The sequence below is a fragment of the Sulfitobacter noctilucae genome, from assembly GCF_000622365.1.
GTDB lineage: Bacteria > Pseudomonadota > Alphaproteobacteria > Rhodobacterales > Rhodobacteraceae > Sulfitobacter > Sulfitobacter noctilucae.
The window spans coordinates 57,672-113,827 of sequence record NZ_JASC01000001.1 but is presented as its reverse complement, the minus strand read 5'-3'; the positions used below and the strand labels follow the sequence as shown (position 1 = coordinate 113,827).

At 58.8% G+C, this 56,156-nt stretch carries 59 protein-coding genes (2 of these 59 cut by a window edge); 32 read left to right on the top strand and 27 right to left on the bottom strand.

What is annotated here, in order from left to right; all coding sequences use genetic code 11:
* From holA to Z945_RS0100550, 4 genes are all read right to left on the bottom strand, one after another.
* Positions 1-547: the 5' portion of a DNA polymerase III subunit delta gene (holA, locus tag Z945_RS0100565; RefSeq protein ID WP_025050182.1), read on the bottom strand. The gene continues 452 nt to the left of window position 1, outside the view; the window shows 547 of its 999 coding nt (coding positions 1-547); its start codon is at positions 545-547; its stop codon lies beyond the left edge, outside the window.
* Entirely contained in the window at positions 544-1,041 is a 498-nt protein-coding gene (gene lptE, locus Z945_RS0100560) for an LPS assembly lipoprotein LptE (protein ID WP_025050181.1), read from the bottom strand. Before lptE ends, holA begins: the two co-directional genes overlap by 4 nt.
* A complete protein-coding gene (gene leuS / locus Z945_RS0100555; protein ID WP_025050180.1) occupies positions 1,028-3,574 on the bottom strand; it encodes a leucine--tRNA ligase in 2,547 nt (848 codons plus the stop codon). The genes lptE and leuS overlap by 14 nt, the downstream gene beginning before the upstream one ends.
* Before the next feature lie 87 nt (positions 3,575-3,661).
* On the bottom strand, positions 3,662-4,150 hold the full coding sequence (locus Z945_RS0100550; RefSeq protein WP_025050179.1) for a DUF3576 domain-containing protein: 489 nt from the start codon (positions 4,148-4,150) through the stop codon (positions 3,662-3,664).
* Positions 4,151-4,436: 286 nt separating this feature from the next.
* On the opposite strand from Z945_RS0100550, the gene Z945_RS0100545 reads away from it, so the two are divergent.
* Positions 4,437-5,372: a porin gene (locus Z945_RS0100545; protein ID WP_025050178.1), complete on the top strand. Its 936-nt coding sequence runs from the start codon at positions 4,437-4,439 to the stop codon at positions 5,370-5,372.
* A gap of 101 nt (positions 5,373-5,473) precedes the next feature.
* Positions 5,474-6,127, top strand: coding sequence for a YggS family pyridoxal phosphate-dependent enzyme (locus tag Z945_RS0100540; RefSeq protein WP_025050177.1), 654 nt, complete (start codon positions 5,474-5,476; stop codon positions 6,125-6,127).
* Between the two features lie 75 nt (positions 6,128-6,202).
* On the opposite strand, the gene Z945_RS0100535 is transcribed toward Z945_RS0100540, so the two are convergent.
* Together Z945_RS0100535 and ribA are read right to left on the bottom strand one after the other, a co-directional pair.
* Entirely contained in the window at positions 6,203-6,697 is a 495-nt protein-coding gene (locus Z945_RS0100535; protein WP_025050176.1) for a L,D-transpeptidase family protein, read from the bottom strand.
* 8 nt (positions 6,698-6,705) lie between these two features.
* Complete coding sequence (ribA, locus tag Z945_RS0100530; RefSeq protein ID WP_025050175.1) at positions 6,706-7,794, bottom strand: GTP cyclohydrolase II; 1,089 nt, start codon at positions 7,792-7,794, stop codon at positions 6,706-6,708.
* A gap of 167 nt (positions 7,795-7,961) precedes the next feature.
* Between ribA and Z945_RS0100525 the strand changes: the two genes are divergently transcribed.
* The 5 genes from Z945_RS0100525 (at position 7,962) to Z945_RS0100505 (ending at position 11,525) form a co-directional block, all read left to right on the top strand.
* Positions 7,962-8,648 carry a response regulator transcription factor gene (locus tag Z945_RS0100525; protein WP_025050174.1) on the top strand — a complete coding sequence of 229 codons (687 nt, stop codon included), beginning with the start codon at positions 7,962-7,964 and terminating at the stop codon, positions 8,646-8,648.
* A gap of 253 nt (positions 8,649-8,901) precedes the next feature.
* Positions 8,902-9,690 (top strand): exodeoxyribonuclease III, encoded by a 789-nt coding sequence (locus Z945_RS0100520; RefSeq protein ID WP_025050173.1) that lies wholly within the window; start codon positions 8,902-8,904, stop codon positions 9,688-9,690.
* Positions 9,691-9,744: 54 nt separating this feature from the next.
* Positions 9,745-10,665: a thioredoxin gene (trxA, locus tag Z945_RS0100515; RefSeq protein ID WP_025050172.1), complete on the top strand. Its 921-nt coding sequence runs from the start codon at positions 9,745-9,747 to the stop codon at positions 10,663-10,665.
* A 27-nt stretch (positions 10,666-10,692) separates the two neighbouring features.
* Complete coding sequence (locus Z945_RS0100510) at positions 10,693-11,337, top strand: LON peptidase substrate-binding domain-containing protein (protein ID WP_025050171.1); 645 nt, start codon at positions 10,693-10,695, stop codon at positions 11,335-11,337.
* Entirely contained in the window at positions 11,334-11,525 is a 192-nt protein-coding gene (locus tag Z945_RS0100505; RefSeq protein ID WP_025050170.1) for a Trm112 family protein, read from the top strand. Before Z945_RS0100510 ends, Z945_RS0100505 begins: the two co-directional genes overlap by 4 nt.
* Here Z945_RS0100505 and Z945_RS0100500 read toward each other — a convergent pair.
* Entirely contained in the window at positions 11,522-12,748 is a 1,227-nt protein-coding gene (locus tag Z945_RS0100500) for an FAD-dependent oxidoreductase (RefSeq protein WP_081780904.1), read from the bottom strand. The two genes, Z945_RS0100505 and Z945_RS0100500, sit on opposite strands and share 4 nt — an antisense overlap.
* A gap of 85 nt (positions 12,749-12,833) precedes the next feature.
* On the opposite strand from Z945_RS0100500, the gene Z945_RS0100495 reads away from it, so the two are divergent.
* From Z945_RS0100495 to Z945_RS0100480, 4 genes are all read left to right on the top strand, one after another.
* Complete coding sequence (locus Z945_RS0100495) at positions 12,834-14,162, top strand: amidase (RefSeq protein ID WP_025050168.1); 1,329 nt, start codon at positions 12,834-12,836, stop codon at positions 14,160-14,162.
* A 117-nt stretch (positions 14,163-14,279) separates the two neighbouring features.
* Entirely contained in the window at positions 14,280-15,467 is a 1,188-nt protein-coding gene (locus Z945_RS0100490) for an aminotransferase class I/II-fold pyridoxal phosphate-dependent enzyme (RefSeq protein ID WP_037970183.1), read from the top strand.
* Positions 15,468-15,484: 17 nt separating this feature from the next.
* Positions 15,485-18,406, top strand: coding sequence for a DNA translocase FtsK (locus Z945_RS0100485; RefSeq protein ID WP_025050166.1), 2,922 nt, complete (start codon positions 15,485-15,487; stop codon positions 18,404-18,406).
* Positions 18,407-18,670: 264 nt separating this feature from the next.
* A complete protein-coding gene (locus tag Z945_RS0100480; RefSeq protein ID WP_037970180.1) occupies positions 18,671-19,276 on the top strand; it encodes a LolA family protein in 606 nt (201 codons plus the stop codon).
* A 53-nt stretch (positions 19,277-19,329) separates the two neighbouring features.
* Here the strand turns inward: Z945_RS0100480 and Z945_RS0100475 are convergent, their stop codons facing one another.
* A complete protein-coding gene (locus Z945_RS0100475; RefSeq protein ID WP_025050164.1) occupies positions 19,330-19,908 on the bottom strand; it encodes a transglycosylase SLT domain-containing protein in 579 nt (192 codons plus the stop codon).
* Positions 19,909-19,981: 73 nt separating this feature from the next.
* The gene (locus tag Z945_RS0100470) at positions 19,982-20,863 is read right to left on the bottom strand and encodes an AEC family transporter (RefSeq protein WP_025050163.1); all 882 of its coding nucleotides are present in this window, start codon (positions 20,861-20,863) and stop codon (positions 19,982-19,984) included.
* A gap of 85 nt (positions 20,864-20,948) precedes the next feature.
* On the opposite strand from Z945_RS0100470, the gene hspQ reads away from it, so the two are divergent.
* Positions 20,949-21,275, top strand: a complete 327-nt coding sequence (hspQ, locus tag Z945_RS0100465) for a heat shock protein HspQ (protein ID WP_025050162.1) — start codon at positions 20,949-20,951, stop codon at positions 21,273-21,275.
* Positions 21,276-21,567: 292 nt separating this feature from the next.
* Here the strand turns inward: hspQ and Z945_RS0100460 are convergent, their stop codons facing one another.
* Together Z945_RS0100460 and Z945_RS0100455 are read right to left on the bottom strand one after the other, a co-directional pair.
* Positions 21,568-22,068 (bottom strand): ATP-binding protein, encoded by a 501-nt coding sequence (locus Z945_RS0100460; RefSeq protein WP_241434443.1) that lies wholly within the window; start codon positions 22,066-22,068, stop codon positions 21,568-21,570.
* Entirely contained in the window at positions 22,052-22,390 is a 339-nt protein-coding gene (locus tag Z945_RS0100455) for an STAS domain-containing protein (protein ID WP_025050160.1), read from the bottom strand. The genes Z945_RS0100460 and Z945_RS0100455 overlap by 17 nt, the downstream gene beginning before the upstream one ends.
* An 87-nt stretch (positions 22,391-22,477) precedes the next feature.
* On the opposite strand from Z945_RS0100455, the gene Z945_RS0100450 reads away from it, so the two are divergent.
* From Z945_RS0100450 to rarD, 9 genes are all read left to right on the top strand, one after another.
* Positions 22,478-23,650, top strand: coding sequence for a thiolase family protein (locus Z945_RS0100450; RefSeq protein WP_025050159.1), 1,173 nt, complete (start codon positions 22,478-22,480; stop codon positions 23,648-23,650).
* A gap of 51 nt (positions 23,651-23,701) precedes the next feature.
* Entirely contained in the window at positions 23,702-24,160 is a 459-nt protein-coding gene (locus tag Z945_RS0100445; RefSeq protein ID WP_025050158.1) for a GAF domain-containing protein, read from the top strand.
* Between the two features lie 65 nt (positions 24,161-24,225).
* A complete protein-coding gene (locus Z945_RS0100440) occupies positions 24,226-24,798 on the top strand; it encodes a helix-turn-helix domain-containing protein (RefSeq protein WP_025050157.1) in 573 nt (190 codons plus the stop codon).
* Position 24,799: 1 nt separating this feature from the next.
* A complete protein-coding gene (locus tag Z945_RS0100435) occupies positions 24,800-25,420 on the top strand; it encodes a LysE family translocator (protein ID WP_025050156.1) in 621 nt (206 codons plus the stop codon).
* Position 25,421: 1 nt separating this feature from the next.
* The gene (locus tag Z945_RS0100430; RefSeq protein WP_025050155.1) at positions 25,422-25,805 is read left to right on the top strand and encodes a GFA family protein; all 384 of its coding nucleotides are present in this window, start codon (positions 25,422-25,424) and stop codon (positions 25,803-25,805) included.
* A gap of 10 nt (positions 25,806-25,815) precedes the next feature.
* On the top strand, positions 25,816-28,263 hold the full coding sequence (locus Z945_RS0100425) for a GcvT family protein (RefSeq protein WP_025050154.1): 2,448 nt from the start codon (positions 25,816-25,818) through the stop codon (positions 28,261-28,263).
* Positions 28,260-29,141 (top strand): homocysteine S-methyltransferase family protein, encoded by an 882-nt coding sequence (locus Z945_RS0100420; protein WP_025050153.1) that lies wholly within the window; start codon positions 28,260-28,262, stop codon positions 29,139-29,141. The genes Z945_RS0100425 and Z945_RS0100420 overlap by 4 nt, the downstream gene beginning before the upstream one ends.
* 17 nt (positions 29,142-29,158) lie before the next feature.
* Positions 29,159-31,606 (top strand): GcvT family protein, encoded by a 2,448-nt coding sequence (locus Z945_RS0100415; RefSeq protein WP_025050152.1) that lies wholly within the window; start codon positions 29,159-29,161, stop codon positions 31,604-31,606.
* Between the two features lie 68 nt (positions 31,607-31,674).
* Entirely contained in the window at positions 31,675-32,589 is a 915-nt protein-coding gene (gene rarD, locus Z945_RS0100410) for an EamA family transporter RarD (protein WP_025050151.1), read from the top strand.
* A 4-nt stretch (positions 32,590-32,593) separates the two neighbouring features.
* On the opposite strand, the gene Z945_RS0100405 is transcribed toward rarD, so the two are convergent.
* Positions 32,594-33,004 carry a nuclear transport factor 2 family protein gene (locus tag Z945_RS0100405; RefSeq protein WP_025050150.1) on the bottom strand — a complete coding sequence of 137 codons (411 nt, stop codon included), beginning with the start codon at positions 33,002-33,004 and terminating at the stop codon, positions 32,594-32,596.
* A 76-nt stretch (positions 33,005-33,080) separates the two neighbouring features.
* Here Z945_RS0100405 and Z945_RS0100400 point away from each other — a divergent pair, with 76 nt between their 5' ends.
* Complete coding sequence (locus Z945_RS0100400) at positions 33,081-33,728, top strand: RluA family pseudouridine synthase (RefSeq protein WP_025050149.1); 648 nt, start codon at positions 33,081-33,083, stop codon at positions 33,726-33,728.
* On the opposite strand, the gene Z945_RS0100395 is transcribed toward Z945_RS0100400, so the two are convergent.
* From Z945_RS0100395 to Z945_RS0100385, 3 genes are read right to left on the bottom strand one after another with little or no spacing between them, the layout of a single operon-like run.
* Entirely contained in the window at positions 33,725-34,360 is a 636-nt protein-coding gene (locus tag Z945_RS0100395) for a class I SAM-dependent methyltransferase (protein ID WP_025050148.1), read from the bottom strand. The two genes, Z945_RS0100400 and Z945_RS0100395, sit on opposite strands and share 4 nt — an antisense overlap.
* A gap of 2 nt (positions 34,361-34,362) precedes the next feature.
* A complete protein-coding gene (locus tag Z945_RS0100390) occupies positions 34,363-34,881 on the bottom strand; it encodes a hypothetical protein (RefSeq protein ID WP_025050147.1) in 519 nt (172 codons plus the stop codon).
* 7 nt (positions 34,882-34,888) lie between these two features.
* Positions 34,889-35,182, bottom strand: a complete 294-nt coding sequence (locus Z945_RS0100385; protein WP_152540994.1) for a hypothetical protein — start codon at positions 35,180-35,182, stop codon at positions 34,889-34,891.
* A gap of 432 nt (positions 35,183-35,614) precedes the next feature.
* Here Z945_RS0100385 and Z945_RS0100380 point away from each other — a divergent pair, with 432 nt between their 5' ends.
* Entirely contained in the window at positions 35,615-36,268 is a 654-nt protein-coding gene (locus Z945_RS0100380; protein ID WP_025050145.1) for a peroxiredoxin, read from the top strand.
* On the opposite strand, the gene Z945_RS0100375 is transcribed toward Z945_RS0100380, so the two are convergent.
* Positions 36,265-36,972 carry a glycosyltransferase family 25 protein gene (locus tag Z945_RS0100375; protein WP_025050144.1) on the bottom strand — a complete coding sequence of 236 codons (708 nt, stop codon included), beginning with the start codon at positions 36,970-36,972 and terminating at the stop codon, positions 36,265-36,267. The two genes, Z945_RS0100380 and Z945_RS0100375, sit on opposite strands and share 4 nt — an antisense overlap.
* 188 nt (positions 36,973-37,160) lie before the next feature.
* Positions 37,161-39,296: a polyribonucleotide nucleotidyltransferase gene (gene pnp, locus Z945_RS0100370; protein WP_025050143.1), complete on the bottom strand. Its 2,136-nt coding sequence runs from the start codon at positions 39,294-39,296 to the stop codon at positions 37,161-37,163.
* A gap of 387 nt (positions 39,297-39,683) precedes the next feature.
* Between pnp and Z945_RS0100365 the strand changes: the two genes are divergently transcribed.
* Positions 39,684-40,649, top strand: a complete 966-nt coding sequence (locus tag Z945_RS0100365; RefSeq protein ID WP_025050142.1) for a mechanosensitive ion channel family protein — start codon at positions 39,684-39,686, stop codon at positions 40,647-40,649.
* Between the two features lie 505 nt (positions 40,650-41,154).
* On the opposite strand, the gene Z945_RS0100360 is transcribed toward Z945_RS0100365, so the two are convergent.
* From Z945_RS0100360 to rbfA, 8 genes are all read right to left on the bottom strand, one after another.
* On the bottom strand, positions 41,155-41,844 hold the full coding sequence (locus tag Z945_RS0100360) for a Crp/Fnr family transcriptional regulator (protein WP_025050141.1): 690 nt from the start codon (positions 41,842-41,844) through the stop codon (positions 41,155-41,157).
* 149 nt (positions 41,845-41,993) lie between these two features.
* Positions 41,994-43,109 carry a serine/threonine protein kinase gene (locus Z945_RS0100355; RefSeq protein ID WP_025050140.1) on the bottom strand — a complete coding sequence of 372 codons (1,116 nt, stop codon included), beginning with the start codon at positions 43,107-43,109 and terminating at the stop codon, positions 41,994-41,996.
* A 204-nt stretch (positions 43,110-43,313) separates the two neighbouring features.
* Positions 43,314-43,583 carry a 30S ribosomal protein S15 gene (gene rpsO, locus Z945_RS0100350; RefSeq protein WP_025050139.1) on the bottom strand — a complete coding sequence of 90 codons (270 nt, stop codon included), beginning with the start codon at positions 43,581-43,583 and terminating at the stop codon, positions 43,314-43,316.
* Positions 43,584-43,747: 164 nt separating this feature from the next.
* Positions 43,748-44,710: a calcium-binding protein gene (locus Z945_RS20910; RefSeq protein WP_025050138.1), complete on the bottom strand. Its 963-nt coding sequence runs from the start codon at positions 44,708-44,710 to the stop codon at positions 43,748-43,750.
* A gap of 89 nt (positions 44,711-44,799) precedes the next feature.
* Positions 44,800-45,330 (bottom strand): DUF1643 domain-containing protein, encoded by a 531-nt coding sequence (locus Z945_RS0100340; RefSeq protein WP_025050137.1) that lies wholly within the window; start codon positions 45,328-45,330, stop codon positions 44,800-44,802.
* Between the two features lie 4 nt (positions 45,331-45,334).
* Positions 45,335-46,240 carry a tRNA pseudouridine(55) synthase TruB gene (gene truB / locus Z945_RS0100335; RefSeq protein ID WP_025050136.1) on the bottom strand — a complete coding sequence of 302 codons (906 nt, stop codon included), beginning with the start codon at positions 46,238-46,240 and terminating at the stop codon, positions 45,335-45,337.
* 68 nt (positions 46,241-46,308) lie between these two features.
* Positions 46,309-47,046 carry a phosphodiester glycosidase family protein gene (locus Z945_RS0100330; protein WP_025050135.1) on the bottom strand — a complete coding sequence of 246 codons (738 nt, stop codon included), beginning with the start codon at positions 47,044-47,046 and terminating at the stop codon, positions 46,309-46,311.
* Complete coding sequence (gene rbfA, locus Z945_RS0100325) at positions 47,043-47,459, bottom strand: 30S ribosome-binding factor RbfA (protein ID WP_025050134.1); 417 nt, start codon at positions 47,457-47,459, stop codon at positions 47,043-47,045. Before rbfA ends, Z945_RS0100330 begins: the two co-directional genes overlap by 4 nt.
* A gap of 86 nt (positions 47,460-47,545) precedes the next feature.
* Between rbfA and dapB the strand changes: the two genes are divergently transcribed.
* Entirely contained in the window at positions 47,546-48,367 is an 822-nt protein-coding gene (gene dapB / locus Z945_RS0100320; protein ID WP_025050133.1) for a 4-hydroxy-tetrahydrodipicolinate reductase, read from the top strand.
* Between the two features lie 80 nt (positions 48,368-48,447).
* Entirely contained in the window at positions 48,448-48,804 is a 357-nt protein-coding gene (locus tag Z945_RS0100315) for a hypothetical protein (RefSeq protein WP_025050132.1), read from the top strand.
* Between the two features lie 21 nt (positions 48,805-48,825).
* Here the strand turns inward: Z945_RS0100315 and Z945_RS19165 are convergent, their stop codons facing one another.
* Positions 48,826-49,032, bottom strand: coding sequence for a DUF1674 domain-containing protein (locus Z945_RS19165; protein WP_052862584.1), 207 nt, complete (start codon positions 49,030-49,032; stop codon positions 48,826-48,828).
* Positions 49,033-49,253: 221 nt separating this feature from the next.
* Between Z945_RS19165 and Z945_RS0100305 the strand changes: the two genes are divergently transcribed.
* Positions 49,254-50,528, top strand: coding sequence for an RsmB/NOP family class I SAM-dependent RNA methyltransferase (locus tag Z945_RS0100305; protein ID WP_025050130.1), 1,275 nt, complete (start codon positions 49,254-49,256; stop codon positions 50,526-50,528).
* A gap of 7 nt (positions 50,529-50,535) precedes the next feature.
* Here Z945_RS0100305 and Z945_RS0100300 read toward each other — a convergent pair whose 3' ends face one another.
* Entirely contained in the window at positions 50,536-51,282 is a 747-nt protein-coding gene (locus tag Z945_RS0100300; protein WP_025050129.1) for a phosphate/phosphite/phosphonate ABC transporter substrate-binding protein, read from the bottom strand.
* Between the two features lie 183 nt (positions 51,283-51,465).
* On the opposite strand from Z945_RS0100300, the gene Z945_RS0100295 reads away from it, so the two are divergent.
* From Z945_RS0100295 to Z945_RS0100275, 5 genes are all read left to right on the top strand, one after another.
* On the top strand, positions 51,466-53,214 hold the full coding sequence (locus tag Z945_RS0100295) for a heparinase II/III family protein (protein WP_025050128.1): 1,749 nt from the start codon (positions 51,466-51,468) through the stop codon (positions 53,212-53,214).
* Between the two features lie 15 nt (positions 53,215-53,229).
* On the top strand, positions 53,230-54,816 hold the full coding sequence (gene purH, locus Z945_RS0100290; RefSeq protein ID WP_025050127.1) for a bifunctional phosphoribosylaminoimidazolecarboxamide formyltransferase/IMP cyclohydrolase: 1,587 nt from the start codon (positions 53,230-53,232) through the stop codon (positions 54,814-54,816).
* Positions 54,817-54,826: 10 nt separating this feature from the next.
* The gene (lspA, locus tag Z945_RS0100285; protein ID WP_025050126.1) at positions 54,827-55,312 is read left to right on the top strand and encodes a signal peptidase II; all 486 of its coding nucleotides are present in this window, start codon (positions 54,827-54,829) and stop codon (positions 55,310-55,312) included.
* A gap of 50 nt (positions 55,313-55,362) precedes the next feature.
* Positions 55,363-55,866, top strand: coding sequence for a DUF3035 domain-containing protein (locus tag Z945_RS0100280; RefSeq protein WP_025050125.1), 504 nt, complete (start codon positions 55,363-55,365; stop codon positions 55,864-55,866).
* Between the two features lie 114 nt (positions 55,867-55,980).
* Positions 55,981-56,156 carry the 5' portion of a M16 family metallopeptidase gene (locus Z945_RS0100275; RefSeq protein ID WP_152541003.1) on the top strand. Its footprint extends 1,153 nt past the window's final position, so only the first 176 of its 1,329 coding nucleotides appear in the window; it begins with the start codon at positions 55,981-55,983; the stop codon falls past the right edge of the window.

Genomic DNA, 56,156 nt, shown 5'->3' with positions numbered 1-56,156 from the left:
GGCGGAAATCACCGGGATCAATGGCGCGGGCCAGATCGACCAATACGGCCATCGCATCGCCTTCGGGCACGAGTTTTGCGTCGGTCAGCATGCGCTCGATCTCGCCTCGGTCGGGCGGGTTGTCATAGATCGCAGCGGCATAGGCGGCAGGATGGCCTTCAAACGCCTTGCGGACCTTTGAGGTCTTTTTCAAATCGCCGCCTGTAACGATGATCTGCGCATCACCCTGTTGCCATTCGCCAAGCGCGCCGATGACTGCGGCGGCAACCGTATCATTCACATCTTCGACAAAGGCCGCACGCGGGCCGGGGAAAAATCCCACCGCCTTGATCGCATCCATAAGCATTGCGGGATCACGGCGCAGCTCTGCCGCCGGGATGCGTGTCAGGCGCATCTCTTCTTCCGCGTTCGGACCAAGCAAGGATTTCAGCAGTTCCTGACGCTTGAGCGCCACGCGCATGGCGTCACTGCCAAAAATTAGAACGCCCGTTTTGGCCGGATCAGGTTTGGCGAAATAGGCACCTGCATCGCGAGGGGAAAGCTTCATCCGCCCAGATCGGCCGCATAGAGCCGGGTTACGATCTGGTCGGCCATGATGTTCATCAAACGTTTCTGCGCATCCTGCGCCCCGGCAAGCGTAACAATCGTGGTGCCGGTTGCGGAATAGCCTACAAAGTTCTCGACCTGGCCAGAGGTGACGATGCTGCCCGTCTCAAGATTGCGCAGCGCATAGTCGACCACGGCGATCCGGTTGAACCTGTTCGTGTCGCCTTCGCGGTCCACAGCAAGCTGTGCGACGGTGGTACGGATGCTGGTGGACAGCGCAAAAGCGGCATTGTCGCCGCCGCGGCCCAACCGCTCTTCCAACTCGCGCACGAGGATATAGCTGTCCTGATCGTCTGGAGCATCCACTTGCACGCGCCCTTGCAAAAGCGTCCCGGTGCCGCCGGGCCCATAGACAGGTTCAAACCCGCAGGCGGCCAGTGCCAGCGGGGCCAATAGGAAAAAGCGGCGATTTAACCTTGTATCAGGCAACGACATTCACAATCCGTCCGGGCACGACAATGACCTTCTTGGGTGCCGCACCATCAAGTGTTCTGACTACAGCTTCATGGGCCAGTGCGATTTTTTCAACCTCTTCCTTCGGCATGTCGGCGGGAACCTGTATTTCTGCGCGACGCTTGCCGTTGATCTGGATCGGCAGGGTGACCGTATCATCAACCAGCATCGCCTCGTCCACTTTGGGCCAAGGGGCGGTGGCAATCAGGCCGGTACCGCCCTGCCGTTCCCAAATGTCCTCGGCCAGATGCGGCGTCATCGGTGACATCAACTGTGCCAGCGTCATGATTGCCTCACGCTGGGCAGCATGACCCGCCTTGGATTTCTGCAAGGTGGCGGTGAAGGCATAAAGCTTGGCGATGGCTGCGTTGAAGCCAAAGGATTCCACGCCCATTGTCACGTCATGGATGGTTTTGTGCATGGCACGCAGCAACTCTTCGTCGCCCGTGCCTTTGGCATCCGCGTTCATCGTGACGATCCGGTCGCTGATATTCCACACGCGGCCAAGATGCTTGAACGCGGCCTCGGCACCGGAGGCTGTCCATTCCACGTCCCGCTCGGGGGGCGAATCGGAGAGGACAAACCAACGCGCGGTGTCCGCGCCGTAGTTCGAGATGATGTTCAACGGGTCTACGACGTTCTTCTTGGACTTGGACATTTTGGCCGAGGGGATAATCTCGACTTGCGTGCCATCGGCAAGCTTCCCGTCTGTTACCTCTTCGGGGAGGTGGTAGACGGGGCGATTGTTTGCATCGCGTGTCTGATAGATCTCGTGCGTCACCATGCCTTGCGTAAAGAGCGCGTCGAACGGCTCGTTCGCAGATTTCGGCAAATGGCCGGTCATTTCCATCGCGCGGGCAAAGAAGCGTGAATAGAGCAGGTGCAGAATCGCGTGTTCGATGCCGCCGATGTACTGATCGACATTCATCCAATAGGCAGCGTCTTCCATATTGGTAGGCGTGTCGGCATGTGGCGCTGTGAAGCGGGCGAAATACCACGAGGAATCAACGAAGGTGTCCATCGTGTCGGTTTCGCGCTTGGCAGGTTTGCCGCAGGACGGGCAGGCGCAGTCGCGCCATGTGGGGTGACGGTCAAGCGGATTGCCGGGCGTGTCAAAGCTGACATCGTAAGGCAGCTCAATCGGCAGGTTCTCTTTCTTTTCCGGCACAACACCGCAGTCGTCGCAGTGCACCACAGGGATCGGGCAGCCCCAGTAGCGCTGGCGCGACAAGCCCCAATCGCGCAGGCGGAATTTGGTGACGCCCTGACCCACCCCATTGGATTCGCAAAATGCGATGGCGGCGTCGATGGCCTCGTTTCCGGTCTGCCATTGCTCTCCTGCGAAACCGCGATTGTAGAATACTTTCTCGGTCTTGGCGGGCACATAGGCCTCATCCAGCACGTCCGCGCTGTCTTCGCCTGGCAGGTAGGTCGAGATGATCGGCAGTCCGTATTTCGTCGCGAAGTCAAAGTCGCGTTCATCATGCGCCGGACAGCCAAAAATCGCGCCGGTGCCGTAGTCCATCAGGATGAAGTTGGCGATGTAGACCGGCAATTCATGGGATGTATCAAAGGGATGACGCACGGTGATGCCCGTGTCAAAGCCCAGCTTCTCGGCGGTCTCGATCGCTTCTTCGGTGGTGCCGCCCTTGCGACATTCGGCACAGAAAGCCGCGACGTCCGCGTTATCTCTCTCCAGTTCTTTGGCCAGAGGATGATCGGGCGAAATGCCGACAAAGGACGCGCCAAGCAGGGTATCGGGGCGGGTAGTGTAGACTTCGATCCGGTCGAAGCCTTCGGGAGCCTCTACGGTGGAGAAGGCAAACTGGAGACCGCGTGATTTGCCGATCCAGTTAGCTTGCATCAGTTTCACCTTGGCAGGCCAGTTGTCGAGCGTATCAAGCGCCGCAAGCAATTCTTCGGAATGTTCGGAGATCTTGAAGAACCATTGGGTCAGCTCGCGTCGTTCCACAAGCGCACCCGAGCGCCAGCCGCGCCCTGCTTCGACCTGCTCATTCGCCAGAACGGTCATATCCACCGGATCCCAGTTCACGATGGCGTTCTTGCGATAGACCAGTCCTTCGGCGAGGAAATCAAGGAAAAGGGCTTGCTGCTGTCCATAGTATTCGGGGTCGCAGGTCGCAAACTCGCGGGACCAGTCAATGCTGAGGCCCAGCGGCTTCATCTGGTCGCGCATGTCCTTGATGTTGCCGTAGGTCCAGTCTTTGGGGTGACCGCCAATCGCCATCGCCGCGTTTTCGGCGGGCATACCAAAGGCGTCCCAGCCCATCGGATGCAGCACATTGTGCCCTGTCGCAAGTTTGTAGCGCGCAATCACGTCGCCCATCGTATAGTTGCGCACATGCCCCATGTGGATGCGGCCCGAAGGATAGGGGAACATCTCGAGCACATAGTACTTCGGCTTATCGGCGGAACGGACCGCCTTGAAGATATTGTCTTTTTCCCAGGTCTGCTGCCAGCGGGCTTCGATTTCGGCGGGGGTGTAACGGGTCATGGGCGGTTGGACCTTCTGGAATGGAAAACGCCGGGCTGTTTGGTGAAAACAGAACCCGGCGTGTGAGATGTGGCGCGAAAGGCGGGCTCAGAATTTATTGGCAGCAATGCGTAGTTCGCGGGCACGGCTGAGAATGGCGTCTTCGACCGCACGGGCAGTGGCGCGGGATACGGCACGCCCACCCTGCGTTTGCAGCGCGACATTAAGCGAGCGGGCATCCAGTGCGGGATCGTCAATCAGCACAGTGGCACGATACGCACGGCCCCCGTTTGGCGGTGTGCCATAGCCGGTGACGATGACGCCGGTGAAAGGGTCGATGGATTGCACAGGCAGAAAGCTGAGCACTTCAAGAGAGGCAGACCACAGATACCTGTTCACCGAAACTGACTGATCCGCCTTGTTGGCGCGAAAGATCGACCAGATCGTGTTGTTCGGGTCCATCTCAATATTATTGGGATTCGTCGGGTCGGTATAAACGTCAGCGCGTTCAGTGGCAGGGCTTCCGAAGCCGCAGGCCCCGAGCGACCCGACGAGCATGAGCACGAGGGCCATTTTGCAGCGGGACTTGAGAGCCATACGAATATTCCTTTGCCTGTTTGTGCAGAGGTTTATCCAAGCTGTCCATTCTGGGCAAGGCATATGATGCAGGCGATTCGTGTAAGGACTATGGAAAGAAAGGCGGTTTTGAGCCCTACCTGTGGCTGCCGCCGCGCAAACTGTGGCAAAGCTGCACCAATAGTCGGGGCAATCATCTGCAGATGCGCTGGTTTCTTGCCAAGCTGGGGGCATTGGATGCAAACACCACTCGTACCCTTTCCGGATTCCCCGGTCTGGGCAGTCAATTCAAACCGAGGGAAAACTCATGAAAAAAGTTCTCTTCGCTACAACGGCTCTGGTTGCGACCGCCGGCGTTGCAGCAGCAGACGTTACATTCGGTGGCTACGGCCGCTTTGGTCTTCTTTATGTCGAAGACGCGCCAAACGAGCTGTCCGTGACAAGCCGTTTCCGTCTCCAGATCGACGCGACAGCTGAGTCCGACATGGGCGTCACATTTGGTGCACGCGTTCGTATCCAGCAGGACAACGACGATCCAATCGACACAGCTGATGTTGGCGCACCAGGTTCCGCACCTTCCGGTTTCTTCCGCGGTGACCGCGTAGGCACAGGCATCAACGGCGTTCGTTTCTTCGCACGTTCAGGTGGTCTGGAAGTCGGCGTTGGTAACATCTTCGGCGCTCTGGAGTACATGAAGGGCCAGTACCCAATCGATCTGGGTCTGACCGGTCACTCCTATGACTACACAGCGTACAACTTCCGCGGCGACGCGTACGACTCCGACGAGGGCGGCGCAGCTGGCCAGAACGGTATCGAAGTAACGTACTCCGCTGGTGACCTGAACGTTCACGTGTCGGCTTCTGACGTCAACGACCGCATCGCGGCTGTTGTCGGCTACTCCTTCGGCAGCTTCAACGTTTCCTTGGGTGCACAGGACTCCGACTCTGACACAGACACAGAGCTGACAGCGTCCATCAACGGTGCCTTCGGCCCAGCAGACGTAACACTGACGTATGCCGATAACGGCGACGATGGTGACCACGTTGTTCTGGCCGGTCGTTTCGACGTTGGCGCAGCGACAGTTGTTGAAGCCTATGTTGCGGATGCAGATTACTTCGCCGAAACATCCTACGGTATCGGTGTTCACCACGACATGGGTGGCGGTACATCCATCCGCGGTGGTATCTCTTCCAACAGCGCCGGCACAACTCTGGCCGACCTGGGTGTGCGCTTCAACTTCTAAGTTGAACGTCATCTGACAGATTTGGGGCGGGCCTTTGGCCTGCCCCTTTTCTTTTGTGCGGCTCTGTTGTTATTTGCCCCTCTGATCAAAGGGGCAATCATATGAGCTTGCAAGACATCCAAACCCGTATTGCGAAAGCCGAAGCCGATGCAGGGCGTGCGCCCGGATCGGTCACCCTGATTGCGGTCAGCAAGGTGCAGCCGAACGCCCGGGTTCAGGCGGTGCTGGATGAGGGCCATCGCTGTTTCGGTGAAAACAAGGTGCAGGAAGCCTCTGGCAAGTGGCCGGAATTTCGCGAAACCTACAAAGGCATTGACCTGCATCTGATCGGCCCTTTGCAAAGCAACAAGACGCGCGCTGCGATGGGCCTGTTCAACGCAATACACACGCTGGACCGTCCGAAACTGGCCAAAGCCATTGCCCGCATTGCGCAGGAAGAGGGCCAATGCCCCGACCTGTTTGTTCAGGTCAACACGGGCGAGGAGGATCAAAAGGCCGGTGTCCTGCCCACCGACGCCGATGCTTTTGTGGCGGAGTGCGTTGCACTTGATTTGCCGGTGAAGGGGTTGATGTGTATCCCGCCCGTCAATGAAGAACCGGCGCTTCACTTTGCCCTGCTCGCCAAGATCGCTGCGCGAAATGGCCTGTCGGGACTGTCGATGGGTATGAGCAGCGATTTCGAGCGCGCGATTGCGCTGGGGGCGACCCATATCCGTGTGGGCTCCGCAATATTTGGCGAAAGAGTTGCGGGATAAAGCTGGAATTTGCAGACGAACGCTGGCGATACCTTTGTGGCAAGCGTCGTGTCGGGTATTTGGAAAAGGGTGAAATCAGGGGATGATCAGCCGCGTTCGGTGCCGGATTTTCGGGGCGATATGGTGCAGATCTGCGCGGTTTAGTGCGACACAACCTTCCGTCGGGTATCCGGGCCGCCGCCACTGGTGAATAAAGATCGCAGACCCGCGCCCCGGCACGGCACGGGGCCAGTTCCAGTCGGTCAGCAGGATCAAATCATAAAGCGGATCAGCCCGCCGCAGCGCTTCGTGGCTGGGCGCATAGGGGGCACGGACCATGTTGTTGTAATCTTGGTCTTTCGGGTCGTCAGACCACAGGTCACCGGGGCCGATCGGAATGGCCCAGTCGGAAGGGCGCGCCAGCCTGTCAGGGCGGTAGAGCATCCCGACGATGCGATGCACGCCACGCGGAGTTACCCCGTCGCCTTCGCGTTTGCGCTCCGTTACGCCGCCTTTGCCGATAGTACACGGATAGGTCTGGCCCCTAAACCGCAGGCCTTTCGATGTCAGCACCATGTCCCAGGCAGACATTTGCCGTGTCACAGCAGGTGGCCAGATTTCGCTGCTTTGGTCGCAAGATAGCCTGTGTTGTGATGGTTTTCGCCCACACGCAAAGGCACCCGTTCAGACACATCGATACCGCTGTCCCGCATCATCGCGACCTTGCGTGGATTATTCGTCAGCAGACGCACGGCCGAGAATCCCATGGATTTCAGAATGTCCGCCCCAAGGCGGAAGTCACGTTCGTCGTCCTCGAACCCCAGTCGGTGATTCGCCTCTACGGTGTCAAAACCCTGATCCTGCAGCGAATAGGCGCGCATTTTGTTGGCAAGCCCGATGCCGCGCCCCTCTTGATTGAGGTACAACAGGACGCCGTGTCCTTCACTGCCCATCTGAGCCAGTGCCGCCCGCAGCTGTGGGCCACAATCGCATTTAAGACTGCCCAGCAGGTCGCCGGTGAAACAGGCCGAATGCAGGCGCGTCAGCACGGGTTTGCCCCGGTCAGGGCGACCGATCTCGATGGCGTAATGTTCTTCCCCTCCGTCATCGGGGCGGAAGATATGCAGACGCCCGGCTTCCGAGACTTCCATAGGCAGGCGCGCATGCACAATTGGTTGCAGCGGACTGCGCCTGGTCAGCGCATCGGTTGCGGCGGCGCAATCAACCTGCGTTAGACCGTGGGTGGCAGCAAAGGCCGCGCCCTTGGCAAGGCCAAGCACGAGAACCGCAGGTAGCAACCGTGCGGCCTTGACCAAGGCCAAAGAAGTACGATGCGGGCTCGTATCGCCACCGCGATCACAGGCGAACGGCCCTTTCATCGGGACGCGCAGATCATCGGCCGGGTCTGCGATGCTCTGGACCCAAGCGGGAGTTGCATCGTCCGGCAGCTTGATTCGGGCCAGATCCCCGTCATAGACTCGCGCTTTCAACGTTTCGGCACGCCGGGCCGTGACCGTCAGCACGGGCTCCCCTCCGAGGGCAAGAATATCGGCCAGCCGTTGCGCGCTAAGCGTTTCGGCGGCCAGCACCAACACGGGATGTGGTCCTGTCAGCACCACGGGGACGCCCATACGCAAATCAGCCCGCGCGCGGGCCAGTTGCTCTGTGATATCGGGGGCAAGGCTCATTTCGTGTTACAACTCTGTTGTCATTTGGCGCAATACTTACGTTAGCCGGACCGGAATTGAAACATTTGACGCGGCTTCGTACACGCGGACGTGACAGAATGACCGCTACGCTTGTTCTACAGGGCAAGAGTACACACTTTAGTGACGAGTTTAACGGGAGGAATCCGATGGCGCAGTTAAAAAAGATACTGCTGGTAGACGATGATGACGATCTGCGCGAAGCGCTGAGCGAACAGCTGATCATGACCGAAGACTTCGACATATTCGAAGCTGCCAATGGCGCAGATGCCATGACCCGCGCCAAGGAAACGCTGTATGATCTGGTGATCCTCGATGTGGGGCTGCCGGATACCGATGGCAGAGAGCTGTGCCGTTTGATGCGCAAGCAGGGGGTCAAAAGCCCGATCATGATGCTGACAGGCCATGACGGTGATGCAGATACCATTCTGGGTCTGGATGCGGGCGCTAACGACTATGTGGCAAAGCCGTTCAAGTTTCCCGTGCTGCTGGCGCGTATCCGTGCGCAGTTGCGCCAGCATGAGCAATCGGAAGACGCGATTTTCCAGCTTGGGCCTTATACGTTCAAACCTTCGATGAAGCTTTTGATTACCGAAGACGAGAAAAAGGTTCGGTTGACGGAGAAAGAGACAAACATTCTCAAGTTTCTTTACCGGTCGAGCGAGGGCGTCGTACCGCGCGACGTGCTTTTGCACGAGGTATGGGGCTATAACGCCGGGGTCACCACCCATACGCTTGAAACGCACATTTATCGCCTGCGCCAGAAGATTGAACCGGATCCGTCGAATGCACGCTTGCTGGTCACTGAATCTGGCGGCTACCGCCTGATGTCATAAATCTTCACGGCGACGGAACCAAATCCCGCGTTCTGTCGTTTGTAAGAAAGAGCGGTTTTTTTCATGAGTTTCCGCTTGGTTGACGACCCGAAGTTTATGTCCGGGTGCAGACATATTTTCCCCCGATGAACTGGGTCGGACCTTCGGGTCCGGCCCTTTTTTTCATACCGCGTCACAGGCCGTTCCGGTTCTTGCGTTTCCCCTGCGCTCATTCTCGCTTAGGGTGCGCAAAACCCTAAATCGGAGCAGTCCTATGTCTTTTTCTCTCGCCACCTGGAACATCAACTCGGTTCGGCTGCGCGAGCCTTTGGTGCTGCGGATGCTGGCCGAACACGGGCCGGATGTGCTTTGTCTGCAAGAGTGTAAAAGTCCGGTCGACAAGATTCCCTTGGAGGGTTTCAGGGCGGCGGGCTATGGCCACATGGTGGCGCGAGGCCAGAAGGGATACAACGGCGTCGCCATCCTGTCCAAGCTGCCGCTCGAAGATGTGGGCGACAAGGATTTTGCCGCGCTGGGTCATGCCCGCCACGTTGCAGCCCGGCTTGAGAACGGGACGACCATCCATAATTTCTATGTGCCTGCGGGCGGGGACAAACCTGACCGCACCATTAATGAAAAGTTCGGTCAGAAAATGGATTACCTGTCCGAGATGCGTGACTGGTTTCATGCAGAAAAGCCTGAGAAGGCCATCCTTGTCGGCGATCTGAACATCGCCCCGCGCGAGGATGACGTCTGGGATCACAAGAAGCTGCTTAAAGTCGTCAGCCATACCCCGGTCGAGGTTGAGGCGCTGGGGGCCACGCAAGATGCAGGCGGATGGGTTGATATCACCCGGCAGGATATTCCTGACGGCAACCTGTACAGCTGGTGGTCTTACCGGTCGCCAGATTGGGACAACGCCGACAAGGGTCGCAGGCTGGATCACATCTGGGCCACACCTGATATATCAAACGCCGCCCACTCCAGCCATATCCAGCGGGCGGTGCGTGGATGGGAGCAACCCAGCGACCATGCACCGGTTTTTGCAACCTTTGACCTTTGATTCTGCGGTCAAAGCGCTCATATATCCCACGAACGCGATAGCGAGGATGAAGATATGGAACTGAACCTGATGGGTGCCGCAGGTGCCAATGACGCTGATCAGATTAAGGACAGCGATGAGGCCAGCTTTATGGCTGATGTGGTCGAGGCGTCGCAGACGATCCCGGTGATCGTTGATTTTTGGGCACCCTGGTGCGGCCCTTGCAAAACGCTTGGGCCCCAGTTGGAAGAGGCCGTGCGTGCCGCCAAGGGTGCGGTCAAGATGGTCAAGGTCAACGTGGACGAAGCGCAGATGATCGCGGGGCAATTGCAGATTCAGTCGATCCCGACAGTCTATGCCTTTCATAAGGGCCAGCCGATTGACGGCTTCCAAGGCGTCGTACCGCAGTCCGAAATCAAGGATTTCGTGAACCGTGTGGTGAAGGCCGCAGGGGGCGAGGCCCCCGACGATGGTCTGGCCGACGCAATTGACGCGGCTGAGGAAATGCTGGCCGAGGGGGCTGCCACGGATGCAGCGCAAACCTTCGCGGCGATATTGGGCGAGGATCCGAATAACGCCGCCGCATATGGCGGCATGGTCCGGGCCCACATTGCAATGGATGAGCTGGATCAGGCGGAGGCGCTGCTCAACGGTGCCCCGATCGAGATTTCAACATCGCCCGAATTGGAAGCAGCGCACGCGCAGCTGGCGCTGGCTCGCCAAGCGGCAGATGCTGGGCCGGTGGCCGAACTAACTGCTGCGGTTGAAGCGAACCCAGATGACCTGCAGGCCCGTTTCGATCTCGCTCAGGCGCTTTATGCAAATGGCGACGCCGAAGGCGCGGTTGATCACCTGCTGACCCTCTTTGGTCGCGATAAGGAATGGAACGAAGGGGCTGCGAAAACGCAACTTTTCACTATTTTCGATGCCTTGAAGCCAAACGATCCAATCGTTCTGAACGGACGGCGCAAATTAAGCTCTCTGATATTTGCCTGACCCCTGCACCGCGCTAGATGCCGTAACATGATAAAGCAAACAGAACTGCCAGATACGATTGCGATCTTTCCCTTGGGCGGTGCATTGTTGCTGCCCCGCTCAAGGTTGCCGTTGCATATCTTTGAGCCGCGGTATCTTCAGATGATTGAAGATGCGCTGAAAACAGACGCTCGCCTGATCGGTATGGTGCAGCCCAACAAGGTGCCTGGCCGTGAAGGACCGGGCTTGCAAACCATTGGCTGTGCAGGGCGCATCACCCAGTTTTCCGAAACCGAGGACGGTCGATATATGATCACTCTCGGCGGCGTTTCGCGCTTCCGTGTGGTCAACGAGGTCGAAGGCTTCAGTCCCTACCGCAAATGCGTGGTGAACTGGGACGGTTTCGAGCGTGACCTTGGCGATGGGGAGGACGATACAGGGTTCCATCGCAAACCCTTCCTGGATTTGCTTGGCCGCTACTTTGAGGCGCGTGGTCTGTCTGCGGATTGGAGCACGCTGAAGGAAGCAGACGATGAATTGCTGATCAATTCATTGTCAATGATGCTGGATCTGGAGGGCGAGGACAAACAGGCCTTGCTTGAAGCCCCATCGCTTGAAACACGGCGCGAGACCCTCGTGACGCTGATCGAATACGCCCTGCGCGGCGGAGAAGACGAAGGCATGATGCAATGACCGATACTGTTGTCCCATTTGACCGCCGCATGCTTGAGGCGCTGATCTGTCCGCGCAACCAGACCACGCTGAGCTATGACGCGGAAAAGCAGGAACTGGTGTCGAAAGCCGCCGGTTTGGCCTATCCGATCCGCAACGGCATTCCTGTGATGCTGATCGACGAAGCACGAAAGCTCGACGACGATTAAAGCTGTTTGCCCTGCATCAAGCGGGGCAGATCGCCGGTCAGGCCTGCGGCTTCGCGCATGAAACCCCGGCGTAGCCCGGGCAAAGCATTTACCGCAGCCATTCCAACGTCGCGTGCCATCCGGACAAGTGGATTGTCGTTTGAGAACAATCTATTGAAGCTGTCCGTCGCCAATGCGAGTGCCGCGTTGTCGAAGCGGCGCCATTCTTGATAGCGAGCGAGCACCGCATCTGATCCAACGTCTTCACCGCGCCGCGCTGCATCCGCGATGACTTCAGCCAGTGCTGCAATGTCGCGCATACCGGCGTTCAATCCTTGCCCCGCAATGGGATGCACGCCATGCGCCGCATCTCCCACTAGTGCGACACGCGGTGCAACCATCGTGTGCGCCAACGACAGCCCGAGAGGATATGTGTACCGCGCTCCGGCAAGCGAGACCTCGCCCAGAAAACTGCCGAAACGGGGGCGCAACACATCCAAATATTCAGCGTCGGGCAGCGCCTGAATCCGTGCCGCATTCTCGGCGCTCTCGCTCCAGACAATGGAAGAGCGATTGCCGGTCAGCGGCAGAATGGCCAGCGGGCCGGGCGGCATGAAGAATTGATGCGCCACGCCGTGATGCGGCAATTCGTGTTCAATGGCGCAGACCAGTGCTGTCTGGCGATAGGCCCATTCGGTACGTTTGATTCCTGCGCGTTGTCCAGTGCCGGTTCCGCGCCCGTCAGCCCCGACAGCCATCCGCGCCCGCAACGTCTTGCCTGAGGCCAGCGTCAGCGTCACGCCAGCGGCATCTACGGTTTGCACGGTTACCGTTTCCCCATCGCACAGGGTCACACCATCATTGGCCGCCACCGCATCCAGCAGCACCCGTCGCAGATGCCGATCCTGCAACATAAAGCCCATTGGCCCTTCTTCGATCTCGGCGTGATCAAAATGCATGAACATCGGAGAGGGACCATCGCCCGCGCGGCCATCGGTCACTTTGATCTCAAGCATCGGTTGCGCATCAGGGGAGAGGGCGTCCCACAGGCCTAGCCCATCCAGCATCCGCGTCGAGGTCAGCGCCATCGCATAGGACCGCCCGTCAAAGCCCGGCTCTGATTTAGTCGTTTGCAGTTGCGCGTCAATCAATGTGACGTGCTGACCGGCTTTGGCCAGAGCCAAGGCTAGCGTAGTGCCGTTCAGCCCGCCACCGATGATCGCGATATCTGTGTCAAATTCCATGCGCTTCAATATGGCGGTGAGGCAGGGATTGTCCATGTGCGCAAGCGTCGCTACGCTTTGCCTGACCGAATTGGGGGAATGAGTGATGCAAGACTGGCTGACAATGACTGCCGCCGACCTTGGCCGGGGCATCGGCGCGGGCGAGATTGATCCGGTGGCACTTTGCCAGACCTATCTGGGCGCCATCGAGGTCCACCCGCTGCGCGATCGCATCTATGCCCGTGTCACAGGTGATCGGGCGCTGGCCGAAGCGGCTGCCGCTGCCGAACGTGCGGCCAGCGGGCATCGTTTGTCCCCGTTGGACGGCGTGCCGATATCTTGGAAAGATCTTTTCGACACCGCAGGCATAGGGACCGAAGCGGGCTCCAAATTGCTGGAAGGACGTGTGCCGGACCGCGACGCCGTGGTTTTGGCCAACGCAACCGCTGCCGGGCTGGTCTGTCTGGGCAAGACCCATATGAGCGAGCTTGCTTTCTCCGGTCTCGGCTACAATCCCAGCACGTCGACACCGCCGTGCGTCAACGATGCTGATGCGGTATCGGGCGGGTCGTCTTCCGGGGCTGCGGCCTCCGTTGCATTCAATCTCGCGGCCGCCGCCATCGGCTCCGACACGGGCGGGTCCGTGCGCGTGCCAGCGGTCTGGAACGATCTGGTGGGGCTGAAAACCACCTCCGGGCGGTTGACGCTTGAAGGCGTTGTGCCGCTTGCAATGAAATTCGATACCATCGGCCCGCTCTGCCGTTCTGTCGAAGACGCAGGCCTCTTGCTCGCATTGTTGGAGGGCAGCAAGCCTGCCGATCTGCGGCAAGCAGACTTGAGCGGGCGGCACTTTGCTATCCTACGCACATTGGCGATGACGGATCTGGACGATGCACCTAGGGCGGCGTTTGAAACTGCCTGCGCTAAATTGATCGAGGCGGGGGCGACAATCGACGAGATCGATGTGCCAGAGGTCGAAGAGGCCAACGCGCTGGCCGGATGTCTCTATACGACCGAAGCCTACGGCCTGTGGCGCGACATTATCGAAGCAAATCCGGACAAAATGTATTCCGAAATCCTCGAGCGGTTTCGATTGGGCCAGAACCACTCAGGCGCTGATTATGTCGCCGCATGGGCCAAAACGGATGCCCTGCGTGCGCAATATGATGCGGCAGTGGCGGGCTATGATGCGGTGTTGGTGCCCACTTGCCCCATCCTGCCGCCAAATCTGGCGCGGCTGGAGCAAGACCACGACTATTACCTCAGCGAAAATCTGATGACTTTGCGAAATACCCGCATTGGAAATTTGATGGGGGTTTGCGCGATTACCCTGCCCACGGATACGCCTTCTTGTGGTTTGATGCTGATGTGCCCACCAGATATGGAAGAGACTCTGCTGCGCTTGGCCGCTGCAGCCGAGGAGGCGCTGCGCTAGGGTTGGCCTAAATGCCACAAAGGCCTGATTGCGTTCCGGTTTTTCTGGACGGGCCGCAGCGCCTTGGGTACTTTGGGGAAAACGGGGCGATAATGATCCCGATCCGAGGCAGTTGTAATGTTGTACCCAGAGCGGTTTTCGAACCTTCCGGCACATGCTTGGCCGCGTCTGCGCGCCTTGCTGGATGTCCACGAAGGTGGCGGACCATTGATCCAGATGACGATTGGCGAGCCGAAACATGCGTTTCCGGCCTGGGTTACCGATGTGATCACGGAGCATGCGGCCGGGTTTAACCGTTATCCCCCAAATGATGGCGCGCCCGAACTGAAGTCCGCCATCGCAGGCTGGATCAAACGCCGCTACGGGGCCGAAATGGACGCCGAGACTGAAGTGATGGCGCTAAACGGCACGCGGGAGGGGCTGTATAACGCGGTTATTGCGCTGTGTCCTGAGACAAAGAACGGGAAAAAGCCTGCGATCCTGATCCCGAATCCTTTTTATCAGGTCTATATGATCGGCGCGATTTCAGGTGCTTCTGATCCGGTGATGGTCAATGCGACCAGTGCCACCGGCCATCTGCCTGATTTTCACAGCGTGCCCGAAGAAACGCTTCAGCGCACCACCGCCGCCTATATCTGTTCGCCCGCGAACCCGCAGGGCGCCGTGGCGGACCGCGCGTATTGGACCGATCTGATCGCGCTGGCCGAGAAATACGATTTCAAGATTTTCGCCGACGAATGTTATTCAGAGATCTACCGCGACACGCCGCCTGTCGGTGCGATGCAAGTGGCCGAAGAACTGGGCGTGGACCGCAACCGTATTGTCATCTTTCACTCGCTCAGCAAACGGTCAAACCTGCCGGGGCTCCGTTCCGGCTTTGTGGCATCCGGTGCGGAAACGATGCGCGAGATCAAACAGTTGCGTAATTATTCCGGTGCGCCCCTGCCGCTGCCCTTGCAAATGGCTGCAGCTGCGGTCTGGAATGACGAGGCGCATGTCGAGGAAAGCCGTAAGCTCTATCAGGAAAAGTTCGAGATCGCGGACCGTATCCTTGGCAATGTACCGGGATACGTCAGCCCCGAGGCCGGATTTTTTCTTTGGTTGCCGGTCGAGAATGACGAAGAGGCCGCGGTGAAGCTCTGGCGCGAGACTGGCGTTAAAGTCTTGCCGGGTGGTTATCTGGCACAGGACGATGCAAACGGGGAAAACCCCGGAAACACATACATTCGGGCGGCCTTGGTTGCCCCCAAAGACGAGACAGAGCGGGGGGTGGACCTGATCCGCACCTGCCTCTATGCGGCGTAAAGTTGAGGGACGAGTAGATGGCATATCAGACACGCGGGCGCGACCCACTTCTGGACAGCAAGATGGCGGAAGCCATTGAGAAACGTGGCAAGGAATTGCTGGGGCTGGTGCTGATCCTGTTGGGCGTCATGGCCGCGATGATGATCGGCAGCTACACGCCGGATGATCCCAACTGGATGGTCTCGACCGATGCGCCGGTGCAGAACTGGATGGGCCGTCTGGGGGCATCTATCGCGGCACCTCTCTTTATGATCGTCGGCTGGGGCTCTTGGGGCATTGCGGTTGTGCTATTGTTCTGGGGCGCGCGGTTTGCGCTGCACTACGGGCAGGACCGCGCGGTTGGTCGTCTGATATTCGCACCGATCGCTGTAGCGCTCGGGTCTCTTTATGCCGCAACACTGGCACCGGGGCCGGAGTGGCTGCAAACCCACAGCTTTGGCTTGGGCGGATTGTTTGGCGATACGGTCATGGGCGCTATCCTGACGATCCTCCCCATCGGGTCGACCTTCACCGTCAAACTGATGTCTCTGCTGATGGGCGTTGCCATTCTGGCACTGGGGTCTTTCGTGCTGGGCTTTACCAAATTCGAAATGCAGCGTTTGGCACGCTTTTTGCTGGTCGGGATCATCATGGCCTACGCAATGCTGATGGCCGTACTGGGCCGGGGCGCCAGCGGTGCCGTGCAAGCCGCCCAGGGGTTGCAGGCCCGTCAGGCCGAACGCCGCGAACAAAACCGCATCGCCGCCGAGGAACAGGCAGCTTGGGAAGCCAGTCAGCCCGCCTATCACGCGCCTGCTGCACCCGATCTGCCTGCGGAGCCAATGATGCAGGCTGCCGAACCTGCCGAGCAGAAAACCGGCTTGCTGGCCCGTATGCCCGCCCTGATCAAGCGGCCTGATGCCATGCCGGAGCCTGAACTGATCGAGACCTACAGCACCGCAGAGGTCGACGAAGGCCCCGGCGAGGACCGTATCAAGTCCAAGATCGCTGATGTCATCAAAAACCGCGTACGCAGTGCGACCGCTATTCACACAAACGCCACTGCACCCTTGACCAAAGGGCGGGGCCGCGGCCCTGATGCTCTTGTGCTCAACACCACTGCACAGCAGGCGCCGTTGCCACCAGAACCGCCCCTGACCGGTACAAGGGCCGAGCCGCCCCTGACCGCTTCGCGTCTGTCGATCACCACCGCTGCCCCTTCAGCGCCGATTCCGGTCGCGCCGATGCCCGAAGCGCGGACCCCCGAAGCTGACCCCGTTGAAGACGCCGTATTGCCGCTACAGGAAGCGCCCGAACCTGTCGTGCCGCCCATTCCCGTGGCGGAACCCCGCCAGATCGTGCAGCAACCGATCCGCAAGCCGGTCCAGCCCTCCAAACAGGCGCAGGCCGAAGCACAGCCCGCGCTTAGCTTCGATGATTCGCACCCTGGCTTCGAGCTGCCGCCGCTGAACCTGTTGGAAAGCCCCGAGAGCGTGCAGCGTCTGCACCTGTCCGATGAGGCTCTGGAAGAAAACGCACGGATGCTGGAAAGCGTTCTGGACGATTACGGTGTGAAGGGTGAAATCGCTGCCGTGCGGCCCGGCCCCGTTGTCACCATGTACGAGCTTGAGCCTGCGCCGGGCCTCAAAGCCTCTCGTGTGATCGGGTTGGCCGATGACATCGCCCGCTCCATGGCGGCGCTGTCTGCGCGTGTTTCTACCGTGCCAGGGCGGTCGGTGATCGGCATCGAACTGCCCAACGAAAACCGCGAGAAAGTTGTCCTGCGCGAGATCCTTGCCGCGCGTGACTTTGGCGACAGCAACATGCGCTTGCCGCTGGCGTTGGGCAAAGACATTGGTGGTGACCCTGTGGTCGCCAACCTTGCCAAAATGCCCCACCTGTTGATTGCGGGTACAACTGGTTCCGGTAAATCCGTGGCGATCAACACGATGATCCTGTCACTGCTCTACAAGCTGACACCAGAAGAATGCCGCCTGATCATGATCGACCCCAAGATGCTGGAACTTAGCGTCTATGACGGTATCCCACATCTGTTGTCCCCGGTTGTGACCGACCCGAAAAAGGCCGTGGTCGCGCTCAAGTGGACCGTGGGCGAGATGGAAGAGCGCTATCGCAAGATGTCCAAGATGGGCGTGCGCAACATCGAAGGCTACAATGGTCGTGTCCGCGACGCCTTGGCCAAAGGCGAATTGTTCAGCCGAACGGTCCAGACCGGATTCGACGAGGATACGGGCGAGCCGATTTTCGAGACGGAAGAGACCACACCCGTGGCGTTGCCCTATATCGTCGTGATTGTTGACGAAATGGCCGACCTGATGATGGTTGCAGGCAAAGAGATCGAGGCCTGCATCCAACGTCTGGCACAAATGGCGCGGGCCTCTGGCATCCACCTGATCATGGCGACACAGCGCCCGTCCGTGGACGTGATCACCGGCACAATCAAAGCGAACTTCCCCACTCGGATCAGCTTTCAGGTCACCTCGAAAATCGACAGCCGCACAATTCTGGGCGAAATGGGTGCCGAGCAGCTTTTGGGCATGGGCGACATGCTCTATATGGCTGGCGGAGCCAAGATCACCCGCTGTCATGGTCCTTTTGTCAGCGACGAAGAGGTCGAGGAAATCGTCAACCACCTCAAGCAATTCGGCGAGCCGGATTATGTCGGTGGTGTGGTCGATGGCCCGGCCGAAGACTCAGAGGCCAATATTGACGCGGTGCTGGGTCTGGGTGGCAATACCGATGGCGAAGATGCGCTTTACGATCAGGCCGTTGCGGTCGTGATCAAGGATCGCAAGTGTTCCACCAGCTACATCCAGCGCAAGCTTGCTATTGGATATAACAAGGCCGCGCGATTGGTGGAACAAATGGAAGATCAGGGGCTTGTCTCGCCTGCCAACCACGTAGGCAAACGCGAAATTCTTGTGCCGGAACAGGGGTAAGGCTTACCTCCGTAACCCTTGTTCGATGCACAAATCACCGTCGGGATCCTCCCACCCGGCGGTGTTTTTTTGTCTGGAATGATCGTTTCTGCCTTCCGCCCCCCACTGATCGAGGTGTCGATAACGACACCATCATCGCACTTGCAGTTGGTCCCAGATCCGTACGGCCAGCCCCGCCTCCGCGCAAAAAATTGCCGGCTGTTATCGCATATCACCGCCTGACGCCCTATGTCTGATCCAACAGGCAATCACAGGACAATCCAAATGCGTATCCTTACATCCTTGACCTTGGCCGTTGGGCTTGCGGTCATGACACCTCTGGCGGCGGCAGCACAAAAGCTGCCCCTGAATGAGGTTTCGGCCTATCTAAACAAGCTTCAGACCGCCAAGGGCGAATTCACACAAATCAATGATGATGGATCGATCAGCACTGGTACGATCTATATCAAACGCCCTGGTAAGGTACGGTTCGAGTATAATCCGCCAGATACTGCGCTGGTCGTGGCGGGCAGCAATACCGTTGTGATTTTCGATGAGAAATCCAACCAGCCTGCCGAAACCTACCCCTTGGCGCGTACGCCGCTGTCGATCATTCTGGCGCGCAACGTCAATCTGGGTGCCGCTAATATGGTGACAGGCCATTCCTATGACGGAACCGCGACTGTGGTGACCGCTCAAGACCCAGCCAACCCGCAGTACGGTAACATCCAGCTCAAGTTCACCGGCAACCCGGTGGAACTGCGGCAGTGGATTATCAATGACGGCAATGGCAGTCAGACGACAGTGGTGCTGGGCGACCTTCAAAAGGGCGGCAACCTGCCCAACCGGCTGTTTGATGTCGGCACGCCGGGCAGTAATCTGAACCGGTAAGGTTTAAGGAAATGCGCCATATTCGGCGCATTTCTTGCCTTAGCTGATCCGCACTAGCGGCATCTGGCCAGTTGGTCACGGTACATTGCGGACCGTGCATCAACTTTACCAGCAACACCAACCAGCCACGCCTTGCGGTTATAGCTTTGGTTGCGGAAGCCCGTATGACCCTCGTGATAAGCCAGATACTGGTTGCGTGCATCACTCAGTGACACGCCGTTCCGGTCGCGGGTCTGGTTCATATACCACCCCATGAAATCGGTGGCGTCATTGATCCGGTCCCGCTTGGCACGGCGCTTGTTCTGGTCCTTCAGGTACTCTTCCCAGGTCGCATCCAGTGCCTGCGAATAGCCGAACGCGCTGGATTGGCGGCCCATCGGGATGACACCCGCGACATAGCGGAAAGGGGTCCGCGCATCGGCGATAAATTTGCTTTCCTGATGGATCGTCGCCATCATGACGTGCGTGGGCACGCCCCACTTGCGCTCGACGTTGCGGAATGCTCTGCGGTATTCGGGGCGCTCTCTCAGAATGGCACAGGCATTGTCCAACTCGCGGGGGGCAGACGTTTGTCCACCACCGCAGGACGCAACCAGCATCACAAAAATCAGGGCGCGAAGGGTTCTGCTCATCTGCCTCTCGCTTTTCGTTTATTATATTTTGACGCAGTTTAACCGATTTTGCGCCCGCGTCACATCACAATTTTCACAACAAGACTGCCAGCAACAGCGGCAAGGCGCCGATCGACATCACAGTGGAGACTACAACCAATCCCGCAACCGACTGCGCATCGGCCCCGTATTTCTCGGCCAGCATATATGAGGTGACGGCAACCGGCGTCGCCACTTGCAACACAAGGATGCCAAAGGCGGTTTTGTCCAGCGCGAACCAATCCGCCGCAAGCCAAGCGCACCCGATACAAATCGCGAGCTTGACCAGCGACAAAACGACGGCCCGCCCGATACCGCTGGGCGTCAATCGTGCCACGGCCACGCCAAGCGTGATCAGCATCAGGGGAATCGCCATCTGGCCGATCAACCCCATCGTGTTGTCCAACACCCGTGGCAAAGTCCATCCCTGCCATAAAAACACCGCACCCAGTACCGTCGCCCAGACCAGCGGTTCCTTGAGCACTTTGGTGAACGAACCCGCACCCGCCACCAACCAGATTCCGAAGGTGAAGGAGATAATGGCCATCACCGCAAAGACGACCACCGCATATTCAAACCCCGTTTCGCCAAACGCAAACAAAGCCAGCGGCAGGCCGAGGTTGCCCGTATTGCCGAAAATCAAAGGCGCGGCGAACGTCCCCTGATGAAGTCGCAACAGGCGAACAGAGCCAAGTGTGATCACCGATACCGCAATATAAGCGACCAAACTGGCCAGTGTCAGCGTTGTGAGGGCGGCGGGGTCAAGCGACGTATTCACAAGTGCGGTGAAGATCAGACAGGGCACCGCCAGCGTCATGGACAACCGGGTGACAAACTCAAGCCGGTATTCAAATCCAAGCTTCACCCAGCCAAAGCCGATCCCCGCTAGAATGAACACGGGAGCAACGATTTCGAGTACGGTCAGAACGAGGTTCAACAGTTTGTTTCCCTTAGATATCGCGACGTGATTGGACAAAAGCCCCTTGAACCCGTTACTAACGAAAGGTAGGGGCTGCAATGTTATGCTACGCACACGCGCGAAATATCATCTGGGCCAGGTCGTAAGGCACAAGAAACATCCTTTTCGGGGTGTGATATTCGATGTCGATCCTGAATTTGCCAATACCGAAGAATGGTACGAGGCAATCCCGGCGGAAAGCAGACCGGTCAAGGATCAGCCTTACTACCACCTTTTGGCCGAGAACGATCAAAGCTACTATGTGGCCTATGTTTCGGAGCAGAATCTGGTTGCCGATTATTCAGGTGAACCTGTCGACCATCCCGATATTCCTGACCTGTTTGGCCCCTTCACCAATGGTGCCTACCCGCTGCATTTCCAGATGAACTGAGACCACCGGCGGCGCGCCGCGTGTGATTGGCGAACAGGATGTTTGCCTGCGTCGGTCATTATGAAATGCGCGGGGGGATAAGTTCGTCGACACCACGCACTGGGTGGGGGCTATTAAACGTGGTGCCGACGGAAGCCATATGCAGCTACAGGGGCATATATGTCCTTCGACAAAGGCGGGAGTGTGATTGATCTACGGCCATTTTGGGATATTTGGGGGCAGCAATATGGCACTGATATTTCGCCTCAAATTGTACTGATCGGGGCCAATCCGATATGCGGGTTTGTCCCCATCAAGACGGTCGGGGCGTGCCAAAGGCGACGGCAATCCGGAACTCCAGCCGGTTCTGCTGTCCATGCCGTTCGTAGCGGACATCGCGCGCCAAATCCTGAATAAGAAACCAGCCAAAGCCCCCTTCGGGCAGATCATCGACATCTCTGTCCGGTACTCTGATGTGGCCGGTTGGCAAAGTTTCTCCCGGCATCACCCGTCCATTGTCGCATACCCGAATGTGCAAACCATTGTCCCGATGAACGCAGTCAACCCAAATGGGGCCGGCACCATCAGGCGTCGGATAGGCATGTTCCACCACATTGTTCAGCACTTCCGCCAGAACAAGCTCGACCGTCTCGCATTCCTCTGCATCCAGATGAAGACCCTTGAGGCGCATCATCACGTCTGACAGAACCTCTCTGACCGCAAGGGGGCTGCTTAATGCCTCGATCGAAAAGGCGGGGCAGGCGGTAAAGGTCACGTCTTGTGGTGAGGATTTGAACTCAGACGTGTTCGGCACGCAGCGCCTCCTCAAGCGTCATGAATATCGCGAATACACTGTCCATGCGGGTCAGCTTGAATACTTTCGCGACCGGTGGCGTAAGACCGGCAAGAACCAGTTTCCGCTCGGGTGCCAGATGTTTCATGATGGCGACGATGGCACCCAGCCCGCTCGAATCGATGAACCCGACCCGGGTCAGGTCCAGGATCACCTGCGGCGGCGCATCTTCGGTGCTCTCGCGGACAGCCTCTTTGAAATCCAGTGCGGCGGCGGCGTCGATCCGGGCATCGCGCACCGCCACAATGCAGATATCCCCTTCTGTTCGGGCAAGAATGTCCATAGATACCTCCTGTAAAAACGCGCCTGTATCTTGGATAGGCGATATCCGTTACCAAGTTGTAATCAGCACCGTGAAGGAGAGACCGAAATGCCGAACGTCATCATCGCAGGAGCAGCACGCACGCCAATGGGCGGATTTCAGGGCGCTTTCGAGGGGCTGAACGCGGCAACTCTGGGCGGGCACGCCATTCGCGCCGCGATTGCAAACGCCGGATCGCCCGTGGTGCAGGAATTGCTGATGGGCTGCGTTCTGCCGGCAGGTCAAGGACAGGCACCCGCGCGTCAGGCTGGATTCGCAGCTGGTCTGGGCGAGGAGGTGCCGGCCACGACCCTGAATAAAATGTGCGGATCAGGCATGAAAACCGCCATGATGGGGTTCGATCAAATCGCTCTTGGCCAGACCGATGTCATGGTCGCAGGTGGCATGGAAAGCATGACAAACGCACCCTACGTCCTGCCCAAAATGCGCAATGGGGCGCGACTGGGCCATGCGGCGGTGATCGACCATATGTTCCTTGATGGCCTCGAAGACGCCTACGACAAAGGTCGCCTGATGGGCACCTTCGCCGAAGACTGCGCCGAGACCTATCAATTCACCCGTGAAAAGCAGGACGCCTATGCACTGGCCTCCCTCTCCCGCGCCATCGAAGCGGAGGAAAGCGGTGCCTTTGCCGATGAAATCGCGGCGGTCGAGATGACCACACGCAAAGGCACAACCACCGTTGCGACAGACGAACAGCCTGGTAATGCCCGTCCCGACAAAATCCCACAGCTGAAACCGGCGTTCCGCGAAGGGGGCACGGTCACTGCGGCGAACTCCTCTTCCATCTCCGACGGTGCTGCGGCCCTTGTGCTGGCATCCGAGGACGCAGCCCAGGCGCAAGGCCTTAACATGCGCGCCCGCATCCTCGGCCACGCCAGCCACGCCCAGGCACCAGGTCTGTTCACCACCGCCCCCGTGCCTGCCGCGCAAAAGCTGCTGGAACGGATCGGTTGGGCCAAAGAAGACGTGGACCTGTGGGAAGTGAACGAAGCCTTTGCCGTGGTGCCGATGGCCTTCATGCATGAAATGGGACTCGATCACAGCATTGTGAACGTTAACGGGGGGGCTTGTGCGCTGGGCCATCCCATCGGCGCCTCCGGCACTCGGATCATCGTGACACTTCTGAACGCCCTCGAAAAGCGCGGCCTCAAGCGCGGCGTTGCCGCCATCTGCATCGGCGGCGGTGAAGGCACCGCCATCGCGATCGAGCGCATCTGATTCTCTTTTTGGCCTTATATACCGTCCGCGATACGCAACAGGAGCCACCCCTTGCAGGTTAATTACACCGCCCTCCGCCAATCCATTGCCAGCCTCACTGAAGGCGAAACCGATGCCGTGGCGCTCATGGCAACGGTTGCCTGCGAAGTGCATCATGCTGATGATCGCTTTGACTGGACCGGCTTTTACCGCGTCGTGGCCCCCGAACTGCTCAAGATCGGACCTTATCAAGGCGGCCATGGCTGCTTGGTAATCCCGTTCTCCCGCGGCGTTTGCGGCGCCGCGGCCCGCACAGGCGAAGTACAGCGCGTTGAAGATGTAGAAGCCTTTCCCGGTCATATCGCCTGTGCCTCCTCCACCCGCTCCGAACTCGTTTTGCCGGTTTATGGCGACGGCGGCAGGTTGATCGGGGTGTTTGACATCGACAGTGACCAGCCGGCGGCATTCACCGCAAAAGATGCGACTGAGCTCGCAGAGATTCTTGAAACGACATTCGCTGCCGTGAAATAAAGCTGGATTTTTTCACGAGCTTCGGCAATCGTGAAATTAAGGCTTGAACTTTCACGGATGCAGCGATGCAGCACAGCACACCTCAGACCCCTGATACGCTTGGTGCGGATCTGCGGGCATTGCGCAAAGGGCGCGGGTTGACGCTCAGCGATATGGCCGATGCCTTGGGCCGGTCCGTGGGCTGGCTTAGCCAAGTGGAGCGCGACATTTCCGAGCCGTCCATCACTGATCTGCGCCATATCGCGGCGAAACTGGATGTTTCGGTTTCCATGCTCTTCCGGCACGAGGCAGCCCCGGCACATGAGGCAGGCTTTGTCGTGCGCAAAGATGCGCGGCGCGCCATCGGCAGTCATACCGCCGGTCTGGTCGAAGAACTGCTGTCGCCCGATCTGACCGACGACTTCGAGATGGTGCAATCAACGTTCCAGCCGCACAGTCGTATCATCGACCCGGTCACCCGTCCCACACAAGAGGTGGGCGTTGTCCTGTCCGGCAAGCTCGAGATCGAGATCAACGGCACCACCCACCTGATCCACCCCGGGGACAGCTTCCGCATCCGGGGCGAGCCGTTTCGCTGGTCCAATCCCTTTGATGTGCCCGCTGTGGCCGTCTGGGTCATCGCCCCGCCGGTGTACTGACATGAGCTTTGAAGCATGGATCATCTTCGCGCTGTTCTGGGTGGTCTTCGTTACCACGCCGGGGCCGAATGCTGTGAATTGCATCACCAATGGCATGACGCTGGGCTTTCGTCGGTCTATGATCGGTGTCCTGGCGATCCTCACCCAAGCCACCCTTTTTCTGCTGCTTTCCGCGTTCGGCGTCACCGCCCTTATCGCGACATCGGAAACCGCCTTTACTGTGGCCAAACTGGTCGGCGCAGGCTTTCTTATCTACCTCGGTATCCGCGGCTTGGTGATGGCGAAGACACCCGTCAAGGTGGATGAGCGGCCCGCGCGCAGCATCTATCTGCGGGCTTTCGCCATCGCCACCATCAATCCCAAAAGCGTCGCCGGTTATCTTGCGGCGTTTTCCCAATTCGTCCAACCGGACGTGCCAATCTGGGACCAGATGATCGTAATCTTCCCCACGGCGCTCACCCTCACTGCATTCAGCTATACAGGTTTCACCGCGCTGGGCGCGGGCATCGGCCGCGCTGCATTGGGGGCGGTGTTCAACGTCTGGGTCCGCCGTGTCATGGCGGTGTGTTTCATCATCTACGGGGTGCTCTTGGGCAGCGCCTCCGGACCGGCGAGGGCTTGAAATGAAAACCGGAAGCTGCCTGTGCGGGGGAACCACCTTTTCACTCACCGGCAGCTTGCGCAATTCTGTCGCCTGCCACTGTCTTCAGTGCCGCAAAACCAGCGGGCACTATGTGTCGGCCACCCAGGTTACCGCTGAACAGTTACACATTACCAAGGACGACACCCTGCAATGGTATCGGTCCTCACCAAAGGCCGAGCGGGGCTTCTGCGCCGCCTGCGGAAGTTCCCTTTTCTGGCGTCATGAAGAGGATGGCGGCGCCGTCTCTGTAATGTCCGGCACGATTGACGGTGCCACGGGCATTAGCACGGCCAAGCATATCTATGTCGCCGACAAGGGCGACTACTACGACATCGCGGACAACCTGCCGCAACACGACCAATAGGAGCAGAACAATGGCTGATTTCCCATCAACGGCCCGTGTGGTCATCATCGGCGGCGGTGTCGTTGGCACGTCAACGCTCTACCACCTTGCCAAAGCGGGCTGGAAAGACTGCATTCTGGTCGAGAAAAACGAACTGACCGCTGGCTCCACCTGGCACGCTGCGGGAAACGTTCCAAACTTCGCTGGCTCATGGGCGGTCATGAACATGCAGCGCTACTCGGCGGCCATGTACCGCACGCTGGGCGAAGACGTCGACTATCCGATGAACTACCACGTGACAGGCGCGCTCCGTCTGGCCCATAGCAAAGAGCGGATGCAGGAATTCGAAAGGGTCGCTTCGATGGGGCGCTACCAGGGTTTGCAGATGGACATCTGTACGCCAGCGGAACTCGCAGAGCACAACCCGTTTATGCAAACCCATTCTCTTGCCGGTGGCCTTTGGGATCCGCTTGACGGAGACATTGACCCGGCTCAGCTGACCCAAGCGTTGGCAAAAGGTGCGCGCGACGCGGGCGGGCGGATTGAACGGTTCTGCCCTGTGACAGGTGTAGACCGGGATGGCGACGAGTGGATCGTTAAAACCGAAAAAGGCGAGATCCGCTGCGAATTCGTGGTCAACTGTGCGGGGTATTATGCCCAGCGGGTGGGCGAAATGTTCAAACCCTTTGGCGGGCGTACCGTGCCAATGGTGACCATGTCCCACCAGTACTTCCTGACAGAGCCAATCGCCGAGCTTGAGGCATGGACCAAGGAAAAAGGGCATAAGATGCCGATGATCCGCGACGTGGATGTCAGCTACTACTTGCGTCAGGACAAATACGGCCTGAACCTCGGCCCCTATGAGCGCAACTGTCAGGCAGCCTGGGTCAAACCGGACGATCCGATGCCTGAAGACTTCAGTTTCCAGCTTTACCCCGACGATCTGGAGCGCCTCGAATTCTATATCGAGGACGCGATGGAACGTGTGCCGGCCCTTGGCACAGCAGGCGTTGGCCGCAACATCAACGGCCCCATTCCATACGCCCCCGACGGCCTGCCGATGATCGGCCCGATGCCGGGTGTGAGGAACGCCTTCGAAGGTCATTCGTTTACCTTCGGCATCGCGCAGGGCGGCGGGGCGGGCAAAGTCCTGTCGGAATGGATCATGCACGGTGAAACCGAACTGGACATGTGGGCCGTCGATCCGCGCCGATACACGGACTACACCGATCACGATCACTGCCTTGCCAAGGCGCTGGAGACCTACGGCCACGAATACGCCATGCACTTCCCGCACCATGCGTGGCCTGCCGGACGGAACAAGAAACTGTCGCCCGTGCATGACCGTATCATCGCGGCAGGCGGGCAGATGGGGGCCTACAACGGCTGGGAACGCGCCAACTGGTTTGCGAAAGACGGCGATGACACCTCCGAAGAGGCGACCCAGACTTGGGACCGCAACGGTCCTTGGTCGATCCGCGTAAAGGAAGAAGTCGAGGCCGTGCGCGATGGTGTCGGTGTGTTGGATCTGCCCGGTTTCTCACGCTTCAACCTCAGTGGAGAAGGTGCCGCCGAATGGCTGCGGAGCCGTATCGCGGGGGCATTGCCCAAAGCAGGCCGGATGAACCTTGCCTATTTTCCGGACAGTCGCGGCCGCATCCTGACCGAGATGTCGGTGATGCGCCACGGGGAGGATCAATTCACCCTGATCACCGCCGCGCTTGCGCAATGGCACGATTTTGAACTGCTCAATAAAAACCTGCCCGAGGGGCTGAGCCTGACCGATCACACGACGGAATACTCGACACTGATCGTCACGGGCCCCAAATCGCGGGAATTGTTCGAAGTGCTGGGTACCGAAGCCGACCTGGGGGCCTCTTGGCTTTCGACCCAGCCTGCCAAAGTCGGCGGTACGGGCTGCGCTTTGGCGCGGGTTTCTTTCGCCGGTGAACTGGGGTGGGAAATCCATGCCGCGAACGCGGATATTCCCGCGCTTTACGACGCTGTGATTGGTGCGGGGGCCAAACCCTTCGGGATGTTTGCCTTGAATTCCATGCGCATTGAAAAGGGCTATCGCGCGTGGAAGGGCGATTTATCGACCGACTATTCCCTGCTTGAAGCAGGGCTGGACCGGTTTATCAAATTCGACAAGCCGCAGGACTTCCCAGGCAAGGCGGCGTTGCAGGCGGAACAGCAGGCGGGCATCAAGAAACGTTTTGTTACCATGACTGTCGATGCGGGCGATCAGGATGCCCCCTATATGTCGACGGTCTGGCACAAGGGCGAGGTGGTAGGCGAAACCACCTCGGGAGATTGGGGCTACCGGGTGGGGAAATCCATCGCACTGGGCACGCTACGCGCTGATCTGGCGCAGCCCGGAACAGAGGTTGAGATCAACATCTTTGGCAATATGTGCAAGGCGACAGTACAGCCCGATCAACCCCTCTGGGATCCAGACAACGAAAGACTGCGTGCATGAGCAACATCACCCTATTGGACGGCGGCATGGGGCAAGAGCTTGTCTCGCGCGTGCCGGGTAAGCCAACGGCCCTTTGGTCGACGCAGATCATGGTGGATCACCCCGGCCTCGTGTCGCAGGTCCACCGCGATTTCACGACTGCCGGGGCGACGATTGCCACTGCCAATACCTATGCCACCCACCGCGACCGGCTGGCCGACACGCCGCTTAAGGAACGCTTTCTTGATCTATTGACGATGGCCATCGCCGAAGCCCGGATGAGCGATGCACCCCGCATCGCCGGTGCCATCGGCCCGCTTATCGCCTCCTACCGCCCTGACCTGCATCCGAGTGCAGACGAGGGTGCGCCCGTCTATGCCGAGATCGCACAAAGGATCGGCCCGTCCTGCGATCTGCTGATCTGTGAAACCGTTGTTTCCGTCACCCATGCCGAAAGCGTGCTGCGCGGTGCGGCGGCGGGCGGCAAACCCATTTGGATCGCCTTCAGCGTGCAGGACACCGACGGCACCAAACTGCGCTCTGGCGAGCCACTGGTCGATGCCCTGCCCTTGGCCAAAGCGGCGGCGGCAGCGGTCCTCGTCAATTGCTCCTCTCCCGAAGCGGTGCTGCAAGCCATGCCGATCCTTGCCAAAAGCGGCCTGCCGTACGGCGGTTATGCAAACGGGTTCGAAAAGATCACCGAAGGTTTCCTGAAAGACAAACCCACGGTTGACGCCCTGTCCACGCGCCGGGATTTCACGCCTGAAAATTACGCTGATCACATCATGGGCTGGGTCGATGCAGGGGCCACCATCGTCGGCGGCTGCTGTGAAGTCTCGCCAGCGCATATCGCCGAAATCGCCCGCCGCCTGAAAGCTGCGGGTCACACCATCGTCTAGTCCAAAGGAATTCGGGCATGTCCAACGTCCCCACCCACGCGCGTGTCGTCATCATCGGTGGCGGCGTCATCGGCTGTTCGGTCGCTTACCACCTGACCAAACTGGGGTGGAAAGATGTCGTGCTGCTGGAGCGCAAACAGCTGACCTCCGGCACCACATGGCATGCTGCCGGGTTGATTGCCCAACTGCGCGCGACGGCAAATATGACCAAGCTGGCAAAGTATTCACAGGAGCTCTATGGCAATCTCGAAGCAGAGACAGGGGTCGCCACAGGCTTCAAGCGGGTAGGGTCGATCACCGCCGCGCTGGCGGACGAGCGGCGCGAGGAAATCTACCGTCAGGCGGCGATGGCCCGCGCCTTTGGCGTCGATGTCGAGGAGATCAGCCCCGATGAGGTGAAGGCCAAGTACCCCCATCTGAACATCGAAGGGGTCACGGGCGCTGTCTATCTCGATAAGGACGGGCAGGGTGATCCCGCCAACATCGCACTGGCACTGGCCAAGGGTGCCCGCCAGCGCGGCGGTCTGGTGCTGGAGCGGACTAAGGTCACCGGCGTCACCCGCGAGGGCCGCCGCATCACTGGTGTCGACTGGACGCAGGAGAGCGGTGAGAGCGGTCACATCGCCTGCGAAATGGTGGTGAACTGCGCGGGCATGTGGGGCCACGAGGTGGGCCGCATGCTGGGCGTGAACGTGCCGCTGCAAGCCTGCGAGCACTTCTACATCGTCTCGGAACCGATCAAGGGGCTGACCCAATTGCCGGTCCTGCGCGTGCCCGACGAATGCGCCTACTACAAGGAAGACGCGGGCAAAATGATGCTTGGTGCGTTCGAGCCACGCTCGAAACCCTGGGCGCTGAATGGTATCCCCGATGGTTTTGAATTTGACCAACTGCCCGAAGATTTCGATCATTTCGAGCCGATCTTGGAGGCCGCGGTGAACCGGATGCCCATGCTGGCCGAGGCGGGCATCCATACATTCTTCAATGGCCCGGAGAGCTTTACCCCCGACGATGCCTACCACCTTGGACTTGCGCCCGACATGGACAACGTCTGGGTCGCAGCAGGGTTCAACTCCATCGGTATTCAATCGGCGGGCGGGGCGGGTATGGCGCTGTCGCAATGGATGGACGCGGGTGAAAAGCCTTTCGATCTGGGCGATGTAGACATCAACCGGATGCAGCCCTTTCAGGGCAACAAAACCTATCTGGCGGAGCGATCCACAGAGACGTTGGGCCTGCTTTACGCCGACCATTTCCCCTATCGCCAGAAGGCCACGGCCCGTGGTATCCGCCGCACGCCGTTCCACCAGCATCTGCTGGAGCGCGGTGCTGTCATGGGCGAGCTCGCAGGCTGGGAACGCGCCAATTGGTTTGCCCGCGAGGGACAGGAGCGCGAATACCGCTACTCCTGGCGACGGCAAAACTTCTTTGACAACGTGGCCGCCGAACATATGGCGGTGCGGGAAAACGTCGGCATGTACGATATGTCGTCCTTTGGTAAAATTAGGGTCGAAGGGCGCGATGCGACCGCCTTCCTGAACCACATTGGCGGCGGGCAGTATGACGTGCCGGTGGGCAAAATCGTCTATACGCAGTTCCTGAACCGCACCGGCGGGATCGAAGCGGATGTGACCGTGACCCGCCTGAGTGAGACGGCCTATCTGGTCGTCACCCCTGCCGCCACGCGGCTGGCCGATGAGACATGGATGCGTCGTCATCTCGGGGACTTCAATGTGGTCATCACCGATGTGACGGCGGGCGAGGGTGTGCTGGCCATCATGGGCCCCCGCGCCCGTGATCTGCTGCAAACGGTTTCGCCCAACGATTTCTCGAACGCCACGAACCCCTTCGGCACTGCGCAAGAGATCGAGATCGGCATGGGATTGGCCCGTGTTCACCGCGTGACCTATGTCGGCGAACTGGGATGGGAGATCTACATCAGCGCCGACCAAGCCCCGCATATATTCGAAGTGCTCGCCGAAGCGGGCACGGAATTTGATCTCAAGCTGTGCGGGATGCATATGATGGACACTTGCCGCATCGAGAAAGGGTTCCGACACTTCGGTCATGATATTACGTCAGAGGATCATGTGCTTGAGGCGGGCCTCGGCTTTGCCGTCAGATCCGACAAGCCCGATTTTATCGGCCGTGATGCGGTCCTGCGCAAAAAGGACGAAGGTTTGAATGCCCGCATGGTGCAATTCAAACTGACCGACCCCGAACCGCTGCTCTATCATAATGAACCGGTGCTGCGGGACGGGCAGATCGTGGGCTATCTGTCTTCGGGGGCTTACGGTCATGCGCTGGGCGGTGCCGTCGGCATGGGCTATGTGTCTTGCAAGGGCGAAAGCGTGGCGCAGGTGCTTGCGTCAAGCTACGAGATCGACGTGGCGGGTACACGCGTGCGAGCCGAGGCGTCGATCAAGCCCTTGTACGATCCGACGTCCGAACGGGTGAAAGTGTAACGGGTACAAAGTAATGCTGTTCAGGGTGCGGCCAGATGTCCTAGGCCTGTGCCTGAACGGAGACCAGAATGCGCAGCCCAGAGAACGCCCTTACCCCCAAATCCAACGAAGACACGCTACCCGGATTGTGCTTTGCCCTCGCGGCTTACGGGCTTTGGGGGTTCCTGCCGCTTTACATGAAAATCATGTCACACGTCCCGGTGTTGGAGGTGTTGGCCCACCGCGTGATCTGGTCCGTTCCCATCGCAGCAGTGGTGCTGATCGCCATTCGCCGAACCGCCGCTTTGCGCGACGCGCTGCGCAATCCGCGTATGCTGGCCATGGCCTGCGTCACGGCGGTGCTGATTTCCGTCAACTGGGGCGTCTACATTTGGGCGATCGTGTCGGGCCATGCTCTGGACGCGGCATTGGGTTATTACATAAACCCGCTGTTCAGCATCTTTTTGGCCGCAGTGTTTCTAGGTGAGCGGCTCAGCCGCGCACAGCTTGCCGCCATCGCGCTGGCTGCCGCCGCTGTCACCGTGTTGACGGTCGAAGCCGGGCGCATCCCTTGGGTGTCGCTGGCGCTGACGGTTTCGTGGGGCTTCTACGCGCTTGCCAAGAAAAGCCTGCCCATCGGCCCCAATCAGGGCTTCCTGCTCGAAGTCTTGATCCTGTCAGTCCCGGCGCTGGGCTATATCGCCTACCTGACCGCAGCCGGCACCTCGCATTTCTCTTTGGGATTTGACCGCGACACATGGCTCTTGCTGGGCTGTGGCGTCGTCACGGCGGTGCCCCTGATGTTCTACGCCAACGGGGCCAAACTGCTGCGGCTCTCGACCATCGGCATCCTGCAATACATCGCACCCACGCTGATCTTTCTGGTCGCGGTCTTTGTATTCGGCGAGGCGTTCGGCACTGCACGTATGATTGCCTTCCCGATGATCTGGGCTGCATTGGTGATCTATTCGATCTCAATGCTGCGCCAGATGCGTCACGCTTGAGCGTCTAGCTCAGCGCCTCGCGGAACTTGAGGAATCGCGCATCGGTTTTGACCCGCTCGTTCATCGCCTCGCGCAGCGCGCCAATTGTCTTGTGCGGGCGCATCACCACTTCAAAGTCCTGCATCAGGCCGTCGTCGTTCAGCGTGATCAGATCAACGCCCACACAGTCCAGCCCGCTGACCTTGCACTGAAACTCCAGCGCCCAGTCGTTGCCGCTGCCCATCACGCGGCGATAGGTAAAATCGGTAAAGACCTCGTTCACATGGCCGAGGACCGCCGAGACAGCCTCGCGGCCATTCCATGTAGCCCAATAGGTCGGGGGGCTGAACCGCACGTCTTCGGCCATCAGGGCCGGTACGGCGTCGTGGTTGTGAGCCAGCACAGTATCGTGGAATTTCTGAATTGTGGGATGCATGGTTTCCTCCTTTGCTTGGCAAAGACTGGCACGAGGTCTCTTGAAAACCCAGCCCAGTTCTGTGACGACGCTTCGCATGGACGCAACGTATTCCCCGCCCCAAAACCCGCTTGTCGTGCTGCACGAAGACGCAGAGGTGCTTCTGGTCGATAAACCCTCCGGTTTGCTCAGTGTGCCGGGCAAAGGTCCGGATCTTGCCGATTGCTTGATTACCCGGATACAAGCGGTGTTCCCCCAGGCCCTGCTGGTGCACCGGCTGGACCGGGATACATCCGGCGTTATGATCTTTGCCCAGACGCCCTATGCCCAGCGACATCTCGGCCTGCAGTTTGAAAAGCGCATGACCCGCAAGACCTATGTCGCGCGGGTCTGGGGCGTGCCGGATCAACCTTCGGGCGAAATTGATCTGCCATTGATCGTGGATTGGCCCAACCGCCCGCTGCAAATGGTGTGCCATGAAACCGGCAAACCAGCGCAGACCGAATGGAAGCTGATCAAGAACGAAGGCGATACATCCCGCATCCGCATGCACCCCAAAACCGGGCGCAGCCACCAGCTGCGGGTACATATGCTGGCGCTGGGCCATCCTATTCTGGGCGATCCGTTCTATGCCAAAGGCCCGGCCCGCGATTATCCTCGCTTGATGCTGCACTCCGAAGAACTGCGCTTCAAACACCCCCAGGGCGGACGGTCGATCAAGATTAGATCAAAGGCACCTTTCTAAAGCTTCTTGTAGCAATTGCCGGTTGTGCCAAATTCGGCCACAAGGCGTGAAGTGTGCAGGGTTTCTGTGTTCAGGCCCAAAATGACAGACCCCGGTTTCGCGCTTGCCATCAGCTTTTCTTCGAAAGCCGCCTCAAGCGCGTCATCTGAAAATGGCCGATAGAAAAAGATCAGGTCAAAACCTGTGTATTCAAACGTCATCGCATCCTGAACAAACGCATTATTGCCGAATCCGTATATGCGGCGCGCGACATCAATATATTCAGGCACAATGTCAAAGCCCACGATCTTGGACAGGGGGATCATTTCCTGACTGCGGAACAGGTTGAGGTTGCGCCCGATGCCGCATCCAACCTCAACAAGGGAAAGCGGCCGGATGGGCTGCCTTGAATGACTGAAGTCGGGGTCGTCAGGTAAAGTGTCAGCCAGATCCATAAAAATGTCTGCCAGCCCTTCTAGATCGAAAGGGATGTACTGAAACTGGCCGTCTTTCGTTTCGATATTGGGAACGGCCCACTTGTCTGGAGACTCAAGGGCCGCGCGATACATCTCGCACCTTCGCGACAAATTCAGGTAGCGTTTTTGGATTTCTGACAGGTCTTCGATGAACCGTTCATCATCAAACGAGATCACTGCTAACCTCCTCGACCATCCCATCTGCCAGTACCGTCTATGTTCAAACGATACGTATAAACGATCGAATTGATTTCATTATTTAAACGGCACACAACATTGAGGGATAGGCGCGATACAGGGCTTTCCGCTCCTCCTGAGAAAGTCGGGCGGCCCGCCAATGTTGCATCCGCACCAAACTGCGCACCCCATGCGACAGAGCAACTCCCGACCGTCACACGCACGTTTGTCAGAAATTTCGCATCCGGCATGTCCTCGGTACAGCCAGCGAATTCGTAATCAAGATGAAAGCGACAGGTCACAGCATCCATGCCCCAGCCATTCAACACGTTGAACGTCCACGATCCGGTATTTCTGCGCCAACCGCGAATTTCAGAGATCGGGATCGTTTTCGGAACCGCGTTGCAATAGGCTGATTTTGATTCAGACGTAGGGCGTCCATCTTTAACGATGCCCCAAGCAGTCTTGCCTAGGTTGATGATGTCACCGGTCGAAATACCGGCTCCGCTTGGACCACCCATCGGTACACTACCCTTTTTTGACTTTCACTTTTGCAAATTTCAGGCGCTTATTCTTGTCTTCTGAGAGCGTTCTCTCGAAGTCAGTCAGTGCCTTTTGTTTTTCCTTGTCGCCTTTCGCGGACTTCTTCGCGCTTCCTAGCGCCTTCATCAACTTGTCATGAACCCCGGAGTAGCTCGCATCTTTGGCTTTCAATGCCTTTTCCATATCTCCAGTCAGTTTCTTCAGAGAAGCATCAGATTGCACCAGATCACCGGTGCTTTTCAGTTTGGCCATCGGGCCTGTCAGAGGATCTTTTGCCATTTTGCACCAAGCCGTAGCTTAAACGGGTGTTGAATTGATCGTCATCGCCGAAGTCAGCAACCCTGCATCCCATGGATAGGAACAGCGCTGTGGCTTCGGCGTAAGACAAGAAAACGAGAGACAAGAATTGGAATGAATGACAAATGATAGTCGCAAAGTTGACCTTACGTCAATCTAATTGAATTTTTTGAGATCAATGAGCTAGCTCGAATTTAGAACGAGCTGTCTAAGCCTCCATCACGTCAAATCGAAATCAGCGGTCGGTTTGAAGCTGCGATTCTATTGTATCAGTTAAGTCGCAGGAATGTGCATCAAGGCCCCGGTCCCGCCTCAACGATGTGTTCAAATTTATTCCGGAGAGAAAGGATGGTTTTGCGCGAGTTAGTGGCTACATTGCAGGCACGACGAACACTAATACACCTGGAGGATTTCATGGGTTTGCGCATCAACGACACGATCCCCGACCTGACCGTCGACACAGACCACGGCAGCATGTCGCTGCATGATTTTGTGGGCGATCACTGGGCGATCCTGTTCTCTCACCCCAAAGATTTTACACCCGTCTGCACAACCGAATTTGGTGCAGTGGCGCAATTGTCTGAAGAATGGGCAAAGCGCGGCACCAAGGTGATCGGCGTCAGCGTGGACGGGGTCGAGGACCACAAAAAGTGGAAAGGCGACATCGAGAAGGTTGCGGGAACGACAGCTGGCTTCCCGATTATCGCGGATGCGGATCTCGAAGTCTCGAAGGCGTTCGACATGTTGCCCGCCGAAGCCTATCTGCCTGATGGCCGCACGCCGGCTGATTCAGCGACTGTGCGGTCTGTGTTCATCATCGGGCCAGACAAAAAGTTGAAGCTGTCGATGACATACCCGATGACTGTGGGTCGCAACTTTGCCGAAGTCCTGCGGGCGTTGGACGGGTTGCAGATGTCGACTGGCAAGGGCGTGGCGACGCCGGCGAACTGGAATGTGGGCGATGATGTGATCATTCCCGCCACATTGTCTGATGAAGATGCCAAGGCCAAGTTTGGCGAATTCACCACCGTACTACCCTATCTGCGCACCACAAAGGCACCAAACTAGGCCAGTTGCGGCCTACGTTTGACCTTGGCGCGATAATTGGCGCGTCGGACTTCCCGCATCAGCACATCGCTGGTGCGGGTTTTGCGTTGAATGGTGCTGGCCGCGCCGAGCTCTGAAATACCACTGGGCCAGATTGCATGGACCGGCTGCTCAGTAACCCAGTGCATCTGCAACAGCGTATCAACCGGCCTGTCGATCACTTCGGTGACGGTCAGCAGACGCCGCGCCGCGCGGCGGCCCACAAGCTGACAGACTGCCTGCAGCCCGATGATCTTGGGTAAAAACAGGCTGGTACCATTTTGCCGCGCGATGGCTTTGGTTGGTCTTTCGCGTTCTTTGGCGGGAAAGCGCACAAAGCTCTCCTCATCCGCATGTCGCTGGGCCAGATCAAGTGCGGCTGCAAAGGGGGCGGGATCAATATCCATGTCGTCTTCGACGATCAGTCCCAAAGGAGCGTCGCCTTCGGCAATCATTTGCCAGCAGCGCCGGTGGCTGAGAAAACAGGCGACCTCTGCCTGGTTCAATCCAAAAGGATAGGTCGGATGGTAGAGTGTACCGGGTTCGGGCGCGACCCCGGCAATCTGCGCCGGATCACTGCCATCTACGGCTTCTACCACTACCGCATCCGGCAGCTCACGCAACAAACGCGAGACGTTATCGGCGCGTTCTGTGGCACGCGATAGGTGAATAATGAGTGACCTCATGCCATCGTCATATCGCTAATTCTGCGACAATCAAACCACCCGCTGCGGTATTTTGATAACATACCCAAATCTAGCCTGACTTTGCACTGTGTCACACAAAAGAGCGCAATCGCTGTGGCACGTCGAGACAATAAAAAAGGCCCCGGTGTTTCCACCGAGGCCCGTTCTTCAAATCAGACGAGAGGTGATTACTCCTCTGCGCCCTCTTCTTTTTTGATTTCTTCGCCGGTTTCCTGATCGACGACTTTCATCGACAGGCGCACCTTGCCGCGATCGTCAAAGCCCAGAAGCTTCACTTTCACTTCCTGACCTTCCTTCAGAACATCTGAAGGGTGGTTCAGGCGGCGGTTTTCGATCTGGGACACGTGGACCAGACCATCACGCTTGCCAAAGAAGTTCACGAATGCACCGAAATCGACGATTTTTACGACCGTCCCGGTGTAGATCATGCCTTCTTCTGGCTCGGCCACGATCGAATGGATCATGTCATAGGCCTTCTTGATCGCTTCGCCATTCGGGCTTGCAATCTTGATGATGCCTTCGTCGTTGATGTCGACCTTCGCACCGGAGACTTCGACGATCTCGCGGATGACTTTACCGCCAGAACCGATCACTTCGCGGATTTTATCCGTTGGGATCTGCATGGTCTCGATGCGTGGGGCGTGCTCGGAGAACTCGCCTGCGCCGGAGATGGCTTTGTTCATCTCGCCAAGGATATGGATCCGGCCTTCTTTGGCCTGTGCCAGTGCCTTTTCCATGATCTCTGGCGTAATGCCCGCAATCTTGATGTCCATCTGCAAGGACGTGATGCCGTTCTCAGTACCCGCCACTTTGAAATCCATGTCACCAAGGTGGTCTTCGTCACCCAGAATGTCAGACAGGATCGCATAAGAACCGTCTTCTTCAAGGATCAGACCCATGGCCACACCGGCAACGGCTGATTTCAGCGGCACGCCTGCGTCCATCATCGACAGCGACCCGCCACAAACGGATGCCATCGAGGAGGAACCGTTGGATTCAGTGATCTCGGACACAACGCGGATGGTGTAGGGGAAATCGGTGGCAGCGGGCAGAACCGCCTGCAACGCACGCCATGCCAGCTTGCCGTGACCGATCTCGCGGCGGCCTGGAGGGCCCACGCGACCAACTTCACCAACCGAATAAGGAGGGAAGTTATAGTGCAGCAGGAAGTTGGATTTGAAGTTGCCGTGCAGCGCGTCGATGAACTGCTCATCGTCGCCGGTGCCCAAGGTAGTCACAACCAGACCCTGCGTTTCACCACGTGTGAAGAGCGCGGAGCCGTGGGTGCGCGGCAGAACGCCGGTCTCGGATACGATATCGCGAATCTCGTCCGTGCGACGGCCATCAATACGCTTGCCTGTCTTCACGACATCACCGCGCAGGATGGAGGCTTCAAGACCCTTCATCGCAGAACCGAGGTTCGCATCGGCCAGCTCTTCTTCGCTCAGGGCTGCTTTGATCGTTTCACGGGCAGCGGCAACAGCGGCGGTGCGCTCTTGCTTGTCACCGATGGCGAAGGCAGCGCGCATTTCTTTCTCGCCTGCTTTCTTCACGGCTGCGGACAGCGCGGAGTAGTCGACAGGCTGGAAATCAAACGGCTCTTTCGCAGCAGATTCGGCCAGTTCGATGATCAGGTCGATCACCGGCTGGATGCTATCATGCGCAAACTTCACCGCACCCAGCATTTCTTCTTCCGTCAGCTCGTATGCTTCGGATTCGACCATCATCACGGCGTCTTTGGTGCCTGCAACGACAAGATCCAGACGCTGGTCCGGGTTGTTCTTGAGGTCCTGCATGTCGTCGATTTCCGGGTTCAGGATGTATTCGCCATCCTCGAAACCCACGCGGCAGGCGCCGATTGGACCCATGAAGGGTGCGCCGGAAATGGTCAGTGCGGCAGAAGCGGCGATCATCGCGACCATATCGGGGTCATTCACCAGATCGTGGCTCAATACCGTACACATCACCAGAACTTCGTTTTTGAAGCCGGGCACGAACAATGGGCGGATTGGACGGTCGATCAGACGACTTGTCAGCGTCTCTTTCTCGGTCGGACGCGCTTCGCGCTTGAAGAAACCACCGGGAATTTTACCCGCGGCATAGTATTTTTCGTTGTAGTGAACTGTCAGCGGAAAGAAGTCCTGACCGGGCTTTTGCTGACGTGCAAAAGTGACGTTCGCCATCACGCTGGTTTCGCCCAGCGTGGCAATTACAGTCCCATCCGCCTGACGGGCAACTTTGCCGGTTTCGAGCGTCAGCGTCTCTTCGCCCCACTCAATTGATTTTTTCGTTACGTTAAACATCTACGTTTCCATAAGTTCGGCCCCCTGATTTCACGGGTGGCCAATTGCATAGGGGCCGAATTGCCCCTGACCGCGGTATCTTCTTTTGGCGGCGCTGCGGTCCGGGCGCCGGCTTTCAGATGGGTGGCGTGTACATCAGTTTGGGATGGAGGGGAAGTGTAGCAAATCAGTGGTCTCGGGCATTTGATTTGCATTGAACCGGCCCGGCAAATCTGGCGCGGAATCGCGGGGATCACCTTCGCAAAGGGAGCGGGATGACGGCGGGCCTTCATCAGCACAGCGCCCCTAATGCGCGATGGTGGGGCCGCCCTGACGGTCGCACGCAATCCTCTCTTAGGGAACAGATCGGGTCGCCGTTTGTTAGCCTTGGCAAACAAAGGAAGACGCATGGAAGAAGTAGACGCAAACCCGGGGCTTATTTTCGATAAAATCGACGCTTGGCTAGATGGATTATTCAAGCTGTTACCCAATATCGGGGTCGCCCTCGTGGTCTTCGTTCTCTTCTGGGTCATTGCCAAAGGGGTCAACGCTCTCATTCTGCGCACATCGAGATCACGGGACCGCGCCAATCTAGGCGAAGTCGCCGGTTCATTGCTGAAATGGGCTTTGATCGTCATTGGTGCAATGTTGGCGATCACCATTGTCGCCCCGACCATCTCTCCGGGTGATTTGATTTCGGGTCTCGGTATTGGCTCTGTCGCCATCGGTTTTGCATTTAAAGATATTTTGCAAAACCTTTTGGCTGGTGTGCTGATCCTGCTGCGGCAACCGTTCGAGGTCGGCGATCAGATCGTATCGGGTGGTCATGAAGGCACCGTCGAAAAGATCGAGACCCGCGCAACTCTGATCAAAACCTACGACGGCCGCCGCGTGGTGATCCCGAATTCCGATATTTATACCGACAGTGTGGTCGTGAACACGGCCTTCGAGACACGCCGCTCACAGTATGACATCGGCATCGGTTGTAACGACGATTGGCAAACGGCCCGCAAGATTATGGAAGATACCTGCAAAGGTATTGAGGGCGTCATCGCAGACCCCGGTCCCGAAACGATAGCGATCGAACTGGGTGATTTCGCCAATGTGGTACGCCTGCGCTGGTGGACAAAATCGGACCGTGCCAGCCAGATCCACACCTTTGGCCGCGTTTTGGAAGCCGTCTACAAAGCGCTGGATAAAGAAGGCATCGATATGCCCTATCCGACGCAGGTGCATCTGTTCCACGATCAAACCGAAGAAACGGACGGTGACCGCGCCAAGCAACGCGAAGGCTGGCCCGCTGGACAAAAGGACATACCGCGCCCGGCACGCGAAAAGGACCGCGAAAGCCAAAAGATGGAAACGGCGAGCTAAACAATTTATCATTTGCCAAGACGTCAGAACGCCTCGGGTTAACCGGGGCGTTTTTCTATTCGGCAACCACAGCAAAATTCACTGGCTTGTCACGCGTCTGTGATCTCAGTCACATACCCAGGGTGCATCTTGTGTCATGACTTGGGTCGACGAGAGAGGGACAAAATGACACCGGACACTTGGATCACATTGGCTGCCGCTACCTGCCTCTTGGCAGCAGCCCTTGGTCGGATGCACATGCGACACGGTCCACGGGTCTCTGCAAACGCCGGCATTTCTGGCCAGTTGAACGCAGTATCCGGGGGTTTCCCGATACCCGGATGGATCATATCTCCTTTCTCGTCGAACTGCACGCGACCAAACATCGTGTTTCGCTACTTACAGAATCCGGTTTCGGGCTTCGGCCGGACACCGGTAGGGAAGCCGCATATTTCCGGCTCTTCAAACGAATTTTAGGCAGAAATTTTCAGCACCTCAGGACCAGTCGGCATCACCGCCGGCTGGTCTATTTGCTGCGGCTGGCCAATTTGTCCAGATCGGGAATGACCAGAAAGCCATCCTGTGTTTCGATCAAATCGTCATGCACCAGCGCCATCAAACGTTTGTTTACCGCTTCGCGCGTCACGCCCAGCATCTTGGCCAGATCGGCTTGGGACAGTTTCTTAGTGAAGCGGGCTGTCGCCCCATCAATCACCGCCCGGGACATCGCCAGATCACACAGCTTTTGCGCGAGCCGGGCATCAAGGCTTTGAAAGGTCATCGCCCCCATCTCATCGGTATTGCGCCGCAGAATCTCGCACAGACAGTGGATCATTTCCCTGGCAAATCGGGGGTTCGATTGCAAAAGCGCATCTACTGCCGAATGAGGCACAAACAGACAGGTGGTCGCCTCTGTGGCACTGGCGGCAGCAGTCCGGGGCAGGCCGTCAAGAAGGGCAATTTCGCCAAAACTATCGCCGTCCTCCAGAATGGTTACGGTCAATTCCCGACCCTCTGCATCCGACACCCAGATACGAACCTCTCCTGCCGTGATGATCCGCAGCCCATCAGCCGTATCGCCCATCGCAAAAATCTCTGCGCCGCGCGGATAGCTCACGCTGCGGCACATTTGCGACAGGATGCCGATGTCGTCGTCCGACAGTGAGGTGAAAAGAAAACAACTGCGCAATGCATCTTGGTCGTTATGCGATGTCATCGGAGATGCCCAAGACGGGTGTTGCGTCGAAAATCATTCATGAGATGGAACATACAAGAAAACACATGCCCCTTGGCAAGCTTTTCCCGCCAAGGTGCACCACTTCGTTCAGGCCATCGAGCCTAAAGTCCGTGTATGCCGTGTATCCATCAGACCGATAGGCTTGGAAAGTAGTCCTCACAAACCCCCTCGCGATAGACATCCGCTGTGCAGCAATGCAGCCCGCCACCAAAGGCATAGGCGTCGCGCAACTCAACTTCGACCACTTCCATGCCCAACTTGTCCATCTGCTCGGCTTGATAGACCTCGGACTTCTCGACACAGACGGTTTTCGGATCCAGCACCAGCACGTTCATGCTAAGCCATGTCGAAGAATAGCACAGCGGTGGCGGCGTGTTATGCGCGGGCTGCGCGGCATCCACGATCTCCCAATCATTGTCGTGAAACATCTTGCGCTGGTCGTCGGGCAACCGCCGTTGTGGATTGTTCAGGATCAAACCGGGGCGCAAAGGCGTGAAGGTGGCGTCGATGTGGATGGGATAAGGGTCGCCCGGAAAGTTAACGTCATGCACCCGATGATCGGGGAAATGACGGCGCAGCCATTCGATGCCTTTCATGTTTGTTGTGAACCCGTGCTGCACCACCAGGTCGCGCCCGAATCGCAGTACATCCGCCGCATCGAACAGCGGCTCTTCCTCGGTGGTCACGAAAAACTTGCTGGCCGCCCATTCCAACCGCTTGGCGTTGCCGATCTTGTCGCTCAGATAGTCAGGGTGGTAATCTGCGTCCGTCAAGCGCGGCTTTGGCGCGGCCTCATGCCGGAACTTCGGATCTTCCTCAAAATAACGCTGCATCAGCGGCCGGTAGTTCAAATATTCAAACCAGCGGCAGCGATAAGACATCGTCGCTTCCAGCATTTCCGAGCCTACCGTCAACAGTACATCACGCGGTGGCATGCAGCCGAACTGGGATTCCGTATGAAAATCAGGCGTTGACGCGGGCAGCGCATGGTCAATCGGCGTGGGCCGGTCCACCCGCACGCCGCGCTTTTCCAGCATACTCGCAAAATTATCCAACAGCTCGTTCGCACGATCAATCGTGTCCTGCGGACGCCGCCCCCATTGGCCGCGCATGTCGCTGTCTTCGGGCACCTTTGCATCCAGCGCAGGTTCTTCTGGCGGGATGTGACAATCATCAGCGCGTCCGACGATGACGTGTTTCAATGGATCCCATTCGTTCCAACTATTGACGATGGTTTTGGTCATGATCCGGTGCTCCTGCGTTTTGTCTGGTGCAGGCCTAGGAACAAAAGAAGAAGCGGACAAGCGCGCGGTGGACCCTGAGGAGGCTGAAAACGACATCTGCGCAGCTTGTCGTCCTGCGCAGTGTTTGCCAGCCGCAGGCCGCCCAACGAAAAACCGCGCCCCTTTGCAGGGACGCGGCTGTATAATTCCGGCTGTGTGTTGCGCTTAGCGGCGCAGGCCCAGACGTTTGATAAGGTCCTGATAACGGGCCTCGTCTTTGCTTTTGGCATAGTCCAAAAGCTTGCGGCGTGTTGCCACCATCTTGAGCAGACCACGGCGGCCGTGGTTGTCTTTTTTGTGGGTCTTGAAGTGCTCTGTCAGCGTCGCGATGCGCGAGGACAGGATCGCAACCTGAACTTCAGGCGAACCTGTGTCGCCTTCGGTCGTGGCGAACTCTTTCATGATGCGTGCTTTTTCTTCAGCTGTGATCGACATCGGGGTCTCCTTTCAAGGAAATGAGTAAAAGAAATGGCGCAGGCCGGGATGTCGTCCAGCTCTGGCCCGTGGAGATGCGCCGCTGATCCGGGAATCAACGGTCGACGCTGGCGTATAGGAAAGATCGCGGCAGATGGCAAAGGATAAATGGACCTGGGTGCCCGCTATGCCTCGACCAACTCCAACGCGATGGCCGAACTAAGGGGGATCAGCGAGATTTCGGCAGTTGTCAGGGGGCTTGAGCCGCTGACCTGCGCCACAACCTGATCGCCCATTAGTACTTGCAACTGCCCGTCGGCATCAGGATCATCCCGCACAGTGACCTCTGGCGGTTCAATTGCTTCGCCGCTGTCATCCCAAACAAAAAGAAGCGAATCGTCCGCATCCTCGAAGTCAATGATCTCGGCCGCGGGGCCGCTGGCGACCCATTCCCCCAGCACGATCTGGTCTGCGCCGCTGCCGCCATGCACGACATCACCCTGACCCGCGATGATCAGATCGTCACCGCCGCCACCGTTCAGGAAATCGGAGCTGTCAGTGTCTATCAGCGCGTCAGTCTCTGCGTCCGGTACCACTCCGACAAGCGTATCATTTCCAAAACCGCCAAATAGCGTGTCTGCGCCTGCGTCCCCGCTCAGTTGGTCATCGTCCAACCCGCCGGTCAGGGCATCATCGCCCGCGCCACCTGACAGCGTATCAGCGCCTGCCGAACCGTTCAGATCATCGTCGCCCGCATCGCCAAAGATGACATCATCATCGTTCTGACCTACCAGAATATCGTCTTCCGAGCCGCCATACAGTTCATCGTTTCCGTCCGCGCCGATCAGGCTGTCTTCACCAGCGTCGCCAGACATCGTGTCGTTTCCGTCTTCGCCAAGCGCCTCATCGTCACCCTCACCAGCAGACAGCAGATCGTCGCCCGCCCCTGCGCCAATACGGTCGGCCGCGTCGGTGCCGTTGATGTCATCTGCATCGCCAGTGCCAAGGATCACGTTCAGCCGGGCGATATTCGTGTCTTCCTCGGGCAGCGCGTTAAGGTCTTCGGACTCGTCCTCCTCGATGCCGATATCGACGTAAGCAACGGCGCTGACGGCCATAAGACCCATTAAACCTGCCAACCACAACATGCGTGAAAATTCCCAACTAGCCCCAAGGCGGACCTTTGCCACTCGCAAAAAAAAGCCACAATCCTCGCCTCAGGTCAAAACCAAAGAGGTTAATTAGTTAAGGTTTCACTGCCGACCTGCCATTCAATCGGGGCCTGTGCATAGGGCAGATACAGCGGATGTTTGGGGTGGCCGGCTTTGGACAGACCAAGATGAAACAGGGGTTTGCCAAGCCTGTGCAAAAGTGTGGCGACCTCAGGTCCGCGTCCGCCATGTGCGCCGTGGGTGCCCCAGGCGGCAATGATATGATCGGCCCATTCCACGGCTTCGGTCAAAGCGGTATCGTTATCCGGTCCCACCGGGTCCGCCGCGCGGCGCATCTCGCGCGGGTCGGTGGCGCGGAAAGCAAAGATGTTGGTCACTCTGAAAGCGCCAAAGCCCAGATGCCGCGCCCGCCGCTCGCAACGCTCCACAGTCGGGTCATTTTGCACTTCGGTCGCGGTTGAGGGATTGAGCATCACAAAGGTCAGCCGCCGCCCGTCCGCATCCCATTCCCGCGTCAGGCTGTAGCGGTACGCCTCGCAAGTCGAATAGACAGCGGTCGAAGGCGCATCGCCCTTGGTATGACTGCGTACAATCACCGGATCAGACGTTGAACACCCGGTTGGGGTGCAATTCACCGGACTTGTATCGCCCGACCGCAACAGCTTTGCCGTCCAGCGAGGCCCAACATTCATCGCCGTATTCGACGTCATTCGCCAAGACCATACCGGGGTTCCCGTTGCGCAGACGGGTGGCACCCTCTGCGGTTGCTTTCACTTCGGGCAGATCGCACAGGCCCTGTTCCAGCGGCAGCAGGTGAGCATCCAGATCAGGGGTGCGGGCCATGCCCTCGATCTGTTCCAACGTCAGCGCATCTTCGACCTCGAACGGACCTGACCAGATACGGCGCAGCTCGCGTACATGACCGTAACAGCCCAGCGCCTCGCCCAGATCCCGCGCGATGGATCGCACATAGCCGCCTTTGCCACAGACCATCTCGAGCGTGACGTGATCGGCATCGGGCCGGTCGATCAGCAACAGGCTGTCAACATAGAGAGGGCGTGCCGCGATCTCCATCTCTTCGCCATCGCGGGCGCGCTTATAGGCGCGTTCCCCGTCGATCTTGACCGCCGAGAATTGCGGCGGCACCTGTTCGATGTCACCGATGAACGGTGCCAAAGCATCCTTGATCGCCGCGTCGTTGGGACGCAGATCGGATGTCCGCAAAACCTCGCCTTCGGCATCATCGGTATTGGTGGCGACCCCAAGGCGCACAGTAAAAGTATAGGCTTTGAGCGCGTCGGTGATAAACGGAACCGTCTTGGTTGCTTCGCCCAGAGCGATGGCGAGAATACCAGTTGCGTCAGGGTCCAACGTGCCTGCGTGGCCAGCTTTTTTGGCATCCATCGCCCAGCGCACTTTGTTAACGACAGCGGTGGATGTAGGCCCGGCAGGTTTGTCCACCACCAGCCAGCCCGATATATCCCGCCCTTTGCGTGTGCGCCCCATGAAACCCTCTTTGTTCAATTGCGCCCGCGCTATACTGTGCCTTGGCGCGGGCGCCTAGCCGCTTTTGCCTATTCGGCGGGTTCCACGACCCCGATGATTGGCCCCAGAGTGGTAAACCCCGTCCCACTACGCCCCAGATCGGGGGCGCGCAGGCGCGAGATATTGCCGTCGAAGTAAAGCGCGCTGGACAGGCCGAGGTGATCGCGGAACAGGCTGCCGAACTCGTAAAACGTTACCGCCGTATCCGATATGGCAAAGATCGCCCGCGTGCCGTCGTCACTGGTGCCAACCCCGTTGCGAATATAGCGCGAGGTGCTGTCGACCAGAAAGCGCGGGTGCAATGCCCCATCAATCACCAGCATAGGGCCGGATTGCGTGGCAGAGCGACAGGCTGGTGCCTCGGCAAGAAAGACCGTGGTTTCAAAGACATCTGCACGCCCGTCACGCAGGCACAACACCCCGTTAGGCAGCAGGCCAAAATTGCCGGGACCGGCATTAGGGATCACGCGCTGTACCTGTTTGCCGTTCTCAAGGTAATGGCCCACAGGGCTGCGGTCTTCGTGGTACATACCTGCGTTTGTCGCAAAGCCCAGACGCATGCCATCCCGCTGCAAAGCCGCGTCCAGCGTGCCGAAATAGCCAAAGACGCTGCCGTCTTCGTCGGCCAGAAATAGCTCTAACCGTTCGCGAGTCATATCGACCTCGCAGATGGTATAGACTTTTTCGTTGTAGGTATCCTCACGGCACTCTGCAGCGGCGGCAGGCAGAGGCAGCAGCATCAGAAACGCAAAGGCGGCGCGTATCATTCCTCAGGTGCCGTGTCTGGCGCATCGGCATCACGCCGCACCACGTCCTGCGCCAGCATCCGACGTGTTTCGTCCATCTGATCGAATGTCTGATCCAGCTGAAACCGCAGATCGGGCGAGAATTTCAGAGTCAGCTTCTTGGCCACCTGTTTGCGCAGCTCACCCTTGTTACGGGCCAGAAGCTTGAGCAAATCTTCCTTGCCCTCACCGCCTAGCGGCAAAACATATGCTGTAGCGATCTTGAGGTCCGGAGAGGTGCGCACTTCGCCCACGGTAATCGACAAACGGTTCAGCTCGGGGTCATGCACATCCCCGCGTGCCAGCACATCCGACAGGGCACGCCGAATGGTTTCGCCTACGCGAAGCTGTCGTTGCGACGGGCCAGCGCCCTCATGAAACTTGTTTTTTCCCATGCGCCCTACCTAAGCACTCCCAATGCCTTTGCCAAGGCGGGGCAGGCGGGCTAAACCCGACATCATATCACGGCAGGAGCGTACCAATGACAAACACCCCCCGCATCGCGATTACTGGCGCATCGGGCCGCATGGGCCGGACGTTGATCGGGTTGGTCGCCGCCTCAGATCAGATGACGCTGACCGGGGCGATCGAGCGGCCCGGTCACGACTGGCTCGGTCGCGATGTTGGCACAGCCATGGGTGGTGCCCCCCTCGGCGTCACAGTCAGCGACGATGCCGCCAATGCCTTGAAAAATGCGGAGGCAGTAATTGATTTCACGGCCCCTGCCGCCACACTCGAATTTGCGGCGGTCGCCGCGCAGGCCGGCATCGTTCATGTCATCGGCACCACAGGCATGTCTGACGATGAAATTGACGCTCTCGATGAATTCACTGACCGCGCAACGATCATCCGCGCAGGCAACATGAGCCTTGGGGTGAACCTGTTGACGCAGCTCACGAAACGGGTCGCCGCGGCCCTCGATGAAGACTACGATATCGAGGTGATCGAGGCGCATCATAATCAAAAGGTCGATGCGCCCTCCGGCACGGCCTTGATGCTGGGTGAGGCTGCGGCCGAAGGACGTGGTGTAAAGCTCTCCGAAGTGTCAGATAGGGGCCGCGACGGCATTACCGGCGCGCGCAAACGCGGTGACATCGGGTTCACGGCCATTCGGGGGGGCGACATCATCGGCGAACATGACGTGATGTTCGCGGCCCTGGGCGAGCGAATCATCCTGCGCCATGTGGCATCTGACCGGTCTGTCTTTGCCCGTGGTGCGCTCAAGGCTGCTATTTGGGGGCAGGGCCGTGCGCCGGGTGCCTACGATATGCTGGATGTTCTAGGCCTGTCCGACCCTGCCTGAGCGCGAAAATTTTTCCGGTTTTGAAACCTTTCGGTCTTACCCTACGTTACTTCGTCAGCAAAGTAGTAATGGAGGTTCCGTTGAAGGTATTCGCTATCGCACTCACAGCCGCTGTGGTCGGCCTCACAACGCCTGCAATGGCGGAGTATCAACAGGTGACCACCCGTGACGATTTTATGAATCTGGTCAGTGGTAAATCCCTGACGCGCCCCTTGGTCCGCATCAATGTGCTGAACGACGGCAGCATCTCTGGCAAGGGTGCCACTTGGGATGTAACCGGCAAATGGTCTTGGGAAGGTGGATATCTTTGTCGCTCGCTGAACTGGGGCGGCGATGATCTGGGCTACAACTGCCAAGAAGTTAAAACCAATGGCAGCAAAGTCCGCATTACATCTGACAAAGGGACGGGCGATTCAGCAGATTTCACTCTGCGTTGATTGGCACCTTTAGCGTAAAACTCAAAAGTCGATCGCGATCCCTTTTTTCTCCCAATCGCCATATCGAACGGGTTCAGGCCCGTCTCTGCCACCCAATTCGGGTGGCAGTTCCAATTCGGCGTCCCGCTTGCGGCGCTCTGCGGCTTCGGCCAACGCGCGCTGTGCAGCAGGGGGCAAATCCTGCGCTGTCGGCGTAGGGGTTGGATGCGGCCTGCCGGGTGTCGGAATGGGCCGGGGTGCCGGATCAGGTGTTTGCGGCGGCCTGCCGGGCAAATCAGGTGCCGGGGACGGCGCAGGTTGGCCGGGTGTATCGGGGATGGGCCGGGGGGCAGGATCGCCGCCTTGGGCCTGTATCTTCTCTCTATCAGTCATAACGTCCTCTTGAGGCATCTATACGTTTGATATACGCCACTTCTTCAAACGGACAACCCGCAGAGGATCACGCCTTCATGTCAAACACCGGCGTTCAGGCCCGCAGAAGTGCTGTTTACCTCCTTGACCAAATTCTTGGCGAAGAACCGCGTCTCATGTCGGAAATGTTGGCTTCCGGCGTTCTGGACAAACTCTCGCCAGACGACCGTGCCCGCGCCCAGCGGCTTGCGCTTGAAGCCCTTCGCGGGATGGAACGTGCCGACAGGCTGTTGCAGAAGCATCTGAAAAAGCAACCACCGTTGACCATCCAGAATGTCTTGCGCGTGGGCACGATTGAACTGTGTCAGGGCGGGGCGGCACATGGCGTCGTCAACGCGATGGTCAGCCTTGTCGGCCAGCATAACAAACTGAGCCACCTTAAAGGGCTGACCAACGCAGTCTTGCGCAAGATCGCCGCCGATGGCCCTGCCGCGTGGGACGCATTGCGCGCGCCGCGTTTGCCCAAATGGTTGCGCGGCCCCTTGGTCGAGGCTTGGGGTGCCGAAGCGATGGGGGCGATGGAAATCGCCCACTTCAAAGGTGCCCCTCTGGATCTGACCCCCAAAACCGATGCCGCCGCCGTTGCTGAAGCAACAGGTGGTACGCTGCTGCCCACGGGCTCTGTCCGCCTCACCACCCCCGGTCAGGTTTCTGCCATGCCCGGCTTTGCCGAAGGCGACTGGTGGGTGCAGGACGCCGCCGCAGCCGTGCCGGTCCAGGTGCTGGCCCCGCAAAAAGGCGAATCCATTCTCGACCTTTGCGCAGCGCCCGGGGGCAAAACCATGCAGCTTGCCGCCGCTGGTGCCGATGTCACAGCGGTAGACGATTCCGCACCACGCATGCAGCGGGTCACCGAAAACCTTGCCCGCGTGGGTCTGAAGGCCAAGACGCTGACCAAAGATGTCCGCGCCGTCAGAGGCCGTTTCGATGCGATCATTCTGGATGCGCCCTGTTCGGCCACCGGCACCATCCGCCGCCACGCCGATCTGCCCTATGCCAAGGATGGCTCCGAATTCGGTGACCTGATTGAAATGCAGGGCACTTTTATCGACCACGCTTGGTCCTTGCTGAAGCCCGGCGGGCGTATGGTCTTTTGCACCTGTAGTCTGTTGCCGGACGAGGGCGAAGTGCAGGTGGATGAAGCACTGGAACGCCATGGCGACATGACCGTGGACACCAGCGCCTTAACGCTGCCAGGCATTGATCCGGCTTGGGTGACCGAAGAGGGCGGATTGCGCCTGCGGCCTGATTACTGGCCGGATCTGGGCGGAATGGACGGCTTCTACATCGCGCTGCTGCGCAAGGCCGCCTGATCCCCGATCAGGGGGCCGGTGGGTTCTCAACCGCCAGATACTCTGCCTTCGGAATACGCGCGACACCGGTGATGCCCAGTGCGGCGCGGTCGGCCTGTGTCAGCTCGGCAATCGCCTCTGCAACCGCGTCGAACATCGTATCGGTCTGCTCGGTCCGGGCGGTAATATAGGGTGTGGCCGGTGTCGGATCGGTCCAGCCGATCACACGCAAGTCGCTGGCATGAGCGTCATACCGTTGGATCAAGCGCCAGCTGTGCCCGTCGATCACCGTGATGTCCGCATCGCCCCGCGCCACATCACGCGCCGAAAGGACATGCCCACCGCTGCCGCGCCGGTCCGAGAACCAGAACCCCGACTTGCGGGCCAGAAGCCAAGCCGACCCATAGCCGGACTGCGAACAATCCTGATTAAAGACAAACCGCGCGTCGGCAAAATCCGTAAGCGCCTCACGCGGATCATCGGCGCGGACTATGACTGCGCTGACGTAATGACCGGGCGGACAGCCCTCCAGCCCGAAATCTGGCGTGCCGATCAGACCCACTTGATCCGCCAATGTATTGCGATAGGGCATCCCGCAGGTCTGGCTGAACACCAGATCGGGAGACTGCCAAACATCAAATTCGGGTAGGTCGTTCGACAATTCGACCGGGGCCTCTATCCCGCGCCGGGCGAGGGCGTCACGGATCAGGGACCAATAGCGGGCGTTTTCTTCAGCCAGTTCCGGACGGGCGTACATCATCATACTGGCGATCATGGCAAAGGCTTTCTTGGCTGTGGTTCTACAGGTCCCTTACCGTGAATCACCAAGTGATTACACCGTCCAGATTGATCAATCCCGCCGATTGCATCCTGCCGGGTCAAAAAGCGGTGACACCCTGTGCCCTGCGGTCTATGATACGGCGCAAACGCCATCAGAGCGTGCAAGGGCAGCAGACGTATGTTCACTCTTTCCAGCATCAGGGCGCGGCAATCGCGCTTCTTGAACACGGTCCATGCGGCTGTGGCCACACGGACAAAGTCCACCGTCAAGGGTTTTGTCTCTTCTCCCGAACCGCGCACCATCGGGTCCTTTGCCCGTGGGCGGCAATTGCTGGCCGGGAATTATTTGTTCGCAGGCACGCTGATCAACGCGCCGGGTCACTCGATCTGGCAGGTCGTGGCCCCCGATGCGGGCTATGCCGCCGAGCTGCATGGCTTTGCATGGCTCGATGACCTGGCGGCAGTCGGCGACGCGCGGGCACGCAGCGCGGCGCAGGACTGGTTGTGGGGCTGGATTGATCTGTTTGGCAAAGGACGCGGGCCGGGGTGGTCGCCTGACCTGACGGGGCGACGCCTGATCCGCTGGATCAACCATGCGCTGTTTGTGCTGCGCGGACAGGAATCAGATCAAAGCCGCGCCTTCTATCGCTCGCTGGAACAGCAAACCCAGTTTCTCTCGCGCCGCTGGCGGGCCGCGGCACCAGGTCTGGCGCGGTTCGAGGCTTTGGTCGGGTTGATCTACGCCGGTTTGGCGCTGGAGGGGCAAGAAGCGCTCGCCGATCCAGCGATCAAGGCGCTGGCCCGCGAATGCAACCTGCAAATCGACGCGCAGGGCGGTCTGCCTACGCGCAATCCCGAAGAATTGCTGTCGGTCTTTACCCTGCTCACATGGGCCGCAGCGGCGCTCAGCGATGCGGGGCGCGGCTGTCCGAAGGAACATCTGGCCGCCATAGCCCGGATCGCGCCGACACTGCGCAGCCTGCGCCATACCGATGGCGGCTTGGCGCGGTTTCACGGTGGCGGGCGCGGGTTGGAAGGCTGGTTGGACCACGCGCTTGCGGCGTCCAAGGTCAAAGGTACCCAGCCCGGCGGGTTGGCCATGGGATATGCCCGCCTGTCCGCCGGGCGCACCAGTATCGTAATCGACGCGGCCCCCCCACCCAACGGCCGCGCCTCCCATAACGCACACGCGTCAACACTGGCGTTCGAGCTGACCTCGGGGCGGCGGCCGTTGGTCGTGAACTGCGGCTCTGGCGCGTCGTTCGGGCTCGATTGGCGCCGCGCGGGTCGTGCCACACCTTCTCATTCGACGCTATGCCTTGGCGGCTATTCCAGCGCACGGCTCGCGGATCCCGATCCCTCTACGGGGCACGAGGCGCTGATCGCCGGGCCGCGCCATGTGCCGGTCGAGATCAGCCAGAAACCGGACGGCACACAATTTCAGGGCGGTCATGATGGATATCTGGCGTCCCACGGACTGACCCACGCACGCACCCTTGATCTGACGCTGGATGGGCGCGGTCTGGCGGGCGAAGACATGCTGCTGGCGCTTGAAGAGAGCGACAAGCGCCGCTTCGATGCGGCGTTGGATGCGGGCAAGCTGAAGGGCCTGCGCTTTGACATACGTTTTCATCTGCATCCCGATGTGGATGCGACGCTTGATCTCGGCGGGGCTGCGGTGTCGATGGCGCTGAAAAGCGGCGAGATATGGGTGTTCCGTCACGATGGCACCCATAATTTGACGCTGGAACCGGGGGCCTATCTTGAAACCACCCGCCTGAAACCCCGCGCCGCACAACAGATTGTGCTCTCCGGCACCGCATTTACCTATGCAAACCGTGTCCGCTGGTCCTTGTCCAAAGCGCAGGAAACTGCGATTGCCGTGCGGGACTTGTCCATCGACGAGCCTCACCCGGAAGAAGACTGACCAAAGGACCACTCCATGACCGATCTCGCCCCCGTCAAACGCGCTTTGCTTTCCGTCTCTGACAAGACCGGATTGATTGAACTGGGCCGCGCCCTTGTGGGCCACGGCGTCGAATTGCTCAGCACCGGCGGCACGGCGCGCGCCCTGCGCGAGGCCGGGCTCGAGGTCAAAGACGTGGCCGAGGTGACAGGCTTCCCCGAGATGATGGATGGCCGCGTAAAAACGCTGCACCCTGTCGTGCATGGCGGGCTGCTGGCGCTGCGCGACAATGACGATCATGTATCTTCGATGAAAAAACATGACATCGGCGGGATCGATCTGGTGGTGGTGAACCTCTACCCGTTTGAAGAAACCGTGGCAAAAGGCGCGGCATACGCGGAAGTCATCGAAAACATCGACATCGGCGGCCCTGCGATGATCCGGTCGGCGGCCAAGAACCACGGCTTCGTGAATGTAATCGTCGATACCGCTGATTACGATGTCGTCATCGCCGAACTCAACGCCTACCAGGGCCACACGACCTATGCCTTGCGCCAGCGTCTTGCCCAGACCGCCTATGCCCGCACCGCCGCTTATGACACCGCTGTCAGCACCTGGATGGCGGCAGAAGTGGGTGGCACGCCGCGCCGCCGCACCTTTGGTGGCACGTTGGCCCAAACCTTGCGCTATGGCGAGAACCCCCATCAAAACGCGGCCTTCTATACAGATGGGTCAAACCGCCCCGGCGTGGCGACAGCCGAGCAGCATCAGGGCAAGGAACTGTCCTATAACAACATCAACGACACTGATGCCGCCTTTGAGCTGGTCAGCGAATTTGCGCCCGAAAACGGCCCCGCTTGCGCGATCATCAAACACGCCAATCCCTGCGGCGTTGCGACAGGCAGCACGATGGTCGACGCCTATACCCGCGCTTTCGACTGTGACCGCACAAGCGCCTTCGGGGGCATCATCGCGCTGAACCAGACGCTGGACGGCGAAACCGCCGAGGCGATCAGTGGCATCTTTACCGAAGTGGTCATCGCGCCCAGGGCCGATGCAGATGCCATTAAAATCTTTGCGAAAAAGAAAAATCTGCGCCTGCTGACCACGAATGGTCTGGCCACGCCCGATACCGCGCAACTGACCGCGCGGCAGGTTTCGGGCGGCTGGCTGGTGCAGGACAAGGACGTGGGCCGCATCACACGCGACGATCTGAAAGTCGTGACCAATCGCAGCCCGTCCGAGCAGGAGCTGAGCGATCTTCTGTTTGCCTGGACCGTAGCCAAACACGTCAAATCCAATGCCATTATCTACGTCAAAGACGGTGCCACCGTGGGTGTTGGCGCGGGCCAGATGAGCCGTGTGGACAGCACGCGGATTGCCGCACGCAAAGCGCAGGACATGGCCGAGGCGATGGGCTTGCCCGCACCACTGACCCAGGGGTCTGTCGTGGCGTCCGATGCGTTCTTCCCTTTTGCCGATGGTCTGATCACCGCTGCCGAAGCAGGTGCCACGGCGCTGATCCAGCCTGGTGGCTCCATGCGGGACGAGGAAGTCATCGCGGCCGCAGATGCCGTCGGATTGGCGATGGTCTTTACCAACATGCGCCACTTCCGGCACTAGGGGGCAAGCGGTGCGTGTTCTTTTCTGGTCTGCTTTCGCGGCCTTCCTTGTAGATCAGGCCAGCAAATACGTGGTGATCCACCTATGGCAGCTGTGGCGCATCCGCGTGATCGACGTGCTGCCGCCCTGGCTGAATTTTATCTACGGCGAGAACCGCGGCATCAATTTCGGCCTCTTCGGGGATGGATCGAACGCCAGCCGTTACATCCTTATCAGCCTTGCACTGGTGATCTGTATCGGTGTTCTGGTCTGGATGCGCCGGGGCCGTTTCGGCATCAAGGAACGGATCAGCGCCGGTCTTTTGATCGGGGGGGCGCTGGCAAATGTGGTGGATCGGCTGGTTTACGGCTATGTGCTCGACTTCATCAACAATTCGCTGCCGGGGTGGAATAATCCGTTTGTCTACAATCTGGCCGATGTGTTCATCTTTGCAGGTGCGATTGGTTTGATCCTGTTTGCCGATGACAAATCGAAAGCCCCCAAAAAACGGCAGTGACATTGCCCGTTGCCCTGCGTTATCAACACCCAACTGGTAGGAGATTTCTCATGCGCCGTTTTGCCTTACTCGTGCTGATCCCACTGGTCCTGTCGGCCTGTGCCAACAACGGGTTGCGGCAGGTGCGCAGCAACTCCACCGGCCCGGACGAATTCATCCTGCAACCTACTAAGCCTCTGGAAGCGCCAGCGAGCTATTCAGCACTTCCGCCGCCGACGCCGGGGCAGGCGAACCTGACCGACCGGTCCGCGATCGCCGAAGGCACCGCAACGGTTGGCGGCAGACTTGATGCAGCGGACGGTCCGATCCCTGCGAGCGATGGTGCCTTGGTGACCCATGCCAGCCGGTTGGGCGTGGCCCCCGGTATCCGTCAGGAGCTGGCCGAAACCGATGCGCAGTTCCGCAAGCGCAAGGCGCGGTTCACCCAGATCCGCATCGTACCTGTGGACCGGTACGAGCAAGCCTATCGCCGCGAGGCGCTGGACGCAGACAGCGAGGCGGCCCGCTGGCGCCGTGCAGGTGCGCGCACGCCTTCCTCACCACCCGCAAACTAGATCAACGGCTGGGTCGCAGGTTACAAAATTGTGAGAGACCTTGAAGTTGGCACCCCTGCGCGTACTTCATCTTCACAGCCGATAACCAAAGGATGATCCATGTTCCGATTGCCGATGCTCGCAACTGTATTTGCGTTCTGCACGCTGCCGTTTGTTGCCGGGGCCAGTGACGACGAAGCGGTGACTTTCTTCACGCTCGACAATGGTATGGATGTGGTGGTGGTCGAAGACCATCGCGCCCCGGCAGTCCAACAGATGGTCTGGTACCGCGCCGGTTCAGCGGATGAGCC

Coding starts and splice junctions, on each gene's coding strand:
- trxA (WP_025050172.1), top strand. CDS start 9,745: ATGGAACTGAACCTGATGGGTGCCGCAGGTGCCAATGACGCTGATCAG.
- Z945_RS0100495 (WP_025050168.1), top strand. CDS start 12,834: ATGCAAGACTGGCTGACAATGACTGCCGCCGACCTTGGCCGGGGCATC.
- Z945_RS0100420 (WP_025050153.1), top strand. CDS start 28,260: ATGAGCAACATCACCCTATTGGACGGCGGCATGGGGCAAGAGCTTGTC.
- Z945_RS0100505 (WP_025050170.1), top strand. CDS start 11,334: ATGACCGATACTGTTGTCCCATTTGACCGCCGCATGCTTGAGGCGCTG.
- Z945_RS0100430 (WP_025050155.1), top strand. CDS start 25,422: ATGAAAACCGGAAGCTGCCTGTGCGGGGGAACCACCTTTTCACTCACC.
- Z945_RS0100455 (WP_025050160.1), bottom strand. CDS start 22,390: ATGGACATTCTTGCCCGAACAGAAGGGGATATCTGCATTGTGGCGGTG.
- Z945_RS0100535 (WP_025050176.1), bottom strand. CDS start 6,697: ATGTCTGCCTGGGACATGGTGCTGACATCGAAAGGCCTGCGGTTTAGG.
- lptE (WP_025050181.1), bottom strand. CDS start 1,041: ATGTCGTTGCCTGATACAAGGTTAAATCGCCGCTTTTTCCTATTGGCC.
- Z945_RS0100485 (WP_025050166.1), top strand. CDS start 15,485: ATGGCATATCAGACACGCGGGCGCGACCCACTTCTGGACAGCAAGATG.
- Z945_RS0100295 (WP_025050128.1), top strand. CDS start 51,466: ATGTTCACTCTTTCCAGCATCAGGGCGCGGCAATCGCGCTTCTTGAAC.
- Z945_RS0100435 (WP_025050156.1), top strand. CDS start 24,800: ATGAGCTTTGAAGCATGGATCATCTTCGCGCTGTTCTGGGTGGTCTTC.
- Z945_RS0100375 (WP_025050144.1), bottom strand. CDS start 36,972: ATGAGGTCACTCATTATTCACCTATCGCGTGCCACAGAACGCGCCGAT.
- Z945_RS0100280 (WP_025050125.1), top strand. CDS start 55,363: ATGCGCCGTTTTGCCTTACTCGTGCTGATCCCACTGGTCCTGTCGGCC.
- truB (WP_025050136.1), bottom strand. CDS start 46,240: ATGGGGCGCACACGCAAAGGGCGGGATATATCGGGCTGGCTGGTGGTG.
- Z945_RS0100525 (WP_025050174.1), top strand. CDS start 7,962: ATGGCGCAGTTAAAAAAGATACTGCTGGTAGACGATGATGACGATCTG.
- Z945_RS0100440 (WP_025050157.1), top strand. CDS start 24,226: ATGCAGCACAGCACACCTCAGACCCCTGATACGCTTGGTGCGGATCTG.
- Z945_RS0100475 (WP_025050164.1), bottom strand. CDS start 19,908: ATGAGCAGAACCCTTCGCGCCCTGATTTTTGTGATGCTGGTTGCGTCC.
- Z945_RS0100355 (WP_025050140.1), bottom strand. CDS start 43,109: ATGACCAAAACCATCGTCAATAGTTGGAACGAATGGGATCCATTGAAA.
- Z945_RS0100405 (WP_025050150.1), bottom strand. CDS start 33,004: ATGCATCCCACAATTCAGAAATTCCACGATACTGTGCTGGCTCACAAC.
- rarD (WP_025050151.1), top strand. CDS start 31,675: ATGCGCAGCCCAGAGAACGCCCTTACCCCCAAATCCAACGAAGACACG.
- pnp (WP_025050143.1), bottom strand. CDS start 39,296: ATGTTTAACGTAACGAAAAAATCAATTGAGTGGGGCGAAGAGACGCTG.
- Z945_RS0100365 (WP_025050142.1), top strand. CDS start 39,684: ATGGAAGAAGTAGACGCAAACCCGGGGCTTATTTTCGATAAAATCGAC.
- Z945_RS0100540 (WP_025050177.1), top strand. CDS start 5,474: ATGAGCTTGCAAGACATCCAAACCCGTATTGCGAAAGCCGAAGCCGAT.
- Z945_RS0100500 (WP_081780904.1), bottom strand. CDS start 12,748: ATGGAATTTGACACAGATATCGCGATCATCGGTGGCGGGCTGAACGGC.
- Z945_RS0100400 (WP_025050149.1), top strand. CDS start 33,081: ATGGACGCAACGTATTCCCCGCCCCAAAACCCGCTTGTCGTGCTGCAC.
- Z945_RS0100305 (WP_025050130.1), top strand. CDS start 49,254: ATGTCAAACACCGGCGTTCAGGCCCGCAGAAGTGCTGTTTACCTCCTT.
- Z945_RS0100415 (WP_025050152.1), top strand. CDS start 29,159: ATGTCCAACGTCCCCACCCACGCGCGTGTCGTCATCATCGGTGGCGGC.
- Z945_RS0100450 (WP_025050159.1), top strand. CDS start 22,478: ATGCCGAACGTCATCATCGCAGGAGCAGCACGCACGCCAATGGGCGGA.
- Z945_RS0100520 (WP_025050173.1), top strand. CDS start 8,902: ATGTCTTTTTCTCTCGCCACCTGGAACATCAACTCGGTTCGGCTGCGC.
- rpsO (WP_025050139.1), bottom strand. CDS start 43,583: ATGTCGATCACAGCTGAAGAAAAAGCACGCATCATGAAAGAGTTCGCC.
- Z945_RS0100510 (WP_025050171.1), top strand. CDS start 10,693: ATGATAAAGCAAACAGAACTGCCAGATACGATTGCGATCTTTCCCTTG.
- purH (WP_025050127.1), top strand. CDS start 53,230: ATGACCGATCTCGCCCCCGTCAAACGCGCTTTGCTTTCCGTCTCTGAC.
- Z945_RS0100545 (WP_025050178.1), top strand. CDS start 4,437: ATGAAAAAAGTTCTCTTCGCTACAACGGCTCTGGTTGCGACCGCCGGC.
- Z945_RS0100330 (WP_025050135.1), bottom strand. CDS start 47,046: ATGATACGCGCCGCCTTTGCGTTTCTGATGCTGCTGCCTCTGCCTGCC.
- dapB (WP_025050133.1), top strand. CDS start 47,546: ATGACAAACACCCCCCGCATCGCGATTACTGGCGCATCGGGCCGCATG.
- Z945_RS0100425 (WP_025050154.1), top strand. CDS start 25,816: ATGGCTGATTTCCCATCAACGGCCCGTGTGGTCATCATCGGCGGCGGT.
- Z945_RS0100385 (WP_152540994.1), bottom strand. CDS start 35,182: ATGGCAAAAGATCCTCTGACAGGCCCGATGGCCAAACTGAAAAGCACC.
- leuS (WP_025050180.1), bottom strand. CDS start 3,574: ATGACCCGTTACACCCCCGCCGAAATCGAAGCCCGCTGGCAGCAGACC.
- Z945_RS20910 (WP_025050138.1), bottom strand. CDS start 44,710: ATGTTGTGGTTGGCAGGTTTAATGGGTCTTATGGCCGTCAGCGCCGTT.
- Z945_RS0100390 (WP_025050147.1), bottom strand. CDS start 34,881: ATGGGTGGTCCAAGCGGAGCCGGTATTTCGACCGGTGACATCATCAAC.
- ribA (WP_025050175.1), bottom strand. CDS start 7,794: ATGAGCCTTGCCCCCGATATCACAGAGCAACTGGCCCGCGCGCGGGCT.
- Z945_RS0100490 (WP_037970183.1), top strand. CDS start 14,280: ATGTTGTACCCAGAGCGGTTTTCGAACCTTCCGGCACATGCTTGGCCG.
- Z945_RS0100300 (WP_025050129.1), bottom strand. CDS start 51,282: ATGATCGCCAGTATGATGATGTACGCCCGTCCGGAACTGGCTGAAGAA.
- Z945_RS0100480 (WP_037970180.1), top strand. CDS start 18,671: ATGCGTATCCTTACATCCTTGACCTTGGCCGTTGGGCTTGCGGTCATG.
- hspQ (WP_025050162.1), top strand. CDS start 20,949: ATGCTACGCACACGCGCGAAATATCATCTGGGCCAGGTCGTAAGGCAC.
- Z945_RS0100550 (WP_025050179.1), bottom strand. CDS start 4,150: ATGGCTCTCAAGTCCCGCTGCAAAATGGCCCTCGTGCTCATGCTCGTC.
- rbfA (WP_025050134.1), bottom strand. CDS start 47,459: ATGGGAAAAAACAAGTTTCATGAGGGCGCTGGCCCGTCGCAACGACAG.
- Z945_RS0100360 (WP_025050141.1), bottom strand. CDS start 41,844: ATGACATCGCATAACGACCAAGATGCATTGCGCAGTTGTTTTCTTTTC.
- Z945_RS0100380 (WP_025050145.1), top strand. CDS start 35,615: ATGGGTTTGCGCATCAACGACACGATCCCCGACCTGACCGTCGACACA.